This is a genomic window from Ekhidna sp., assembly GCF_964218185.1.
GTDB lineage: Bacteria > Bacteroidota > Bacteroidia > Cytophagales > Cyclobacteriaceae > Ekhidna.
Window position 1 is genome coordinate 230,687 of the sequence record NZ_CAXPLV010000001.1, and the last position, 57,671, is coordinate 288,357.

The 57,671-nt window shown below is 42.8% G+C and carries 54 protein-coding genes and 2 tRNA genes (2 of these 56 running past the window's edge); 45 read left to right on the forward strand and 11 right to left on the reverse strand.

The window, feature by feature from the left end:
- The 3 genes from ACEQZT_RS01105 to ACEQZT_RS01115 all read left to right on the forward strand — a co-directional run.
- Nucleotides 1-214: the 3' portion of a TonB-dependent receptor domain-containing protein gene (locus tag ACEQZT_RS01105; RefSeq protein ID WP_370086382.1), read on the forward strand. Its footprint begins 1,940 nt before the window's first position; only the last 214 of its 2,154 coding nucleotides appear in the window; its start codon lies beyond the left edge, outside the window; the stop codon is at nucleotides 212-214.
- A gap of 100 nt (nucleotides 215-314) precedes the next feature.
- Nucleotides 315-707 (forward strand): heavy-metal-associated domain-containing protein, encoded by a 393-nt coding sequence (locus ACEQZT_RS01110; protein WP_370086384.1) that lies wholly within the window; start codon nucleotides 315-317, stop codon nucleotides 705-707.
- Between the two features lie 100 nt (nucleotides 708-807).
- Entirely contained in the window at nucleotides 808-2,112 is a 1,305-nt protein-coding gene (locus ACEQZT_RS01115; protein ID WP_370086386.1) for a WD40 repeat domain-containing protein, read from the forward strand.
- Nucleotides 2,113-2,500: 388 nt separating this feature from the next.
- Here the strand turns inward: ACEQZT_RS01115 and ACEQZT_RS01120 are convergent, their stop codons facing one another.
- Nucleotides 2,501-3,145 carry a hypothetical protein gene (locus tag ACEQZT_RS01120; RefSeq protein ID WP_370086388.1) on the reverse strand — a complete coding sequence of 215 codons (645 nt, stop codon included), beginning with the start codon at nucleotides 3,143-3,145 and terminating at the stop codon, nucleotides 2,501-2,503.
- Nucleotides 3,146-3,653: 508 nt separating this feature from the next.
- On the opposite strand from ACEQZT_RS01120, the gene ACEQZT_RS01125 reads away from it, so the two are divergent.
- From ACEQZT_RS01125 to ACEQZT_RS01140, 4 genes are all read left to right on the forward strand, one after another.
- Nucleotides 3,654-4,346 carry a DUF6261 family protein gene (locus ACEQZT_RS01125; RefSeq protein ID WP_370086390.1) on the forward strand — a complete coding sequence of 231 codons (693 nt, stop codon included), beginning with the start codon at nucleotides 3,654-3,656 and terminating at the stop codon, nucleotides 4,344-4,346.
- Nucleotides 4,347-4,407: 61 nt separating this feature from the next.
- Nucleotides 4,408-5,148 carry a DUF6503 family protein gene (locus tag ACEQZT_RS01130; RefSeq protein WP_370086392.1) on the forward strand — a complete coding sequence of 247 codons (741 nt, stop codon included), beginning with the start codon at nucleotides 4,408-4,410 and terminating at the stop codon, nucleotides 5,146-5,148.
- Complete coding sequence (locus ACEQZT_RS01135; protein WP_370086394.1) at nucleotides 5,145-5,636, forward strand: TlpA family protein disulfide reductase; 492 nt, start codon at nucleotides 5,145-5,147, stop codon at nucleotides 5,634-5,636. Before ACEQZT_RS01130 ends, ACEQZT_RS01135 begins: the two co-directional genes overlap by 4 nt.
- Entirely contained in the window at nucleotides 5,636-6,835 is a 1,200-nt protein-coding gene (locus ACEQZT_RS01140; RefSeq protein WP_370086396.1) for an exo-alpha-sialidase, read from the forward strand. The genes ACEQZT_RS01135 and ACEQZT_RS01140 overlap by 1 nt, the downstream gene beginning before the upstream one ends.
- 27 nt (nucleotides 6,836-6,862) lie before the next feature.
- Here ACEQZT_RS01140 and ACEQZT_RS01145 read toward each other — a convergent pair whose 3' ends face one another.
- The gene (locus tag ACEQZT_RS01145; protein ID WP_370086398.1) at nucleotides 6,863-10,228 is read right to left on the reverse strand and encodes an ABC transporter permease; all 3,366 of its coding nucleotides are present in this window, start codon (nucleotides 10,226-10,228) and stop codon (nucleotides 6,863-6,865) included.
- Between the two features lie 355 nt (nucleotides 10,229-10,583).
- Between ACEQZT_RS01145 and ACEQZT_RS01150 the strand changes: the two genes are divergently transcribed.
- From ACEQZT_RS01150 to ACEQZT_RS01195, 10 genes are all read left to right on the forward strand, one after another.
- Entirely contained in the window at nucleotides 10,584-11,714 is a 1,131-nt protein-coding gene (locus ACEQZT_RS01150; protein ID WP_370086400.1) for an ATP-binding protein, read from the forward strand.
- Nucleotides 11,707-12,069 carry a response regulator gene (locus tag ACEQZT_RS01155; RefSeq protein WP_370086401.1) on the forward strand — a complete coding sequence of 121 codons (363 nt, stop codon included), beginning with the start codon at nucleotides 11,707-11,709 and terminating at the stop codon, nucleotides 12,067-12,069. Before ACEQZT_RS01150 ends, ACEQZT_RS01155 begins: the two co-directional genes overlap by 8 nt.
- 189 nt (nucleotides 12,070-12,258) lie before the next feature.
- Nucleotides 12,259-13,407 carry a hypothetical protein gene (locus tag ACEQZT_RS01160; protein ID WP_370086403.1) on the forward strand — a complete coding sequence of 383 codons (1,149 nt, stop codon included), beginning with the start codon at nucleotides 12,259-12,261 and terminating at the stop codon, nucleotides 13,405-13,407.
- A gap of 65 nt (nucleotides 13,408-13,472) precedes the next feature.
- Nucleotides 13,473-14,510: a proline iminopeptidase-family hydrolase gene (locus tag ACEQZT_RS01165; protein WP_370086405.1), complete on the forward strand. Its 1,038-nt coding sequence runs from the start codon at nucleotides 13,473-13,475 to the stop codon at nucleotides 14,508-14,510.
- Nucleotides 14,511-14,513: 3 nt separating this feature from the next.
- The gene (locus ACEQZT_RS01170; protein ID WP_370086407.1) at nucleotides 14,514-15,095 is read left to right on the forward strand and encodes a YdeI family protein; all 582 of its coding nucleotides are present in this window, start codon (nucleotides 14,514-14,516) and stop codon (nucleotides 15,093-15,095) included.
- Nucleotides 15,096-15,141: 46 nt separating this feature from the next.
- Complete coding sequence (locus ACEQZT_RS01175) at nucleotides 15,142-15,522, forward strand: hypothetical protein (RefSeq protein ID WP_370086409.1); 381 nt, start codon at nucleotides 15,142-15,144, stop codon at nucleotides 15,520-15,522.
- A 43-nt stretch (nucleotides 15,523-15,565) separates the two neighbouring features.
- Entirely contained in the window at nucleotides 15,566-16,267 is a 702-nt protein-coding gene (locus ACEQZT_RS01180) for an SDR family NAD(P)-dependent oxidoreductase (RefSeq protein WP_370086411.1), read from the forward strand.
- 3 nt (nucleotides 16,268-16,270) lie between these two features.
- Nucleotides 16,271-17,725, forward strand: coding sequence for an SDR family oxidoreductase (locus ACEQZT_RS01185; RefSeq protein ID WP_370086413.1), 1,455 nt, complete (start codon nucleotides 16,271-16,273; stop codon nucleotides 17,723-17,725).
- On the forward strand, nucleotides 17,722-19,020 hold the full coding sequence (locus ACEQZT_RS01190; RefSeq protein ID WP_370086415.1) for a deoxyribodipyrimidine photo-lyase: 1,299 nt from the start codon (nucleotides 17,722-17,724) through the stop codon (nucleotides 19,018-19,020). The genes ACEQZT_RS01185 and ACEQZT_RS01190 overlap by 4 nt, the downstream gene beginning before the upstream one ends.
- 203 nt (nucleotides 19,021-19,223) lie before the next feature.
- Nucleotides 19,224-19,934 carry an SIMPL domain-containing protein gene (locus tag ACEQZT_RS01195; protein WP_370086417.1) on the forward strand — a complete coding sequence of 237 codons (711 nt, stop codon included), beginning with the start codon at nucleotides 19,224-19,226 and terminating at the stop codon, nucleotides 19,932-19,934.
- Here the strand turns inward: ACEQZT_RS01195 and ACEQZT_RS01200 are convergent, their stop codons facing one another.
- A complete protein-coding gene (locus tag ACEQZT_RS01200; protein WP_370086419.1) occupies nucleotides 19,935-20,276 on the reverse strand; it encodes an HIRAN domain-containing protein in 342 nt (113 codons plus the stop codon). It abuts the gene before it with no gap.
- Nucleotides 20,277-20,293: 17 nt separating this feature from the next.
- On the opposite strand from ACEQZT_RS01200, the gene ACEQZT_RS01205 reads away from it, so the two are divergent.
- Together ACEQZT_RS01205 and ACEQZT_RS01210 are read left to right on the forward strand one after the other, a co-directional pair.
- A complete protein-coding gene (locus tag ACEQZT_RS01205; protein WP_370086421.1) occupies nucleotides 20,294-21,805 on the forward strand; it encodes a M20/M25/M40 family metallo-hydrolase in 1,512 nt (503 codons plus the stop codon).
- A 705-nt stretch (nucleotides 21,806-22,510) separates the two neighbouring features.
- Entirely contained in the window at nucleotides 22,511-22,924 is a 414-nt protein-coding gene (locus ACEQZT_RS01210; RefSeq protein WP_370086423.1) for a hypothetical protein, read from the forward strand.
- A 576-nt stretch (nucleotides 22,925-23,500) separates the two neighbouring features.
- Here ACEQZT_RS01210 and hisB read toward each other — a convergent pair.
- The gene (gene hisB, locus ACEQZT_RS01215; RefSeq protein WP_370086425.1) at nucleotides 23,501-24,022 is read right to left on the reverse strand and encodes a histidinol-phosphatase; all 522 of its coding nucleotides are present in this window, start codon (nucleotides 24,020-24,022) and stop codon (nucleotides 23,501-23,503) included.
- Between the two features lie 65 nt (nucleotides 24,023-24,087).
- Nucleotides 24,088-24,564: a hypothetical protein gene (locus ACEQZT_RS01220; protein ID WP_370086427.1), complete on the reverse strand. Its 477-nt coding sequence runs from the start codon at nucleotides 24,562-24,564 to the stop codon at nucleotides 24,088-24,090.
- A 459-nt stretch (nucleotides 24,565-25,023) separates the two neighbouring features.
- Here ACEQZT_RS01220 and ACEQZT_RS01225 point away from each other — a divergent pair, with 459 nt between their 5' ends.
- From ACEQZT_RS01225 to ACEQZT_RS01295, 15 genes are all read left to right on the forward strand, one after another.
- Nucleotides 25,024-26,352, forward strand: coding sequence for a hypothetical protein (locus ACEQZT_RS01225; RefSeq protein ID WP_370086429.1), 1,329 nt, complete (start codon nucleotides 25,024-25,026; stop codon nucleotides 26,350-26,352).
- Between the two features lie 467 nt (nucleotides 26,353-26,819).
- Nucleotides 26,820-27,395, forward strand: coding sequence for a hypothetical protein (locus ACEQZT_RS01230; protein WP_370086430.1), 576 nt, complete (start codon nucleotides 26,820-26,822; stop codon nucleotides 27,393-27,395).
- A 39-nt stretch (nucleotides 27,396-27,434) separates the two neighbouring features.
- A complete protein-coding gene (locus ACEQZT_RS01235; RefSeq protein ID WP_370086432.1) occupies nucleotides 27,435-28,280 on the forward strand; it encodes a helix-turn-helix domain-containing protein in 846 nt (281 codons plus the stop codon).
- A 32-nt stretch (nucleotides 28,281-28,312) separates the two neighbouring features.
- Nucleotides 28,313-28,981 (forward strand): hemerythrin domain-containing protein, encoded by a 669-nt coding sequence (locus ACEQZT_RS01240; protein ID WP_370086434.1) that lies wholly within the window; start codon nucleotides 28,313-28,315, stop codon nucleotides 28,979-28,981.
- Nucleotides 28,982-29,043: 62 nt separating this feature from the next.
- Nucleotides 29,044-30,639 (forward strand): ribosomal protection-like ABC-F family protein, encoded by a 1,596-nt coding sequence (abc-f, locus tag ACEQZT_RS01245; RefSeq protein ID WP_370086435.1) that lies wholly within the window; start codon nucleotides 29,044-29,046, stop codon nucleotides 30,637-30,639.
- Nucleotides 30,640-30,767: 128 nt separating this feature from the next.
- Nucleotides 30,768-31,928, forward strand: a complete 1,161-nt coding sequence (locus ACEQZT_RS01250) for a sensor histidine kinase (protein WP_370086437.1) — start codon at nucleotides 30,768-30,770, stop codon at nucleotides 31,926-31,928.
- The gene (locus ACEQZT_RS01255) at nucleotides 31,925-32,629 is read left to right on the forward strand and encodes a LytR/AlgR family response regulator transcription factor (protein ID WP_370086438.1); all 705 of its coding nucleotides are present in this window, start codon (nucleotides 31,925-31,927) and stop codon (nucleotides 32,627-32,629) included. The genes ACEQZT_RS01250 and ACEQZT_RS01255 overlap by 4 nt, the downstream gene beginning before the upstream one ends.
- Nucleotides 32,630-32,712: 83 nt before the next feature.
- The gene (locus tag ACEQZT_RS01260) at nucleotides 32,713-33,819 is read left to right on the forward strand and encodes a histidinol-phosphate transaminase (RefSeq protein ID WP_370086440.1); all 1,107 of its coding nucleotides are present in this window, start codon (nucleotides 32,713-32,715) and stop codon (nucleotides 33,817-33,819) included.
- Nucleotides 33,816-34,232: a nuclear transport factor 2 family protein gene (locus ACEQZT_RS01265; protein ID WP_370086442.1), complete on the forward strand. Its 417-nt coding sequence runs from the start codon at nucleotides 33,816-33,818 to the stop codon at nucleotides 34,230-34,232. The genes ACEQZT_RS01260 and ACEQZT_RS01265 overlap by 4 nt, the downstream gene beginning before the upstream one ends.
- On the forward strand, nucleotides 34,229-35,194 hold the full coding sequence (locus tag ACEQZT_RS01270) for a cyclase family protein (protein WP_370086444.1): 966 nt from the start codon (nucleotides 34,229-34,231) through the stop codon (nucleotides 35,192-35,194). Before ACEQZT_RS01265 ends, ACEQZT_RS01270 begins: the two co-directional genes overlap by 4 nt.
- 124 nt (nucleotides 35,195-35,318) lie before the next feature.
- Nucleotides 35,319-36,134 (forward strand): ion transporter, encoded by an 816-nt coding sequence (locus ACEQZT_RS01275; protein WP_370086446.1) that lies wholly within the window; start codon nucleotides 35,319-35,321, stop codon nucleotides 36,132-36,134.
- Nucleotides 36,135-36,215: 81 nt separating this feature from the next.
- Nucleotides 36,216-37,058 (forward strand): alpha/beta fold hydrolase, encoded by an 843-nt coding sequence (locus tag ACEQZT_RS01280; protein ID WP_370086448.1) that lies wholly within the window; start codon nucleotides 36,216-36,218, stop codon nucleotides 37,056-37,058.
- Nucleotides 37,048-37,533, forward strand: coding sequence for an RNA polymerase sigma factor (locus ACEQZT_RS01285; RefSeq protein ID WP_370086450.1), 486 nt, complete (start codon nucleotides 37,048-37,050; stop codon nucleotides 37,531-37,533). Before ACEQZT_RS01280 ends, ACEQZT_RS01285 begins: the two co-directional genes overlap by 11 nt.
- Nucleotides 37,526-38,122, forward strand: a complete 597-nt coding sequence (locus ACEQZT_RS01290) for a hypothetical protein (protein ID WP_370086452.1) — start codon at nucleotides 37,526-37,528, stop codon at nucleotides 38,120-38,122. The genes ACEQZT_RS01285 and ACEQZT_RS01290 overlap by 8 nt, the downstream gene beginning before the upstream one ends.
- A gap of 100 nt (nucleotides 38,123-38,222) precedes the next feature.
- Nucleotides 38,223-39,182: a cytochrome c gene (locus ACEQZT_RS01295; RefSeq protein ID WP_370086454.1), complete on the forward strand. Its 960-nt coding sequence runs from the start codon at nucleotides 38,223-38,225 to the stop codon at nucleotides 39,180-39,182.
- A 57-nt stretch (nucleotides 39,183-39,239) separates the two neighbouring features.
- Here ACEQZT_RS01295 and ACEQZT_RS01300 read toward each other — a convergent pair whose 3' ends face one another.
- A complete protein-coding gene (locus ACEQZT_RS01300; RefSeq protein WP_370086456.1) occupies nucleotides 39,240-39,890 on the reverse strand; it encodes a tetratricopeptide repeat protein in 651 nt (216 codons plus the stop codon).
- Between the two features lie 22 nt (nucleotides 39,891-39,912).
- Nucleotides 39,913-42,060, reverse strand: coding sequence for a carboxypeptidase-like regulatory domain-containing protein (locus ACEQZT_RS01305; protein WP_370086458.1), 2,148 nt, complete (start codon nucleotides 42,058-42,060; stop codon nucleotides 39,913-39,915).
- 124 nt (nucleotides 42,061-42,184) lie between these two features.
- On the opposite strand from ACEQZT_RS01305, the gene ACEQZT_RS01310 reads away from it, so the two are divergent.
- Together ACEQZT_RS01310 and ACEQZT_RS01315 are read left to right on the forward strand one after the other, a co-directional pair.
- Complete coding sequence (locus ACEQZT_RS01310) at nucleotides 42,185-43,474, forward strand: amidohydrolase (protein WP_370086460.1); 1,290 nt, start codon at nucleotides 42,185-42,187, stop codon at nucleotides 43,472-43,474.
- 139 nt (nucleotides 43,475-43,613) lie between these two features.
- Nucleotides 43,614-43,769 (forward strand): hypothetical protein, encoded by a 156-nt coding sequence (locus tag ACEQZT_RS01315; RefSeq protein ID WP_370086462.1) that lies wholly within the window; start codon nucleotides 43,614-43,616, stop codon nucleotides 43,767-43,769.
- Between the two features lie 65 nt (nucleotides 43,770-43,834).
- Here ACEQZT_RS01315 and ACEQZT_RS01320 read toward each other — a convergent pair whose 3' ends face one another.
- The gene (locus ACEQZT_RS01320; protein WP_370086463.1) at nucleotides 43,835-44,398 is read right to left on the reverse strand and encodes an EF-hand domain-containing protein; all 564 of its coding nucleotides are present in this window, start codon (nucleotides 44,396-44,398) and stop codon (nucleotides 43,835-43,837) included.
- Between the two features lie 185 nt (nucleotides 44,399-44,583).
- Here ACEQZT_RS01320 and ACEQZT_RS01325 point away from each other — a divergent pair, with 185 nt between their 5' ends.
- The 8 genes from ACEQZT_RS01325 (at nucleotide 44,584) to ACEQZT_RS01360 (ending at nucleotide 51,758) form a co-directional block, all read left to right on the forward strand.
- Nucleotides 44,584-45,348: a DUF6090 family protein gene (locus ACEQZT_RS01325; protein WP_370086465.1), complete on the forward strand. Its 765-nt coding sequence runs from the start codon at nucleotides 44,584-44,586 to the stop codon at nucleotides 45,346-45,348.
- Between the two features lie 88 nt (nucleotides 45,349-45,436).
- Nucleotides 45,437-46,081, forward strand: a complete 645-nt coding sequence (locus ACEQZT_RS01330; protein ID WP_370086467.1) for a cupin domain-containing protein — start codon at nucleotides 45,437-45,439, stop codon at nucleotides 46,079-46,081.
- 67 nt (nucleotides 46,082-46,148) lie between these two features.
- Entirely contained in the window at nucleotides 46,149-46,736 is a 588-nt protein-coding gene (locus ACEQZT_RS01335) for a Crp/Fnr family transcriptional regulator (RefSeq protein WP_370086469.1), read from the forward strand.
- Nucleotides 46,737-46,794: 58 nt separating this feature from the next.
- Nucleotides 46,795-47,766, forward strand: a complete 972-nt coding sequence (locus tag ACEQZT_RS01340; RefSeq protein WP_370086471.1) for a cyclase family protein — start codon at nucleotides 46,795-46,797, stop codon at nucleotides 47,764-47,766.
- 29 nt (nucleotides 47,767-47,795) lie between these two features.
- On the forward strand, nucleotides 47,796-48,092 hold the full coding sequence (locus ACEQZT_RS01345; RefSeq protein ID WP_370086472.1) for a DUF1330 domain-containing protein: 297 nt from the start codon (nucleotides 47,796-47,798) through the stop codon (nucleotides 48,090-48,092).
- 194 nt (nucleotides 48,093-48,286) lie between these two features.
- Nucleotides 48,287-49,420, forward strand: coding sequence for a serine hydrolase domain-containing protein (locus tag ACEQZT_RS01350; protein WP_370086474.1), 1,134 nt, complete (start codon nucleotides 48,287-48,289; stop codon nucleotides 49,418-49,420).
- 108 nt (nucleotides 49,421-49,528) lie between these two features.
- Nucleotides 49,529-50,623, forward strand: coding sequence for a type 1 glutamine amidotransferase domain-containing protein (locus ACEQZT_RS01355; RefSeq protein WP_370086476.1), 1,095 nt, complete (start codon nucleotides 49,529-49,531; stop codon nucleotides 50,621-50,623).
- Between the two features lie 52 nt (nucleotides 50,624-50,675).
- Complete coding sequence (locus ACEQZT_RS01360; RefSeq protein ID WP_370086478.1) at nucleotides 50,676-51,758, forward strand: adenylate/guanylate cyclase domain-containing protein; 1,083 nt, start codon at nucleotides 50,676-50,678, stop codon at nucleotides 51,756-51,758.
- A gap of 149 nt (nucleotides 51,759-51,907) precedes the next feature.
- On the opposite strand, the gene ACEQZT_RS01365 is transcribed toward ACEQZT_RS01360, so the two are convergent.
- Nucleotides 51,908-51,981 (reverse strand) — tRNA-Arg (locus ACEQZT_RS01365).
- A 5-nt stretch (nucleotides 51,982-51,986) separates the two neighbouring features.
- A tRNA-Ser gene (locus ACEQZT_RS01370) sits at nucleotides 51,987-52,073 on the reverse strand.
- 170 nt (nucleotides 52,074-52,243) lie between these two features.
- Between ACEQZT_RS01370 and ACEQZT_RS01375 the strand changes: the two genes are divergently transcribed.
- Complete coding sequence (locus ACEQZT_RS01375; protein WP_370086480.1) at nucleotides 52,244-52,984, forward strand: toxin-antitoxin system YwqK family antitoxin; 741 nt, start codon at nucleotides 52,244-52,246, stop codon at nucleotides 52,982-52,984.
- 1 nt (nucleotide 52,985) lies between these two features.
- Here the strand turns inward: ACEQZT_RS01375 and ACEQZT_RS01380 are convergent, their stop codons facing one another.
- Nucleotides 52,986-57,671 carry the 3' portion of a hypothetical protein gene (locus ACEQZT_RS01380; RefSeq protein WP_370086482.1) on the reverse strand. It continues 1,479 nt past the right edge of the window, so the window shows 4,686 of its 6,165 coding nt (coding positions 1,480-6,165); the start codon falls outside the window, past its right edge — the gene reads right to left on this strand; the stop codon is at nucleotides 52,986-52,988.

The following is a 57,671-nucleotide window of genomic DNA, read 5'->3' on the forward strand; positions in this document are numbered from 1 at the left end:
ACCAGACTTCTTCTTATTGAATGCACAAGTGAGTCGTGCTTTCAGATGGGGTAATATCTATGTAGGATCAGAAAACCTGCTTGGTTTCACTCAAGACGATCCAATCATAGATGCCGAAAACCCTTTCAGTGATAACTTTGATGCCTCGCTTGTTTGGGCTCCAGTAGCCGGGCGGATGGTGTACGCAGGATTTAGGTATAAATTAAAAAGATAAAATTAAATATAAACAATTGTCCCCTTGAGGGGACTGCAGGGGTGTAACATCCCCCTAACCCCCTTCAAAGGGGGATTTGCTTGAAAAACTAATACTACAAATGAAAAACTTATTAACACTTTTCGGACTGCTTATAATGATTTCAGCCGCTGCTCAAAAAGAACCTATAGAGGTTGATGGGGGATATAAAATAGAGATTAAAACCTCTGGAATTTGTGAGATGTGTCAGTATGCCATCGAAAAAGACCTTGCATTTGAAAAAGGAGTGAAAGAAGCTTCTTTCAGTATCGAAGACAAGGTAGTGACGGTGGTATATAACCCTAAAAAGACGGATGCACAAACGATCAGAACCAGAATCACAATGGTAGGCTATCATGCAGATACCCTGGCAAGAGACCCTATAGCATATGAAAAATTGCCGATGTGCTGCAAGGACGGCTCACATGGAACGCCTGTTCCACAGGTACCTTTAAAAGCCAAGGATGATAACTAGATTTAAACAAAGCCCTTTCGAGAAGGGCTTTGTTTTTTCAGGAAATTTCCGCTTATGCCTAACTGTACTAAATACTGATGGAATTTGCATAAATTAGACTATGCGACAATTACTCACCACCGCCCTACTTTCGCTTTCCCTCCTATCATATGCACAGGACAATCGTACCACGACAGAGCTGGTCATGTCCATGTCTCAGCGTTCTTTGGTTATGCCGGGTTATCTCACAGAACTAAAGGCCCTTATTGCCAGACAGGCCTATGACTTTTGGAAAGATGGTAATGTAGATCCGTATGTTTCGCATCTCAATGTTTACCAGGCACTGTACGAAGCAAATAAGTATTTGGGATATGATTCTGCAAGAAACATGACTTTCAATCAAGTAGGAGTACATTCCAATGCGGTAACCTCAGTTGTATATAGTGCCGATCCTTACTCCTATTACTCCTCCTCTACCGATGGGAAGATTTTGAAATGGGATATACTAAATCCCACCAGCATTCCGGAGACCGTATATGAGTCCAAAAAAATTATCCAGTCCATTGAGATGTCCAATGATGGAAAAGTACTTATGGCCATCTTCTACAAAGAAGGATTGGCTTTGATCCCGACATCCAAAAATTCACAGGAGGATATACAGGTTTTAGAAGATCCCACTCCTGTCCAAACAGCCACATTTCTGCCAGGAGAAAGGAAGTACCTGACCGTCACCAAGTCAGGTGACCTCATCCTCAAAGGGTTTGATGCCAAATCTGAACAGGTGGGAAAAACTGCCTTGAAGATCAATGAGCTTAAAGTAGACGAAAAGGATGGCACCATCTACGCCGGATCGGATGAGGGCGTTCTTGAAGCGTGGGAGAAGCCATATGAGGTGAAAGAAAGCCCCATCGATGACATTATGGAAAACTGGAGGCAGCAATCCTACTTTGGCTATAAGCTGGGATCCTTTTCTATAAACTGCCTGGACATCAGCCCGGATGGAAACACACTGGCAATCGGGCGTGACCGGGGTGACATTGTCTTATGGGATATCCCAAATAAAAACCTCATCCGTATTATCTCCGGTCACCAAAGCACCGTCACTGACATACAATTCAGCCCGGACGGAGGATTGCTACTCACCACGAGCCGAGATGGAACCGCAAGAATCTGGGATTTGACTGATTCGAGAAAGCTTCCTATTATTCTGGATGATCACGATGACTGGGTGCTCACCGGAAGCTTCGACCCGACCGGAACCCACGTGATTACCGGTGGAGGTGATGAGTATGTAAGAAGGTGGCCTGTAGATCCCGCCTATCTCGCTTTTCGCATTTGCACACTGATAAACAGAAATCTGACCAAAGAAGAATGGAATGAGTTTGTGGGCATTGACATACCCTATGCTGTTACCTGTCCGAAATAAGAAGAGCACCGGACAATCACATCCGATGCTCTCACAACCTAACCTAACTTATGATACTTTTAGTTTTGAAGAATAAACCTTCTTCGTTTGGCAGTGCGTGAGGCTATGCTATTCAAAAGATCCGTGATGAACCGGATGAAAAAGGGTTTTCTTATTTTCATAAATGACGACTTAAATTCCACATGATGATACAAAGCTGTGAAAACGAGGTATGCTGTGTAAGCGGGAATCACCCAAATAGGAAAATACGAGGATCACGTAATCACTGGTATTTGATCGTCAGTAGCTGAAAGATATGCCGGGACACTGATCTGTCGCTGCATCAAAAAAAACCGCATTCGGTCTCCCGTAATGCGGTTCATTTAATCACTTAATCACTCCTCTAAATTTACACCTTCACCCCCAGCATCTCCAAATATTGAGGCTTGTCTTCCAGTGCTATCCGGCTGATGGCTACCAGGTCACTGATGTAATCATTCAGGCTATCCAGCGCAGCATCACGCTCCAGCGTCGCTTGCTGAGCCTCACCTTTCTCTTTTAGTTGCTCATTCAGCTTTTGCTCGGCATCTGCCACCAGCGCTTGCCCTGCTTGCAATTTCTCCTGTGTAATGCCAAACCGCCCAAAAGCATCGATAATAGACTGGCTGGCCAGCGCATTTGCATAAAATGCTTTCGCTTGATTGAGCCACCCACTGAAAGAATCCTTGCGATCCCCCCTGAGCCGCAGGCTCTCCTCCGCTCCACGATCATTCTTTAGCGCGATCCGGGCAATTTTCAAATGCATCATATATTGGCCATTGGCCACCTCACGAGCTGCATTCATCGCATCGGTAGCGGCAAACTGCTCGCCATACTCCTGCTTTTGCTTATCTACCAGGTTTCTTGCAGCATCCAGCAGGGCCTTGCCTTCGTCCAGCTTTTCTGTGGTATAGCCAAAGGTGGCCAGTGCGGTGGCTATATCCGTATTGCTGCTGGCATTGGTGAGTAGGTTACCGGCAAAGAGTAGCTTGCCATCCATAGTGTCTCTGTTCATATTTATAATATTTAAAAGGTTACTATTTCAAAAAAGCCCGATGGATGGTTGATCTGCGGGTGCATGCAGCAGCCCTGCGGGGGAATGATTTTTGGATGCGGGTCGTTGACCTCCCGGTGCGGGGGAGTCATTTTTTTCAGCGGGGGGATGATCCCCCCATGCGGGGCAGAGGTTTTCATATGCGGGGGTGTGCTAGGGATATGCGGGGGACGCATTTTCCCATGCGGTGGTGGTATCTATTCCTGCGGGTCACCATTTAGGGCATGCGGTGCTCTCACTCACAGCGGCATGTACCAGTTTCTAAAGTAACGGAAAGTGGTAAGTGAGGCAAGTAAATTTTGATGATTCTTGGTATATGATAGAACTAAACCCGTTTTTTGCTCGATTCTATGAAGCTTTTATATATCCATCCCATAAATCTCATTCCTTATCGAAGTTTGGTTTTACATTTAGTCAGAAGGTACTTTCTTGGCACTAAGAACCTAACCAACTTAAATACCAACAAGCCATGCTCAAGCAATTTTCACACTCACTATTGACCTCTGAAGAATTGGTAATTATAGCCGAACGAATGATTCAGGCAGTAAATACCACTTCGCTAAAAGACACCTTAGGAAACCGAATAAAGAAAACGACAGACGCATCCAATGTACTTTCCGAATCGCTGAATGAGGGGCTCTCTAACGTTCACGCCTCACGCGTGCAGCAAGCTGACCTACTCAGAGATGATGCTTTTCAGGCTTTCAAATATGGAGTACTTTCTGCTTCCTACCGCACAGAACCATCCATCAAGAAAGCGGGAGAAAAACTTGTGGAAATCGTGAGAAAGCGTGGTTTCAGCCTTTACAATCTTGGATACATTGCACAAAGTGAGGCAATGAGAAGTCTGATGGACGATCTGGAAAGGTGTGCTGTTGAAATATCCCATGCGGGAGTTGCAGATCTGCTGGAAGAAATGCTCAATGCACATGAAAACTTCAATCAGGTTTATCATGAAAAAACCAATGACAACACCAAAAATGAGACTCCTCAGGTCGTGGTTTGGAAGACCGAGCTTTCCAAACAATTGACTCTGTTCCTCAATCACGTTGAGCTACTGGAAGAGGACAAGGAAGAGGGAGTAAATGTATTGGTGGATAAACTCAATAGCATCATCACCGACATGATGCATCAGGCCAAAGAAAGACAGCAACCTGCTTGATTCTATCAAAAGACGCTATCAAGACAAACCTTTTATTGGTCTGCTTACGTTCAGGTGTGAGATGAAAAAAATTACATTTATCCTTTTGGTGATGACAGGTTGCGTCACCCCTCCTCCCACCGCCCAGGAAGTGGTAGATCTGTCGATTCAGTACTCCGGCACTGAAGTACTCAAAAATGCAGTAGCGAGCTTCAAGTTCAGAGAAATTGACTATGCATACGAGAGGCAAAACGGACAATATCTGTACACTCGCACCCAAAGAGACACCTCTGGCAATGTGGTGAAGGACTATTTGAATAATGATGGACTGGTCCGCACCATCAACGGTGACACTGATGATATAACAGACGAAAAACGGGCAGCCTATACCAGCTCTGTCAATTCCGTGATCTACTTTGCCTTCCTCCCGCTCTGGCTAAACGACGCAGCAGTAAACAAGTCCCACGAGGGCATCATAGAAATCAATGGAAAAAACTATCACAAGATCCGAGTTACATTTGATCAGGAAGGTGGCGGAGAAGACTTTGAAGACATCTTTTACTACTGGTTTGATACCGAAGACTACAGCATGGACTATCTGGCTTATAGCTACAACGAAGAAGATGAAGGTACTGGCATTCGATTTAGAGTGGCTTACAATAGCAGAAAAGTAAATGGAGTCACGATTCAGGATTATAGAAATCTAAAGCCAAAAGTGAAAGACAGTGTACCCCTTGACCAAATTGACCAGGCTTTTATGGATGGTCAGCTCACTGAATTATCTTTGATTAAATTGGAAAATGTAGCTATAACTGTTCAATGAGATATTTCAAATCAGCGGTGCTGGTCTTGCTTTTTTTTGCCTGCACTCCGCTAAAGAAAGAAGGGTCCGAAGAAGGGACGATAGAAAGCTTAGAAACCCAGAGCAAGATCAAGCTAGCCAAACTTGAAGGAGAATCGATCAACCTATCAGCGCTAAATGAAGAGATATTGATCCTGAATATATGGGCTACCTGGTGCAAACCTTGTGTGGCAGAAATGCCTTCACTGGTCGAGATGAAAAACGCTTTGCCGGGCAATATGAAATTGTTGCTAGCTTCTGATGAACCCACAGATCGTCAACTGAATTTCATTGCAAAAAAAGAGTATGACCTGGAGTTCGTTCAGCTAAAAAGCAGCCTTTCCTCCCTCGGTGTTTATGTATTGCCCACTACTATAATCGTCAAAAATGGAGAAATTGTAGACCGGTTGGTAGGCGCTAGAGAATGGAACACACCCAAACAAATTGAAGAATTAAAAGCCTATCTATAATGCGAAATTTCCTCACCCTGATAGCTCTAATCCTCACATGGAGCTGTACAAATACCACTGAGTATATTGATTTTAAAAGCCCTGCCGGAGCAAATGCTTCCCTTCCGCACCTGATAAAGGGAGATGATGGCAATCTCTATGTTTCATGGGTAGAAAAGGGAGATTCCAATCAGGTGGATTTTAAATATTCAGCATTTACAGATGAAAAATGGACTGATCCGGAGTTGATCGCTAGTGGAAATGACTGGTTTGTGAACTGGGCCGATTACCCCATGCTGGCGGTAGATCAGTCTGGAAACAAGATTGCTCACTATCTGGCTAAAAGCTCTTCAGGCACCTATTCGTATGATGTGAATGTAGTTTTGAAATCAACAGGTTCGCAAAAGTGGTCTGCCCCGATTATTCCACACAAAGACGGCACCCCAACTGAGCATGGGTTTGTGACGATGCTGCCTAAAAATGATGGCACTTTCCTCCTGGCGTGGCTCGATGGACGCAACACAGGTGGCGGTGGTCACGGGGATCATGGAAGTGGTGGAGCCATGACGATCAGGTCTGCTGTCATTGATATGCAAGGAAACCTATCTGAAGAGATTGAGCTAGACGAACGAGTATGTGACTGCTGCCAGACCGGCGGGGTTATGACACCTGAGGGCGCAATCATCGTCTATCGAGATCGATCGGTGAATGAGGTGAGGGATATGGCATTCGTAACTAAAACTGATACCGGATGGAGCCAACCTAAACTTGTGGCCCAAGACAACTGGAATATTGCAGGGTGCCCGGTAAATGGCCCACGTGTAGCCGCCTCTGGAAATACTATGGCCAGTGCATGGTTCACAGCTGCCGATGGCGAAGCGAAAGTAAAAGTCGCTTTCGCAATTAATGGAGATGATTTTGAAAAGGCATTCATCGTTGATGACACTTCCCCTATCGGGCGTGTGGATGTTGTAATGATGGATGAAACCACAGCCGTAGTTAGTTGGCTAGATGGCGGTGAGTCATCCACGATCAATTACCGAATGGTGAAAAAAGATGGTACCATGACCGAACCCGTTAAAGTTGCTGAAACCAGTGACTCAAGGGGAAGCGGTTTTCCACAAATGGAAATCCACAACAACCAGCTGTACTTTGCCTGGACAGCTCTTCATGGAGACAATCTTTCTATTAAAATGGCAAGGTTTGACCTTCAGGACTGATTAATGGGTATTAATCTGAACATTATGCTATTCATACCTCAGCGCTTCTACCGGATTGGACATTGAAATCTTCGTAACAGCGGATATTACGCTGAAGAAGGTCACACAAACCAATACAAGGATCGCTCCCACAAAAGGCATAATTCCCAATGGGGCCCGGTAAGAAAACTCAGCCATCCAGCCTTGCATCAAGAGGTAAGAAAGTGGAAGACCTATCACAAGGGCTATCCCCACTAATCTTACAAACTGTCCAAGGATCATGCCCATGATTTGCCTGGATGAGGCCCCCAATATCTTCCGCATTCCCACTTCTTTTATTCGTTGATTAAGAATAGCAATCGCCATTCCCAACAAACCTAAACTGGCCAAGATCAAAGCAATGATGGAGAAAATGGAAAAAATGGAGAGTGTTTGCTCTTCCTGAGCGTATAGAGATGCCAGCTCTTCATCCAGAAAATGATACTCAAAAGGCAGTTCGCTTTCTATATTGGCATTGTACACTGTTTCAATTTGCTCGATCGTCTGTCCGAACTGGTGCCCTTCTAGTTTTACCAAAATATTACCTGCGCCTAGTGGCTGTACAGCAAGCAGCAAAGGTTGAATTTCCTGATGAAGTGACTGAAAATGGAAGTCTCTTATAACTCCGATGATTTGAGACTCAAACTCTCTCCCACTGGCATCCTGCACTAGTGTTTTTCCAACCGGATTCTCGACATTTAATTGGTTGGCAAAGGCCTCATTGATTACCACCCCTCCTACAGAGTCTCCTTTAAAAGTCTTATCAAAGATTCGCCCTTTAACCACTTCCAATCCCAGCACCTTCTCTATACCATAATCTACCATCAGCTCTGAAGCGTCGACTCTGTTTTCAGGGTGATCACGAAGAAAATAACCATGCTGATTGAACTGACCTCCTGGCACACTGGAAGCAAGTGTGGTAAATTTCACTCCACTAATTCCTTCCAACTGAGTTTGTGTGGTTCTTAGCGCTTCAAGATCTACCCCACCTTTCTCTACACTTATTGGTACATTGAGTGAAATCAAAGCATCCTGATCAAAGCCAAGATCCTTGTCTTTCATGAATTGGATTTGATTGTAAACAATCAAACTACCACAGATCAAAATTGCAGAGATGGTAAACTGCAAAACCACCAAAGCACTTCTCAATCGGACACCCCTGGAACTTGTCGTGAGCTTCCCTTTCAATACCTCCGTGGGTTTGAATGAAGAAAGAGCCACTGCCGGATAGAACCCTGCCAACAAGCCCACCGACATGCCGATCAAAACTGCCTTCACTAAAAAAGAGGAATTGAAAATATCAGAAACCTGAAACTGTTTTCCACTAATACTATTGAAGCCCTCAAGCAACAGGATGGCCAGCAAAAGAGATAGACCCAAAGCGATTAAAGCAAACACAATGGACTCCATGTAAAACTGCCCGGATAGCTTCTTAGATGTAGCACCAAGGGTCTTCCTCACTCCTATTTCTTTGGCTCGTTCCACAGACTTAGCAGTGGTCAGGTTGGTGTAATTGATCGCGGCAATCAAAATCAAAAAAGCAAGGATGATCATCAGAATGTAGATATAGAGGATGTTGCCATTGTTTTCAAGTTCCCATCGTAAGTGTGAGTTCAAATGAATGGAACTGATAGGCTGAAGTTCGAATCTTTCTTCCATGGAAAGAATTATTTCTCTCATAGCATCGTCTACATGGATATATTCCAAACCCCATTCAGGCATTTTCGCCTCCAACTCTTCAGGGTCAGCTCCTGCTTTTAGTTTGATGTAATTAAAATGCCCGAAATCCGCCCAGGTCATCCAGTTACTTTCCGGGTTGATTTGTTTTAGGGTAACATATGGGATGATGGCATTGAAATGAAAATGAGAATGCTCCGGCATAGGCTCCACCACAGCACTTACTTCGGTAAGCATTCCATTCATGGAAAGCTCTTGTCCTATGGCACTGGAATCACCGAAATACTTTTTAGCCATCGGTTCTGATATCACCAGTGACCAGGGTTTGCTCAATGCATCTTCATCGCCTTCCAACACTTTTAACTGGAAAATGTCCAGAAAGGTCGAATCACCGAAATAGAAATCAGGCTCTTCAAAAACAACATTGGTCTTTACATTCTTCACACGAATCTTATCCCTACTCAAACCCGGCCCATACCATGGTGAAAGGGTGACAGCTGCTTCCACCTCCGGAAAATCAGCAACCATAGCCTGAGCCATTGGGTGTGGCGTCCTGGTTTGCGGGTTGTCAGACATCCATGCGATCCGATATATACGATCCGAATCAGGAAGGGATCGATCATAAGACAATTCATCCTGAACATATAAATAGATCAAGATACTGCAGGTAAAACCAACAGTCAGGCCAAGTACATTAAGGAAGGAAAACAGTCCGTTTCGTTTTACATTCCTGCTAAAGATTTTAAAAAAGTGCTGAATCATGCCGCTTGTTATTTTGAGTTTAAAAACATGATTCAAACTAAAAGACCGACCACCGTTCGATGGTTCTTTTCCTTCGGACAGATGTTCTTCCCCATAAATCAGAACGCCTTTGGACTCTCGGTATTCAGAGGGAGTTAGTCCGGTACGGCGTTTGAAGGCAGTATTGAAGGCAGATTTGGAGTTATACCCCACTTGGGTAGCAATGTTCTCAATTTTTACCTGATCGTTTGATTCATCTCGCAAAAGCATGCATGCTTCACGCACACGAAAGCGAGCAATCAAGTCCTGAAAACTGATCTTCAACGAGTCATTTAGCACCTGAGAAAGGTGGTGATTCGTTACACCCAATAGTTCAGCGAGTGCGGTGAGTGAAGCATCATCTCTCCGATAAAAGCGCTCCTCTCTCATGACCTTATCAAGCTTACCAATAATGGAGGATTTGATTTCTGGAGTAAGCGTAGACTTTTGGTACTTGTTTCCTATCGGAATGGGAGTCAAAAAATCCGATTCTTTAAAGGCTTGATAAACGATAAATAGGAGAACAAGAAGCACCAGACCGGTTATAAAATACAAATCTGTAAACCCTGAAATTATTAGCAAAAGACCAATCAGATTCAGGGTGATGAAATTGCGAAACCATGACAATCGACTGCCCGGATTAACAAACCATTGAATGCCCCGCTGTTTGGTTTCTGTTTCGACTTGTCGAAGCAATAAGATTCCATAAGTGACAACAATGACTGATCCTACTATACGATCAATCAATAGTGGTGTCAGGAATAAGCCCACAGATATTACTACCGGAATTAAATGAAAGAAACTCAAACGGCTCTTTTGAGAAAAAAAGGCTCGGGTGTAGAGATATAAGAAAAGAGCTATAAGTGCAACTACCTGCCACTGACTTACTATCAGGGAAGGTTCTAATAGTGTGATCAACAAAAAGGAATATGCTAAGACTAATTTCCCCAATTGTCGTGCAGCAGGAAATTTCATTAGTACCAACACAAACCCAAATAAACATCCAAGAAAAATCTCAAATGATGTTAAGATGAGCTGCCAGGGTATTTCCAGTAATTCCTCCACCAATCAAAAATGGGGAAATATTTTTTAATCCTAGTAGCCCAAGTGACTTGTAAAATGCCTGACTATAGGGGGTTGTCGTTTGTTTTCATTAGTCTATCTAAAAAAATATCTCACCTCATTTTTTTAGATTTATTTACACAAATTGTAATGATCAACTCATTTGGTGAATGAAAAACCTTTCTCACCGAAACGACCAATAACCTAATCTATGTCCACTCAAAAAGAAGAAACGATATTTCCCATCCCTCCGGACAAGATGCTTCAACTTGTTCTCAAAAGCATCCCAACGGCCATTTTCTGGAAGAATAGAGAAAGCGTTTACCTGGGGTGCAATGAGGAATTTGCGAAGGATGCGGGAGTTGAAACAACCAAGGATATCATTGGGAAAACTGATTACGACCTTGCATGGAAAAAAGAAGAGGCTGATTTTTTTGTGAAGATTGATCAAAAAGTAATGAGCAGTGGTAAACCTGAAATCGGCATCATTGAACCACAAAAACAGGCTGATGGAAAAGAATCATGGCTTGAAACCAACAAGGTTCCACTTGTTGATGCTAAAGGAGAAGTAATCGGAATTCTAGGAACATACAATGATATTACTGCCAGAGTTGAAGCCATGAATTCGTTGAAAAGGCATTCGACCGAGCTTGAATTTAAAAATAACGAACTGGAGCAGTTTGCCTTCATTGCAGCTCATGATTTGCAAGAGCCCCTGAAATCCATGGCCAGCTTGATTGAATATTATCAAGAAGCTTTTTTTGACGACAGCAATGCTGAGAAGGTTGAAATATTTAATCACATCAAATCAGCATCATCTCGCATGCAAGAAATGGTTACAGGCTTGCTGGAATACGCAAGAATAGGCAGGGATATGAAAAAAGAATCCCTAGATGCAAATGTGGTGCTTGAGGAAGTACTCACTGACCTGAAAAATGAAATTGACGAACGCAATGCCATCATCGAGGTTGATAAACTCATGCATGTCCAGGCTGGTAAGTTTGAATTAAAAGCAATCTTTCAAAACCTAATTGGAAACGCCTTAAAATTTTCTCGAAAAGGAGTAAATCCTGTCATCAGGATAGGTTGCAAAGAAGCAGATCAATATTGTGAGTTTTCTGTTGAGGATAATGGGATTGGAATTGACCAGGCTTTTTCAGACAAAATTTTCGTTATCTATCAGCGGCTAAATAAGCGTTCTGAATATGACGGATCAGGAATTGGTCTTGCTCATTGTAAAAAATTGGTAGAACTGCTTGACGGTTCAATTTGGCTGGAACCTGCCGAGAAAAACGGAACAATATTTAGGTTTACAATACCTTTAGGGAAAAGAGATGACTAAATCTGTACTGCTCGTAGATGATGAACCTGCTAACAATCTGGTTCATAAATTGATGATCTCAAGACTAGAGCTTGCGGATGAAATCATCGCTATGGAAAGTGCACTGGAAGCCTTGGATTATCTGGAAAAAGAACACCCCGACGTAATTCTACTCGATATCAATATGCCAGCTCTTTCCGGATGGGACTTCATGGATCGGTTTTCATCCATGAGCATAGCGGGTAAGACCAAGGTCTACATGGTAAGCAGTTCGGTGAACCCGGAGGATCGCGAAAGGGCAGTTAAAAATCACCTTATCTCGGATTTTATAGAGAAGCCCTTAAAGATTGAGAATCTCATGAAAATGCTTGCTTAAGCAGCCTGGTCTTCCGTTATTCATTGTGTGACAACAATGATCTCTAAGCAATTGCATTCAAACAAACTGCTTCATACTTAATCTTATCCTACGATTAAAAATAGAAATAATCATCAAACAAGTATTCTTCAATCAAAGAGTAGATAAAACCTATTAATTTCCTATTCGTAGTATTGCTAAAATAATATCATGAAGTACTTACTACTTATCCTATCCATAGTCATTGTATCATGCAACTCCAAAGGCGAGATTGACAAAGCTCATTCACTCAAAGGCACAACTCTTGATCTGATAAAAAACCGCTCTTACACCGAAGCAATAGATACAGCCAAAATTGCGCTTGAAATTTTTCACGATGCAAAGGAAGCAAGTGAAGAAACCGAAATGCACTATCATATTGCACGTGCTTCTGCTATGGATGGCAACTTTCAACAAGCCAGGGAATACGGCGAAAAGGGATCTACCCTGGCTAAAGAAACCAACAATCTTGAACTTGAATACAAAATCAACAATATTCTAAGCTGGTCATATTTCAGCCTGGGAATGGGATTTGAAGAAACAATGACCCACCAACAGAGGCAACTTGAGCTAGTAAAACTGCTTGACAATGATGATGCTAAAGCGATGGTTTACAATAACTATGGGTATGACGCCACGGTATCCGGATTAGTAAATCTGGACAGTGCCATCCACTACACTAAATGGGCCAATGACTTCTATGGTAAAAAAGAAAACACTCATGGTCGCTGGTATACGTTAATGAACTTATGCTGGCAGCATAGACTAAAAAATGAACTTGAACTATCGGAAGTTTACGGCATCCATTCTCTATCCCAAGCAAAAGCGGATAGTGACAGACATGCGATCATAGAAGCAGCTACTAACCTATCGGAAACCCTCATAGCGCAGCAAAAAATGGATCAAGCCGGTGAAAAACTGAAAGAAGCATATGAATTCGCAAACGAGCAGCAAGATCGGGACAAGTATGTGTTTGATATTTACAATGCTCACTACCTTGGTGAAATCGGCAAACTAGATGAGGCAGTAGAACTTCTAAAACCTGCGGTAGATTTCCTTTCTGAAGGAGAAGTATTTTATGAAATGCTTGGTCGTGCCCTTTTGGCTACTTATGCTTTCCAAATAGGTCAACATGAATTAGCCCGTGAAAACATAAATGCCTTTGATAACCCTCGAGCTAACTATTTCTCATTTGAAGCTAAAGTGATTGCAGAAATTACCCGATCTAAAATTGAAAACGATCCACACACTCTTAGCAGGATGATTGAGAAGTCAAAAGCCATCAATGCTACATATCTAACCAATCTAATGATGAATTAAACAAGCCTGAATTGCCATTTCTGTTTAATTGCCGTACCTTAATTGGCCATAATCTCTTATCACCAATGAAATCACTAATCTACCTTCTGGTTGGTCTTCTGATATTCAGTTGCCAACCTCTAAACCAAACTGAAACAAATAACACCAACAATTACCTTGACTACTCGGGCCGGGATGATGAATTCTCTGGTGGAGTGAAAATGATTCCCATTCAAACTGAAGCAGGAACTTTTCAGGTGTACACGAAGCGAGTAGGAAATAATCCTGACATGAAGTTGCTACTGCTGCATGGAGGTCCGGGAGCTACCCACGAATACTTTGAGTGTTTCGATTCCTTTCTACCCAAAGCAGGCATTGAGTATTACTACTATGATCAGCTGGAATCTGCTTACAGTGACCAACCCAATGATTCTTCCCTTTGGACAGTAGACAGATATGTAGACGAAGTAGAGCAGGTAAGAAAGGCACTCGGACTGAATAAAGATAATTTTTATGTATTAGGTAGTTCGTGGGGAGGAATATTAGCCATGGAATATGCGCTCAAATATCAAGATAACCTCAAAGGATTGATCATTTCCAATATGATGGCATCTGTGCCTGAATACAATAAGTATGCGGCAGAGGTTTTGGGACCGCAGATGGATTCGGCTGTTTTGGCTGAAGTCATTGCGCTGGAGGAAGCAGGTGATTATGGTAATCCAAGATATGCTGAACTACTCTATAGCAATTATTATACTGAACATGTCTTGCGAATGCCTCTGGCCGAGTGGCCTAACCCTGTCAATCGTGCATTTGCCGGTCTCAATCATGACCTTTATGTGACCATGCAAGGCCCCAGTGAATTTGGGATCAAAGGTGGAGCTAAACTCGAAAACTGGGACATCACTAATCAGCTACCAAACATCACTGTCCCTACGCTATCCATCGGGGGAGCATACGATACCATGGATCCGGAGCACATGAAAATGATTGCCAAGAGTGTACAAAATGGTCAATACCTTCATTGCCCCAATGGCAGTCACCTGGCCATGTATGACGATCAACAAACCTACTTTGAGGGATTGATTAAGTTCATTAAAGATGTAAATGGTAAATCTCAATAATAAATGAACCCAAAAGTCAACTGGTTTTTTGAGAAGGATACGCAATGGAAAAAGGAATATGAACTGTTAAGGCAGATTATATTGGATTGTGAACTGACAGAAGAGTTGAAGTGGGGACATCCATGCTATACTTATAAGAGCAATAACATTGTCCTAATCCATGGTTTTAAAGATTATTGCGCCCTGCTTTTTCACAAAGGTGCGTTACTCAAAGACTCTGAAAATATTCTTGTTCAGCAAACAGAAAATGTACAATCTGCCAGACAGATACGCTTTACAAATGCTAAGGATATTGGCAGTCTGCGTGCACATATAAAAGCCTACATCTATGAGGCAATAGAAGTAGAAAGAGCCGGACTAAAGGTAGCAATGAAAAAGACGGATGAGTTTCCCATGCCTGAAGAACTGGAAACCAAGTTTGAAGAAGAACCGGAATTTAAAGCGGCTTTCGAAGCATTAACTCCAGGTCGTCAAAGAAGCTACCTCCTACACTTCTCACAAGCCAAGCAGTCAGCTACACGATCCTCAAGAATTGAAAAAGCAAAAGCTAAAATCTTTGAAGGCAAAGGGTGGAATGAACGGTGAGAGCGAAACAATTGGGTTTGCTAAATTCACCGCTAAATAGCTATCGATGAACATTGAAAACCTCACCATTCGCAGACTCTTTTTAATTGATGCCATAGGTGCAGCTTTGTCTGCAATCTTGTTAGGATTTGTGCTCGTATCCTATCAGGAGCTTATCGGCATGCCTGTTTACATTCTTCGCATTCTTGCGGGTATAGCCGTGCTCTTTTTCATTTATTCCATTTCCTGTTACCTCATCAACGCTGTAGATCTAAAAGTTCGCCTTCGAACCATCGCCATTGCCAACTTCCTGTATTGCATCGCTACCCTTATTTTGATGGTTGTGTATTTTGATGAGCTGACTCTTTTGGGCGTGTCTTATTTTTTATTGGAAATCGTGATCATCACAGGTTTAGGCAGACTCGAATTCAAGTCTACGCTGAATTAACCTTTGTATTCAAACCTTCTATTGCAATACTGGTTATAAACACATGACCAAAAATTACATAGTTGTCGGAGGTAGCTCTGGCATAGGATTCGGACTAACGAAGCAACTGGCCGAACAAGGGCATCATGTCACCGTACTTTCCAGAAGCAAAGGTGAGTTGGAATCTCTATCAAGTGTAACCCACATCGAATACGATGTGAGAAGTGAATCAAGTCCGGAAATCAATTTGGACTCCATCGATGGCTATGCGTATTGCCCCGGCACGATCAATCTAAAGCCATTTCATGGATTGAAGCTCAAGGATTTCTTGGAAGATTTTGAACTCAATGTGATGGGCGCAATCAGAACGTTGCAGCCCCTAATCAAGCAACTCAAGCAAAACAAAAATTCATCCGTCCTATTTTTTAGTACGGTGGCAGTACAGCAGGGCATGCCCTTCCACTCATCTGTGGCGACAAGCAAAGGTGCTCTTGAAGGGCTCACTCGCTCACTGGCGGCTGAACTGGCACCTCATGTCCGGGTAAACTGCATCGCTCCATCTATCACAGACACTCCGCTGGCGGGCAGAATACTATCCACTGATGAGAAAAAACAATCTTCCGGCAAGCGGCATCCATTAAACAGGGTAGGAACCGCAAAAGAGGTAGCAAGATTGGCTACCTTTCTCCTATCGGACGAATCCAGCTGGATGACAGGACAAATCATCGGTCTGGATGGTGGGATGTCTGCAGTTAGACCGCTTTAAACCATGAAAATATTACTTACAGGATCTACCGGATACATTGGCCGCCGATTGCTTCCTGACCTGGTCAACGCCGGACATCATGTCGTTTGCCCGGTCCGAGATAGTCGTCGATTCGATTATGAAGATTTCAGTGAGGATTTTTTAAAATCTGTTGAAGTGATCGAGTGTGACTTCCTGAACCCGGAGAGCCTAGCCAAACTACCCAAGTACATAGATGCTGCCTACTACCTCATCCATTCGCTTACTTCAGACAGCAAGGAATTCAGCAGTCTGGAAGCTCAGACCGCAGAACATTTCAACACGTACATCATTGCCAGCACGGCTAAACAAGTAATCTATCTGGGCGGCATTGCCAACGATGAGCAACTCTCTGATCACCTGTCCTCCCGACAAAATGTGGAGACCATCCTGAAAAAATCAGAAGTATCCCTTACGGTACTTCGCTCAGCAATCATCATAGGCTCGGGAGGAGCCTCTTTCGAAATCATTCGCGATCTGGTAGAAAAACTACCGATCATGATTGCTCCCAAATGGCTCAATAGCAGGTGTCAACCGATAGGAATCGCCAATGTAATGGAATATCTCATCGGTGTATTGGGAAATGAAAAAGCACTCAATCGAACGTTTGACATTGGAGGCAAGGATATCCTCACTTACAAACAGATGCTCCTGCAGTTTGCAGAAGTCAGAGGTCTGAGGCGTTTTATCCTTACGGTACCCGTTTTAACCATCAAACTATCATCCTTATGGCTTTACCTGGTGACCTCCACATCGTATCGGCTTGCAAGAAACCTGGTAGACAGCATGAAAAATGAGGTGATCGCCCGAGATGCATCCATTAATGCAGTAGTTAAAATCAAGAAACTCAGCTATAAGGAATCGTTGGAGCGAACGTTTTTAAAAATCGATCAAAAGCAAATCGTGTCCAGCTGGAAGGACGCCTTCTCCGACCCAAATTTCAACCAGACTTTTTTACAACAACTGGAGGCTCCCAAGCATGGGTGCTTCAAAGACATCAAAACCTGTGCTTTCGAAAGAAACCCCAAGGAAGTAATTGACAATGTATGGGCGATTGGCGGAGATCGAGGCTGGTACTATGGTAACTGGCTGTGGGAAGTACGAGGCTTCATCGACAAGTTGGTTGGAGGTGTGGGCTTAAGAAGAGGCCGGAGAAGCCCTAATGATCTCAAAGGAGGTGATGCGCTGGATTTCTGGCGTGTGCTCTATGCCAATAAAGAAGAAGGCCGTTTGCTACTCTTCGCAGAAATGAAATTACCCGGTGATGCGTGGCTGGAATTTAAAATAAAAAAGCAGGGAAATACAAACACATTCATACAAACAGCCACATTCAGACCTTTAGGATTGTGGGGTAGACTTTACTGGTATTTAGTACTCCCTTTTCATGGATTTATTTTTAAAAACATGGCCAAAAACCTGATTAGCTACACATCAAAATGAATAAAGAAACAGTAACCATATTCTGGTTTAGAAGAGACCTCAGACTGGAAGACAATGCGGGCCTATTCCATGCGCATCAGGAAACATCTCCGGTGCAGCCTGTTTTCATTTTCGACACCACCATTCTGGAAGATCTTCCGGAAAAAGATGCACGCGTTGAGTTCATCCATCAGGAGATTCAACGATTACAAGATGAGATCACAATGCAGGGAGGATCATTGGATGTGCGCATTGGCAAACCCATCCAGGTATGGAAAGAGCTGCTCAGTGATTATGACATTAAAGCAGTTTGGACAAACGATGATTATGAACCTTACGCCAGGGAAAGGGATCACAAAGTTTACGAATTGCTTCATGAAAATGGCATTGGATTCAAGCGGCAAAAAGATCATGTTATTTTCGAAAAGGATGAAGTAGTTAAAGACAATGGCGATCCGTATGTCGTGTACACTCCATATAGCAGACTCTGGAAAACAAGACTGACAGATGATGATATTTCAGCATTCCAATCAGCTGAAACAAACCACTGGAATCAGTCAAAACCGAAACAAATTCCAAGTCTTGAAAAGTTAGGTTTCACGCAAACGAAAATCGAATTTCCTGACCGGAATTTGAATGAAAGTGTCGTGGCAAAATACGATGAAACCAGAGACATTCCAGCCATCCGTGGAACAAGCCGAATGAGCCTCCACTTGCGCTTCGGAACAGTGAGTATTCGTTCGCTTGTCAGGCAGTCAAAAGCACTCAATGAGAAGTATCTCAATGAGCTGATTTGGCGAGACTTTTACCAGGCAATTTTATGGCATTTTCCGGAGGTTGTAGATCAGAATTTCAATAGAAAATACGACGATGTAAAGTGGCGAAATGATGAAGAAGAATTTGAAAAATGGAAGAAGGGAAAGACCGGATATCCAATTGTAGATGCAGGCATGAGAGAGCTGAATACTACTGGCTTCATGCACAATAGAGTTCGAATGATTGTAGCAAGTTTTCTTACCAAACACTTGCTCATCGACTGGCGTTGGGGCGAAGCATATTTTGCTGAAAAACTGCTAGACTATGAGCTAGCCAGTAACAACGGTGGATGGCAATGGGCAGCCGGAACCGGCGTGGACGCCCAACCGTATTTTCGGATTTTCAATCCCTATTCGCAGACGGATAAGTACGACAAAGACAGAAAATATATCAATAAGTGGATACCCGAAATAGATACTAAATATTACCCCGATCCCATAGTTGATCATAAGTATGCAAGGGAGAGATGCTTGCAGGCTTACAAGAGTGCATTGGAGTAAAATAGTGTTAAAAACTAAATATATTAGTAATATTTTAAATAATTCTTTAACAAAAAGATATTCAGATACTTAGACTAACTTATTACGGGTAAAGCTTTTATCTCTATACGTCTTAAAACACATTTAAGTAATGATTTTATGGATAGAGTCTCATGACAGGTTTCTAGCACAAATTTTGTAGCTTACATTTGAAATTTACTCACATGACAAAGCAGAACTTACTCCCTACTATCCTACTCTCACTTTCTATTATTGCAGCCGGATTCTTTATTGGTCAGACGTATGTCGCTGGCAAAAAACTGGATCGGACAGTTGTCGTAAAAGGACTCGCCGAGCGCGAGGTTCAGGCTGACATTGCAACATGGCCAATGGAGCTTACCGTCTCTGGTAACGAACTGGGACAGCTTCAAAAAACATTGGAACAGCAGACAAAAATCCTTCAGGACTTCTTCATAAATCTTGGCTTTACTCAGGACGAATTGACGGTGGGTGCTCCAACAATTCAGGACAACAGGGCGTTGCTATACGGAGGACAAAATGCTTACAACCAGGATCGTTATATTGCCAAGGTAGACTTTAACTTACGAACAACGAAATTGGATAAAATGAGTGATGCCATGTATAAGGTACCAAGCATCATTGGACAAGGGCTGGTGATCGGATCGAAAAACACGTGGCAGCCGGTGCAATACCTCTACACAAAACTCAATGATATCAAACCTGAAATGATCGAAGAAGCAACCAAAAATGCACGTGAGGCAGCAGAGAAATTTGCTCGTGATTCAGGCTCCAAAGTGGGTAAGTTAAAGTCAGCAAATCAGGGGCTATTCTCAATCATGGATTTGGATCCAAACTCAGGTGTGATGAAGAAAGTAAGGATCGTTTCAACGCTTGAATTTTACATTGAGGACTGATCAGCTCACCAGCTCGATCCGCAACCCAACACCCAGCATTTTTTCTCCATTTACCCACTTGGCTGTGACATGGATTTCTGTTTCATGGTCAAGGGCTGGCTTGATGGTTTCTGCCATTTCTTTGTTGAGATAACCTATTTGATTTCCGTGCTTGGACAGCACTTTGATGGCATTGGGATCGTAGGGATTGTCCGGCTCGGTAGCCAGCGTCAACTTATCATCTTCTGCTACCTCCTGTCTAATGATTTCCTGACGAGAAATTCCATCTGCATTATCTTTAGACACACCAACCACTTTGGTTTCGTAAACAAAGACCGAAGGAATTTTAATGATTTTAGCCACATAACAAATTTACTGATATGCGCATTATTTCTATGCTTGCTCTCCTGCTTACTTTCTCATTACAAGCGCAGGATATCAACCGACTTACAGACCAGCACATCGAAGAGAATGGTGTACAGATTATTCAGGATTTCAAGGCACTGCTCTCCATTCCCAATGTGGCGTTCGACCTACCTAACATCAACAAAAATGCTGAGTACATGGTAGCCGAACTGGAGAAGCGCGGCGTGCAATCCAAACTCCTGAGAATGGTTGGCACCCCTCCCATCGTATATGGATACTATCCGGTAAAGGGAGCTAAGCGTACCATCGCTTTTTATGTACACTATGATGGGCAGCCGGTGGATAAAACCAACTGGACCAATGACCCTTGGGAGCCAACCTACTACAATAAGGCCATTTTTGAAGGCGGTGAACCGATGGATTTTCCTACTTCTTTTGATCAAATCAGTGAAGACCATCGGATCTATGCACGCTCGGCCGGAGATGACAAGGCCCCTATCGTTACAATTCTATCTGCTCTGGATATGATCCAGGCAAACAAACTTAAGGTGACATCCAACCTTGTTTTCTTTTTCGAAGGACAAGAAGAAGCCGGATCCCGACAACTCCAGCAATACCTGAATGATAATCGTGAATTGGTAGACGAAATAGATTTATGGCTATTCTGTGATGGCCCGATTCATCAGTCCAGGCGTCCACAGTTAGTGTTTGGAGTACGAGGAGTGACGGGCATGGAAATAACTACATACGGCCCGAATCGACCTCTACACAGTGGGCATTACGGAAACTGGGCGCCTGTACCCGGACAGCTACTTTCAAACCTCATTGCGAGCATGAAAGATGAGGACGGGAATGTGATCATAGATGGATTTTATGATGATGTAGAGCCCCTGAGTGATCTGGAACAACAAGCTCTGGCCAACATCCCATTGATTGATGAAAGCCTGAAAGCGGAGTTAGGCATCAATGATCCAGAGGGAACCGAATCATACAATGAGCGACTGTTACTTCCATCTTTAACAATCAAAGGGCTGAGTAGTGGGAATACCGGAAAGCTGGCAAGAAACGTAGTTCCTGCCACTGCCACCGCAGCTATTGGCATGCGTCTGGTGAAAGGATGCGATCCGGAAAAGCAAAAAGATTTGGTGGAAGCTCATATCCGCAAGCAAGGCTTTCATATCGTTCGTGAAGACCCTGATCAGGAAACGCGCATGAAGTATCCGAAGATCGCCAAGGTGACCCGTTCGGACGGGTATCCTGCAGCCAGGACTTCCATGGATTTGCCGATCATTCAGGAGGTGATAGCCAGCACAAAAGTGGTTGCCGGAGAAGATTTGATTTTACTACCCACACTGGGTGGCTCACTCCCGCTCTACCTGTTTACTGATGAGCTGCAAAAGCCTGCCATCATTGTTCCGATTGCCAACCATGACAACAATCAGCATGCAGAAGATGAAAACATGCGCATTGGAAACCTTTGGTATGGCATCAAGCTCATGGGAGCACTGATGACGATGGAAAAGTGATTGTCGTATTCGATAAACTCAGACTGACAGTGGAAGGTACTACTATGACTAGCGCGTGTCATCCTGAGCCCGTCGAAGGGTGTGGGATGTGCGGAGACAATTCTAATCATGCAATGTCGTCTTCGATAAACTCAGACTGACAGAGGAAAGTACTACTATGACTAGCGCGTGTCACCCTGAGCCCGTCGAAGGATGTGGGTGTGCGTAGACAATTCTAATACTACAATGTCGTCTTCGATAAACTCAGACTGACAATAGAGATTCTAACTGAATTGAGCATGTCATCCTGAGCCCGTCGAAGGGTGTGGGGTGTGCGTTGGCAACTATAATCATGCAATGTCGTCTTCGATAAACTCAGACTGACAATGGAAAGTACTACTATGACTAGCGCGTGTCATCCTGAGCCTGTCGAAGGGTGTGGAATGTGCGTAGGCAATTAAATGCTGCAATGTCGTCTTCGATAAACTCAGACTGACAATAGAGATTCTAACTGAATTGAGCGTGTCATCCTGAGCCTGTCGAAGGGTGTGGGGTGTGCGAAGGGAATTAAAAAAAAATTAGGTAATGTCGTCTTCGATAAACTCAGACTGACATGGAAAGAACTGAAAAACTGTGCGTCTTCGATAAACTCAGACTGACAATTAAGATCCAACTGACAGGCTCAGACTGACCGACACCATTTATATTTGAAAAAAATTCAACCCAATGTACACATTCCTACTTCACCTACACTCCGGCCTTCGGTGGCTCATCCTTGTTGCCGTGGTAATTGCAATTCTTAAATCCCTCATCGGACTCTTCGGCGGGGGTGAGTACAAAAAGTTTGACAAGATCGTGGCGGTGGCATTCGTAGGTATGATGCACCTTCAGCTGCTCACGGGGCTTATTCTCTATTTTATCTACAGCCCATACATCACGTACAACATGGGTGATGCGGTCTCACGCTTCTGGTCGGTAGAACATATCGCTTTGATGGTGTTTGCCGTGGCGGCTGCTCAGGTGGGGCGCTCCATCAGCAAGAAAACTCAGGATGCACAGGTGAAGTTCCGCTTTCAGGCTATCTTCTTCACCATCTCACTTGTGCTGATGGTATTGGGTATTCCGTGGAATAGAGTTTAGGAGTAGTTGCAAGTTTAGCACTCAATTGAGCGTGTCACCCTGAGCCTGTCGAAGGATGTGGGTAAAGGGCGGAGTAAGACTTGAATAGAACAATGTCGTCTTCGATAAACTCAGACTGACATGGAAAAAAACTACTGCACTGTGCGTGTCATCCTGAGCCTGTCGAAGGGTGTAGGGTGTGCCTAGGCAATTCTATTTCTACAATGTCGTCTTCGAGAGCCTCAGACTGACAGTAAAGAAATTTATTTAAATAAGCGTGTCACCCTGAGCCTGTGTCGAAGGGTGTGGACTTTGCGTAGGCAATTAAAAAAAATTAGGTAATGTCGTCTTCGATAAACTCAGACTGACAGTAAAGAAATTTATTTAAATAAGCGTGTCATCCTGAGCTTGTCGAAGGATGTGGGTATGTGTAGACAATTCTAATACTACAATGTCGTCTTCGATAAACTCAGACTGACAAAGAGATTCTAACTGAATTGAGCGTGTCACCCTGAGCTTGTCGAAGTGTGTGGAATGTGCGTAGGCAATTAAAAAAAATTAGGTAATGTCGTCTTCGATAAACTCAGACTGACAATGCTATCCAACCAAAAACTCATAAATCTCCTCCCACCCTTTCGGTTTCAGCTCTGCCTCTGTTTCATTGTCTGAATAAGCTGAAGTCAAATAAATCGCCTTGCAGCCCAGATTACGCGCCAACTGCACATCCGTGGCGCGATCACCAATTACGTAGGAGTTTTCCAGATCGTAATTTCCTTTCATGTACTCAGTTAGCATACCTGTACCCGGCTTCCGATTGGGGTGATTGTCTTTTTCGTAGTGCTCATCGATGTGTACGGCATCAAAGTGGATGCCTTCTGTTTCCAGCAAGCGCATAATGAAATTATGTACTGGCCAAAACTCATGATCAGGAAAGGCCTCCGTACCCAGCCCGTCCTGGTTGGTGACCATCACAAATTTGTAGTTCGTTTCTTTTTTGATCTTCTTCAGGTAGTACAGGGCCTCCGGCAGGAAGTCCAGCTTCTCGATGGTCTCAATCTTCTCATCATCCGTCTCCTGGATGATGGTGCCGTCACGGTCAATAAATAGGATCGGTTGCATGCTGCGAAGATAAGCTCACAATTGGTCAAAATGATACCCGACCCTTGAAGCCTGACGACAAAAGTTTATTCTTGGTTGATATTCTTAGCTTGAATTTTAATCAGGGAGAGGATTAAAAAGATGAGAGAAGCACATTCGAGTAAAATTCTTCCCCAGTGCCAGTAACTCCAGGTGACCAATTCCTTTTTTAACGCTATTTCAGAGAGAGAAGCCTGATAGAACAATTCATTTGCATCCTTGAAATAGATATAAAAACAAGCAATAAATAGAATTGCAAAAAAGGAAGAACTTAGAGCAAGTTTCAGCGCATTCGAGTCTACCTGCTTACAATAAATCGAAATTGAAATAGGAATTAGAGCAGCAATTATGGTCAGTATTGTATAAAATCGACCAATAGAAGGGCCAAAATGTTTGTAGTACGAATAAAAATCACTTGCAGGTAAAGATTTCCAATACGGAACAAGAAGAACTCCTTCAGTGATCTGACTCCCTATGAAAATGGAAAATATAGCAACTGAGGTATACGATACAAATCGTTTCATACTGATTTTGGCTTCTTCTTAATAAAAGTCAAATCTAAAGAAACCGAATTGACTTGAGTAAAGTGAAAAGGCAAGCAAGGCAAAGTTTCTGCCTTTCAGAACCACACGTCTTTGCTCCCGAAACCACACGTGGTTTTGACCAAAAGGACACGTAGTTTTTGCCGCAACCACACGTGGTTTCTGAAACAAGGAAGAAAACCCCTCACATATGCTTGAATAAGGGTTTTAAACTCTTGACTAGAAGTAACCGCTTACTTTAGTCAAAGTGACCTGTTACTTTAGGCAAAGCGACCTGTTACTTTAAGCAAAGTGTCAAGTCAATTTGTGTGAACCATACGGTTGGGTTTTCAAGTCGATCAGGTCATGCCTATTTCAGGAATAAATCAGAGAGGTATGCAAAACCGTTTTTTGTATATTTGGAGTGCGTGTTACATTAATGTTGGCGATAACTAAAGGAACATGAAAAAAATATTTCCCCTCGTTTTAACAGTACTAATCTTTGCTTGTGAGAACAAAAACTCGAAGGGTACCAGTGAATCTCAAAAAACGATTTCCAGATACGCTTACTACGAGCAGGTGTTTAATCAAATAGACAGCTTACTCAAACTTGATAATTCTCAATTTTGGGGTCATGAACTATACGGACCAATACTCTTTGTTAATCCTGATACAAGAGAAGTAATTGCCAATCAAAATAATTCGACTGGAAGCTTTACGAAGATTGGAAATGTTTTTAAGGGTACATTACCGAGCGAAGTAAATATTGCAAACACTGCAACGAATTGGGAAGGAGAAAGATGGACAATGGTTATGACTCCACTACCAGAAGATGTCAATATTCGAAATAATCTAATTATTCATGAATTGTTTCACAGAATTCAATCTTCCATTGGATTTGATAGCCTTTTTGAAAAAAACAATAACCACTTGGATACTTATACAGGACGTATACTGTTAAAATTGGAGTTAGAAGCTTTGAAAAATGCGCTCGACGAAGAGAATTCCAATTCATCCAATATTCATATAGAAAACGCCCTTGCCTTTCGTCGTGCAAGGCAATCTGAAAGTGATTTACAAATCGCAGAAAACAGTTTAGAAATTAATGAAGGTTTGGCTGAATATACTGGAGTAATGTTAAGCGGAAGAAGTGAAGTGGAGATGAAAGCGCATTTCAAGGAAAGTATAAACCTCTTTTACGAGAACAAAACATTTGTTCGCTCCTTTGCCTATGAAACAATTCCAATATATGGATTTATGTTATCTCAAGTTAAGCCAAATTGGCAAAAAGAGATTGATAAAAAAACCATTCTCACAAGATACATTTCGGATGGCCTGTCCATTCAATCTCAGGAGATAAAAGATTACGTTGCGATTGCGACTGCCAATGATTATAGTTATTCAAGAATATTAGAGGAAGAGAAAGAAAGAGAAAAGCAGAGGCTAGCGCAACTATCAGCTTATAGAAAAACATTCATTGAAAATCCCACGCTATCGCTCCAATTCAGGAACATGAATATCTCCTTCGACCCAAGGGACATCACTCCACTTGAAGATTACGGAACGGTTTATTTAATCATGCGAGTAACGGATGATTGGGGGATTCTATCTGTACAGAAGGGCGCTTTACTGAGTCCAACTTGGAGCGGAGTAACGGTCAGTGAACCTACCAATTTTGAAACACAAAGGGTCGAAGGTGAAGGGTGGACACTTGAACTAAATGAGGGATGGATAGTTGAAAAATCAGCGAATTCCTACCTACTAAAAAAAGCAATCGCCAACAAACACTAAAATGAATATGCGAACTGAGCTCTCTGACATGACAATGCTAACCGGAGACTGTGGCGCTTCTAGCAACTGGGTCGCATACTCATTTTAGTTGAGCGTTAACCTCACCCCTCCCCTCGTCCTCGTTTGCAACGAGGATGACTAAACAACAACCTCTCACATCATAGCAAGAAGTGCTTACATCACAGCAATAAACACTTACATCACAGCAATAAGTGCTTACACCATCGCAAAGCGCATTTACATTATCGCAAGAGGCACTTACGTTGAAGCAAAGACCACTTACATCAAAGCAAAAGACTCTTACATGAGAACAATAAGCCCATGCAGCATCGCAAGAACCACTCACAATAAAACAATGAGTGTTTGCATCAAAGCAATGGCTCACTCCCTTATCCTCGCAAGGGGGAACAAGATCCATTTTGCAATCATCCTCTAACTTCGCACCTCATCCATAACCTTCACCCCCCTTGCAAAGAATCACCTCCTCTCAGGCACCCAAAGTCATCCACATCCTTACGCAATCCTTCCGGACCAACCCCAGTGCCTTGTGGGTGATCAGGCAGGACAATAAGGTGCAGGACCGGCTAAGAGCGCTCATTGAGTACGCAGTAAAAACAGGATTGGAAAACGATGGAGTGTTCCTCTCGGATGATGAAAGTGCTGCTGCCATTTGCTTTCAGGAGCCTGCAAGAACCTCACTATCCTCCTACTGGAATCAGCTTCAGCTTATAAGGAAGGCCATCGGTTTTGCACGTGTCCCCCAAGTACTGAAGCGGGAAGCCTACCTGAAGAAACATCGCCCTGCTCCTCCCTACCTCAACTTTTGGTTTCTGGGAGTAGATCCCGACAGGAAAGGGTCAGGCGGAGTTCATGACCTCAAGCAAGGCATATTCAGACTGTCTGAGGAAAAGAACCTGCCCATCCTCTTGGAAACGTCCGTGGAGCGAAACATGCGGGTATATGAGCGTTTCGGCTTTCACGTTTATCACACCTGGAAACCGTCCACAGACTATACGCTTTGGTTCATGACTCGTAACCAATAGCAAGATCGGACAACTTTCAGCCATTTACGTATACTAGTTTTGGCCGAAATATCAATTGAAGCGTTGGTAAAGGAATTGCTATCGTACATCAACCATCACCTGGATGGTGACATTTCGCTGGAGCGACTTTCAAAGCTCTCCGGCTACTCACCTTTTTACCTTCACCGAAAGTTTAAAAGTGAGATTGGTCACTCATTACGCGACTTCATCATCCATCAGCGAATCGAAACTGCCGCTTACCTGCTTACCCTCACCACAGTTCCCATCAGCCAGATCAAGCATTTGGTTGGATATGAAACTGCCAGCTCATTCAACAAGGCATTCAAAAAAGTGATGGGTGTCTCACCTAAAGCCTTCCGCACCAGCAACAATTATCTGGAGGCGGTACATCATGTACCAAAAAGTGAATACCTGTCACTTAATTATGAACTGATCCAGCTTCCATCACGTAATGCCATCGTATTCCCGAGCGTGGGAAACTACTTCCATCGGAAAATCTATCAGGTGTGGGGAGATGTGAAACAATACCTGGATGTGAACGATCTGCGGGAGGATCAATTTGACTACCTCGCCATCCTCCACTCCTGCCAAAACATTACGCCTGACCTGCCAGGCAGGTATGATGCGGTGATCGTCCCCAAACCCGGGACAAAGCTGGAAGCCAATCGCTTCTTTCAAACACAGGTGCCTGGTGGCAAATTCATCAAGTATCGCTTTTGTGCAAGCGCTGAAGACTTTCAGAGACTGTCGCTGGTCATTGGAAAACATATGGAAAGTCAGGGGATCGTCCATGGTCAGGGGATTTCTTACCTGGCATTCCATACCCTGCCTGATCCGGACCATCCGGATAACCTACTGACAGACTGGTACATGCCAGTTGAGTAGCTAATCAGAAACACTTTAATACTTTAAAACATATGAAACAACAAGTGGATTTATTTACGCCCATTCATAAGGCCATCCGGGCGATGCTTTATCAGCTGGGCAGTGAGCTGCAGTGTGCGAACATGACCAACAAGGAGGAATGCAGGCTCATGGTAGATAAGCTGGAGCACAGCCTGGAGCTGCTGGAAGAGCATGCTCGCCATGAAGACGAAATCATCTTCCCGGCTATTGAAAAGGCGCTTCCCGGGATCACCGAAGAATCGACTGAAGAGCATGAAACCTATGCAAAAAAGGTGGAGCAACTACGAAGTTTGCTGGCTGGCCTGAAGATTGCCATTCGAAAGGATGAAATTCCTGTAGGAACAGTGGCAAACCTGCGATTCAAATTTGCGAATTTCATCGCTTACTACCTGCTACACATGAATCACGAGGAAGAAACACTACTTCAGGCATCCATTCAGCACCTTTCAGCAGAGGAACTACTAAATGTACGTCTGAGAGTGCAACTGGACACGGACCCTGAAAGATATACCGAGTGGCTACAGTGGATGCTTCCTGCCATGGATCTTAGCGAGCTCGTGCCCCTGTATCGTCAGGTCAGGCTAAACGCTACACCGGAGGTCGTTCAAAAATTTGATACAATCGGCAATGAGTACATCCCAGAGCACAGATGGAACTCACTGCATGAAATGATGAATTAATCATGGTTCGCGTGGAGTCCGGCTGTAATGGTCGGGCTCTTTGTTTTTAACTTTATCCCGATTTGATACACCTGCAAAACATATCGTATTCTCATCCAAACAAAGACCCTCTGTTCGACTGCATAAGTCTGAATATTAACAAGGGTGATAAGGTTGGTTTGATTGGCCGAAATGGTGTAGGCAAATCCACATTTTTGAAGCTCATAACAAAAGAACTTCAACCTATCTCAGGTTCAATAGAGATTAGCAGCACGCCCTATTACATCCCGCAGTTGGTTGGTCAGTACGACCATCTCACAGTTGCACAATCTCTAAACGTCTCGGAAAAAATCGCTGCTTTGCATCGAATACTTGCCGGAAGTGGAACCACAGATGATATGATGACGCTGGATGACGACTGGTCGGTGGAGGAGCGCTGCATGGATGCTTTGCATAAATGGGGGCTTAAAAACCTGAAGCTCACACAAAAACTCGAAGGACTTAGTGGCGGTCAAAAAACACGGGTTTTCCTCTCAGGCATCTCCATACACCAACCTCAACTGGTCATAATGGATGAGCCGGGTAATCATCTGGATCTGACCGGGAAAAGACAACTCCATACCTGGATTGATCAAACATCACGTACCCTGCTTGTGGTGAGTCACGATCGTTCGCTACTCAACCGCATGAGTACCATATGTGAATTGCACAAACATGCTCTGGTGATGTATGGGGGTAATTATCAGCATTATCTCAAGCAAAAAGAGCTGGAGCAGGAAGCACTATCTCATGATATTCACGCCAAAGAAAAGGAGCTTCGAAATGTTATTGTCAAACAAAGGCAAACCATGGAACGACAGCAAAGGCAAGAGTCCAGAGGAAAGAAACAGCAGGTAAAAGCCGGTGTGCCGAAAGTGATGAGAAATAAGATGAAGAATGATTCCGAAAACACATCATCACGGTTAAAAGCAACACACGTACTGAAAACGGGAAGCGTCCGTAGCGAGCTGAGCGAGCTGCGGCTAAAGCGCCCTGACCCATCCAAAATAAAAGTTGGATTTAGCCGATCTGCTTTGCATGAAGGAAAGCAACTGGTCAGCGTCCAGGAAATCAACTATAGCTATAATTCCACTCCCATATGGAAGAATCCTCTGAGTTTTGAAATCAGAAATGGAGACAGACTGGCTATCCTGGGTGACAATGGTTCCGGAAAGTCTACGTTGATCAAACTGATTTTAGGATATCTAAAACCAGATCGTGGTGAAGTGCGCCGAGCAAATTTTACTGCGATGTACCTGGATCAGGATTATTCGCTAATCCAAAATGGGGTATCCATTTATGACCAGGCAGAATCATACAATAACAACTCGCTCCCTGAGCATGAAGTAAAAACCATCTTGAATCGCTTCTTATTCAAATCAGATGACTGGAAAAAAATGGGTGGAAGTCTTAGCGGAGGTGAGCGAATGAGGCTTTCACTAGCGTGTCTATCGCTATCCAGCAAAACTCCGGACATCATCGCTCTGGATGAACCCACCAATAACCTTGACATTGAAAACGTATCCATCCTGACCAATGCGATCAATGAATACCAAGGTACAGTGCTGGTGATATCCCACGACCAAACCTTTCTGGATCAGGTTGGAATCAAAAGTTCGATGGAACTTCCTAGTAAATAGTGGAATGAGCTTTTACGCAATCACAGTTAAAACTCCGGAAGAGATCATTTTGAACAAATGATAAGCCGAATCGTAAGAAACACATTCATCAGATTTCTATCTATCTTCATTGGTTTGAATCAAACACCATGGCTTTTGAAATACATGAGTTATCGCTAGTCTTAAGCACCCTGTTTTTCTCTGCAGCTGTATTCAATCTTGCATTGTATTTTGGCTACCATAAAAAGCAGGACTACCTATTCTTTTCATTCTTTTGTGCTTTCCACATTTTTAAAGTCTGGCTCAAAACTTTCCCTCAGGATCAGTTATTGATTCCTTCACTCGGGCTGCAAGCCATAGACCTCATTTACTTCTCCGTTAGTTTGGGTCTCCTGTCACTCAACATCTTTCTCCTCCATCATTTTGACCTGAGCAGGAAAAAACTCCTTATAACTGCCCTGAGCGTGTTTTCTCTCATTGCACCTTTCATCATTCCGGAGGATGTCTTCATTTTCCTTTATGTATCGATAGCCATCATTCAGAGCATTTTGGGATTAAAGAAACAGCGATACAATTGGATGATATTGCTGGGGCTGCTGTTTCTGTTTGTATCCACCATACTGGGAACAACCGGAACGGTCCCATTTGGTTACTTCATTGGAGTAATTGTTATGATCATACTCATGACCATATCCTCTGGCATTCAATTATCTCAGCAAACCAACATGCTCAACCGAGCCAAACTTCAATCTGCGAAGCTCGAAAATCAGTTACTCAAGAAAAGCATCCAACCACATTTCATTCTCAATTCACTCACCTCGCTGCAAGAGCTGATTGAGCAAGACCCCAAAAAAGCTTCTCATTTTGTACAAAATTTATCTCGTGTCTTCACGGTATTTTCCAAAGTAAACGAACGAAAACTAATACCTATCAGCGATGAACTTGAGCTGGCCGGTTCTTTTCTGGATATCATGGCCGTACGAATGAATAAGAAATTTGAATTGATGGCGGACACGATCGATGGTAGTGAGGAAATACCACCTGGCGTTTTGCTTACACTTATCGAAAATGGAGTGACTCATGGCTTCAGTCGGCTTAATACAGGTCAGTTTCAGATATCAAAAAGTACAACAGACTCCACGATCACATTTTCCATTGAAAACGATGGGGATGCTCCATCCTCAATAGAAGAAGGGGTAGGCATTCAGTACATCCGATCGAGGCTGAGTGAAGCATTTGGTGACAACTATTCGCTACAGTTTCAGCCATTGGAGCAGGGGTTCAAATCTCAAATTATTCTAAACAGATGATCAGGATACTGGTAGTAGAAGATGAAGCGCTTGTTGCTCAGCGATTGATCCGATTTATTCGCGAAGGAGATGATCATCCCAAGGAAATATATCATATCCAGTCTTTGGATGCTGCCGAATCTTACCTTTCCAATCATACAGTCGATTTATTGTTTCTTGACCTAAATCTTCATGGCAAGCAAGGCTTTAATTTGCTTAAAAGCTTCGTTGATAAGAACTTTCATACCATCATTGTCTCCGCATATACTGATAAAGCAATCGAGGCTTTTGAATATGGCGTATTGGATTACATCTGCAAACCCTTTACGAAGGAGCGCATCCGCAAGGCATTAGCAAGATTCTCGAGCAATGGCACTACTGGCTCAGGTAGTACCACTCACCTCGCCGTACGAATAAAGAACGAGTTGAAGTTTATTCCGCTTAGTGAAGTGAGCTATTTGCAGGCAGCAAGCATCTATTCAGAGTTGGTACTAATGAATGGGACGAAATACGTGTATGACAAACCTCTCAACAGCCTCATGCAAATACTACCAGAACATTACAAAAGGGTTCATCGATCCTATGCAGTAGATGTTGCGCGAATTGAATCCATTGTGAAAGTCAAACACAACACCTATGAGGTGCAATTGACCAACGGACATGCCCTCCCAATAAGTAGGTCGATCAGGCATGAATTGCAGGACTTGCTGCAGATGAGATAACAATTCAGAAACTCATAGAACCATTCAGAAGGAGAGCTTAACTCCTCCTCTTTTTTCTTCGATTATGGGATAAAATAGTCATCATGGATTCTACAATTTCCAGAAGAAAATGGATGGGTCAAATGACCTTGTTGATCGCTTCACCCGCAATAGCGTCTAATCTTCTTCACAGCACTACATCTTCTGTCAAGCCAGATTTGATCAAACTGAGTGGGAATGAAAATCCATACGGACCATCACCCAAAGCTTTGGTAGCCATTCGAGAAATGGCTACCATGGGAAACCGATATCCCTTTGGTGAGGCGGAGTTGTTGCACAATCAGCTTGCAAGTCAAATGAGTGTAAGCTCAGACCAATTACTACTTGGTTCTGGTAGTTCACAGCTCCTCCAGCTTTTGGCTCATTGGATTGTACTGATGAAATATCCTGTTACCTACGCCTCCCCTACGTTTGACATCTTACCTAGCCAGGTAAGGCAGCTCGGAGGCCAGGTCAATGAAATCAAAATGAATGATGACTTTCAATATGATCTGAACCAGATCGGTGAGAAAGCCAAGGGAAATCCAGGCATTATCTACCTGGTCAACCCCAATAACCCGACAGGAATAAAGACTTCAGCTCAGGAACTTAAAAATTTCTGCAAGCAAGAATCTAAACATTCGTATATCATCGTCGATGAAGCATACATTGAATATATCGGATTGGAGGAGTCTCTAGTTGACATGATTCATAACAATGAGAAAATCATCATTGTGCGTACTTTTTCCAAAATATACGGATTGGCAGGGTTGCGCATTGGCTATCTGATGGCTCACGCAAATACAATTAACAAGCTGAAGCCCCTTCGCATCTGGAACAACGATAGCTTAAGTATAGCCGGCATTGCTGCAGCGAAAGCGTCACTTGAAGATGACGTATTTGTCAGAGAATCCCTTAATAAGAATCAAACAATCCGTGCTACAACCATCGAGTCTTTGAGATATCTTGGCATTCATCCTTATAAATCCCATACAAACTTTATTTTCTTCAAGATCCCCGGAAACAAAGATTTGGGGTCTCTGCTTAAAAAACACAATATGCTTGTTGGGCAGAAGAAAGTTAATGACCGCAACTATGCCCGAGTGACCATTGGCACAAAGGAAGAAATGAACATATTTATTAAACACATAACCAACATCTACAAATCATGAAAAAACTCTTTACAGGAATTATGATACTACTCACTCTTACTGCAATAGCTCAGTCGGCAAAGGAAGATTATGAAGCAATAGCAGAGACAGTCAATTACTACCTAATTGGTGGCACCAACAATGACTTTGAGACCTTATCAAAAGCATTTCATTCGGAGGCTAACATGACATACCTTAACGCGGATGGATACCAGCAGGTCAATGCACTTGAATTCTTTAAGAAAGGAATGAAGCCCGGGCCAGCGCAGAACCGCAAAACACGTATTGTGTCTATCGATGCAACTGGCCATGCGGCACAAGCCAAACTGGAAATTGAATACGATACCTTCTATTTCCATGACTACATGCAGCTACTTAAAATTGATGGAGAGTGGAAGATTATAAGTAAGACCTTTTACAAGCAAAACAAATGACTAAGCTGAAACACCTTTCACTCCTACTATGCGTCTTCCTACTTGGCTGCTCGCAAGAGGCAAAAGAATCAGGAAGTATTAACTATGCTGCAATTAGCAGTGATGAAGCAATTGAAAGTATTCTTCCTGAGATCACCAATTGGAATCGATGGGGGACGGATGATGAAATCGGGACGCTTAACTTTATTACTCCTGAAAAAGTGACTGAAGCATCGCTTCTCATCAAAAAGGGCATAACCGTTTCCTTGGCACGCCAAACCTCGATTAACCTGACGAATGGTGTAAGAGAGGGAAGGTACGAAATGCAAAAGGGGGCTTATGGGAGTCGTGATTTTGTTGGGGCAGTATGGCATGGATTTGCTGTTACTCATCTGGACGGTCTAAGCCACGTATTTGCTGATACCAGCAGGATGTACAACGGATATCCGGTAAGCAACATAACAAAAGAGGGTGCGCGAAAACTTGGCATAGATAAACTAGCTTCCAGTGGTATAATCGGGCGTGGCATCCTCATTGACGCAGCTGAGTATCTCGATGGTGGAGTCACTTTGGGTCAGGCCCTTACACCCGAAGATCTGAATCTTATTCTGGATCGCCAACAGGTGAAAATCAAAAGCGGTGATATCTTATTTGTAAGAACTGGTTTAGGAATGAAAAACACCCGTGATAAACGAGCAGGCCTGCATCCGAGCTGTGTCGTTTGGATGTATGAAAACGAAGTGTCTTTGCTGGGAAGCGATGGAGATAATGATGCCCATCCTATCCCATTCAAGAGGTGGTCATCACCTTTCCACACAATTGGGATACCTTACCTTGGGCTACCACTTATTGACAATGCTGATCTCGAGAGGCTAAGCGAAATATGCAAACAAGAGCAGAGATACGAGTTTTTTGTAAGCATCAACCCATGGAGAATAGAAGGAACAACAAGCTCTCCAATAAACCCAATAGCTGTTTTCTAAAGCTATCTTACCTAGAATAGAATAATCTCCACTCATATAAATACCGAATCAGCTACTCACTTTGTAGGGATAATTCACTCTTTCAAAGCTATCTTACCTCTACATTCACCCTGCCGCCACACACATGATACGTTTTGTAGAGCATGTATTGAAAAATTTTCTGGAGTCACCCCGCTTCCAGAACTTCATTACCTTCATCATTATTGTCAATTCCGCCCTTATTGGGCTGGAAACCTACCCGGAGATTGTACAGGACTATGAGCCCATCATCGACACCTTTGACATGGTGATACTGGTGTGCTTCACTATTGAAATAGCATTGAAAATCTTTATTTATCGGAGGAAGTTTTTCACCAATGGATGGGACGTCTTTGACTTTTTTGTGATTGGCATTTCCATACTTCCGGCAGCAGGTTCTTTCTCCATTTTCAGAGCTCTGAGAATTATTCGGACGCTTCGCTTACTCAAAAGCTTACCTAAACTTCGACTTATTATTGAGTCATTATTACACTCTCTCCCCAGCATCGGGTGGATTGTGGTATTGCTCACAATCGTCTACTACATCTATGCAGTAGTGGGATACAACCTTTTCGCAAATCTCTATCCGGAGTATTTTGGCTCGCTTCATAAAGCATTTTTCACACTCTTCCAGATCATGACCCTGGAAAGCTGGTCGTCAGCCATTGCGCGCCCCATCATGGATGGAGTACCCTATTCAGCGGTATACTTCGTTACATTCATCCTCATTGCTACTTACACCACCCTTAATGTCTTCATAGCTATTGTGGTAAACACCATGAACCAGCTGGCACTGAAAGGGATGCAAGAAGAGGAAGAACATATGAAACAGTTTATGGCTGCTCAGCACAAAGTACTCCATCAAAAACTGGATAAAATGCAGCAGGAAATAGCAACGCTGAAGAAAGAGAAGAGCAAATAGCCACAACAAAAAAATAATTTTTCATCGGTCTGTAACAATCCCTAATTCTTTGGATCAAAGGGGAAACTAAAACGAACAGACATGAAAAAAATACTAATCTTATTCAGCGCTATTTTCTTTTCTCAAATTGCAATCAGTCAAGCACCTATTCAGGTTGAAAAAAGTGGTGAAGGAAATCCGATCATCTTACTGCCAGGATTTACTACTCCCGGATCGGTTTGGGACGAGACCATCGAAAACCTAAGCAGTACCTACGAAACACATGTAGTTTCCTATGCCGGCTTCAACGGACTTGAACCCATCGGCACACCTTGGTACACACCAATCAAAGAAAGCTTAATCGACTACATTAAAACCGAGAACCTCACCAACCTCACCATCATCGGTCATAGCATGGGTGGTAATCTGGCTGTAGACCTGGCTGAAGCCTTTGACACCAACCTTAGCGGGTTGATATTGGTAGACGCACTGCCATGCATGCGCGAGCTCATGATGCCCGGCGTACCTGCCTCTTCACTGCAATACGACAGTCCTTACAACAATCAGATGATTGAAATGCAGGATGATGCATTTAAAAACACAGCATTGATGATGGCCAGAAACATGACCAACCAGGAGGATAAAGTAGAAATGATTGCCGGATGGTCGATTGCGGCAGATCGCAAGACGTATGTTTATGGATACACTGACCTACTTAAGCTGGACCTTAGACCTTCACTAGAAAACATTCAAACGCAAACTTTGATATTGGGAGCAACCTTCCCTACCCGTGAGATGTCTCAGCAGACATTTGAAAAGCAATATGCCAACCTGAAAAATAAGACGATCGAACTTGCAGATAATAGCAAACACTTTATCATGTTTGATCAGCCGGAATGGCTATACTCACAGATCAATAATTACTTAGCTAAAAATGCCCAATAACAGCGATCTTTTTGAAACCCTACATACTGATTACTACGGAATGGTCAATCAGATGTGCCTGGGTTTTATGAAGGGAAACAAAGATTTAGCACAAGACCTGACTCAGGAAGCATTCATTAATACCTGGAGAGCACTCGATAAATTCAAGGGTGCCTCCAGCTATAAGACCTGGATCTACCGAATCACTGTCAACACTTGTTTGAAATACATTCGAGACAGCAAAACGAAAGATCAATCCTCTATTGAGGAACACATGCACCTACCTGATGATTCTGATAACACAGATCAAGAACATCAGGAACTTTATCGGGCCATTGGTCAACTGGGTGAAGTGGACAGACTGATTATTATGATGGTGCTGGATGAGCTGGACTACAATGAAATTGCTGAGGTGGTCGGAATCAGCGAAGGGAACCTTCGGGTAAAAATCCACCGCATCAAAAAGAACCTTAAAAAAATATTAGAAAATGAGTGATTTAATTGACGACCTGAAAAATAAGTGGGACAGTGCCAAGACTAACAAGTCTGATCGCACATCCACAACCGAATTAATTGATTTATCAAAAAAGAAAATGCGTGATGCTGTAAAAATGCACATTGGCAACATTGCTATTCTTACGATTACCCTGATCGGAATATCAGCATTCTTCATGTATGTGGCACCCCTTCAGGAGACGCTCAGCCATATCGGTATTGCGCTTATGCTGGGAGGATTATTCATACGAATTATGATTGAGTGTTTCAGTATTTATCGATCTTCCAAAGTGGATTTCAGCGAAACAGCCGTAGCAACTAGTAAAAAAACAATGAGTTTCTATTCGTATCGCAAACGAATTCATGGGCCTGTAACCATTGGAATACTGATCGCCTACACGGTTGGGTTTTATGTGCTTACGCCAGAGTTCACAAACTATCTCACCACCACTCAGGTAGTGCTTATGGATGCTAGTTACCTCTTAGCTGCTGCCATTTTTGGTTTTTCCATCCGCAAAGCAATCAAGGATGAAATGAGAATACTAAATGAGTTGAAGGACTTGCAAGAAGATATTGGTAAAGACGAGTGATCAATTTGAAATGAAAATTTGCTAAATTTCATTGGTCACATCTAGCCGCCTATAAATGTTTCATCCCGGTAATGGTGCGACATAAAAAACCTAACACCCAATGAAAAAACTATTGAAAATTCTCGGATTGGGGTTACTTACCATCGTAGTAATCCTGATCATCACACTTGTAGTTATCAATGCCAAAGGCATACCATCTTACGAAGTAGAAGTCATCTCTTTTGAGCATCAGAGCAGTCCTGAAATTATTGCGCGTGGAAAAAAACTAAGTACCATGCTATGCGCCAACTGCCACATGGATATGTCTACGCGTAAACTTACAGGTAAGCGCATGAAGGATGCACCTGCTGAGTTTGGAGAAATCTTTTCTGCCAATATCACCCAGGACAAAACCTATGGGATTGGTGAATGGACAGATGGTGAGATCGTTTACCTGCTTAGAACCGGTATTAAAAGGGACGGCCAATATGCTCCGCCTTATATGGCCAAATTGCCACACATGGCTGATGAAGATATCAACGCTATCATCGCATTTTTGAGGTCGGATGATCGTATGGTTCAGGCTGAGAAGAAGGCTGATATCTCACCAAAGCCCTCATTACTAACCAAGTTACTTTGTCGTGTAGCGTTTAAGCCCTTTCCTATGCCATCGGAGGCTATTCCTCTACCCGACACTGCTAACACATTGGAGCTGGGTAAATATCTAGCCCACAATCTTGATTGCTTTTCCTGTCACTCAGCAGATTTCAAATCCAACAATTATATGGAACCGGAGAAAAGCGTTGGGTATTTTGCAGGAGGAAATGTGCCCTTGGATCTGGAAGGAAGAGTGAAGCCAACACCTAACCTAACACCGGATGAAGAAACAGGAATTGGAAGCTGGACCAAAGATGAGTTTATCAGAGCAGTGAGGTTTGGGCAGAAGGAAGGTGAATCGGCTCTCTCCTATCCGATGATTCCTTATACACAGCTGACCGAATATGAAGTTGGCGCCATCTATGATTACTTAATGACCATACCTCCTATATCAAATAAGGTGGAGCGGATGGTTTATGATTAACTAACAATTAGGGTGTCTCAAAGGCCTTGAAAAGTTATCCCTTTGAGACACCTTTTATTACTCTCCCTCTTTATTACAAATCATTGCAATGGTCTTCTCGTTGGTTTCCTTTCCCCACTGTGGAGCGATCGGACTCTCGGGCTGCTCATTTTCAAAAAGCTCCTTTGCTCGATTTAGTGATTCACACGCACCACCATCTCCATTACCCATGAATTGTGCCGTGCCGTATTGCATCCTTCCAAGTAGATAGTGTGCACGTGGATTCTCAGAATTCTGCTGTACAGCTGTCTGAAATGAGTTGAAAGCCATGCCCGAATACTTCATGCCTCGTGTAGCAGGATCTACAACCAGTCGCATCATATGGACATAACCTCGTAAGGCGGTAAGCTCGGAATCATTGGGATTAATCTGATCCCCTTTGTCCACTGCTTCAAGCGCCAGATCCAGATATTTATCTTTATCTGTACCGGACTCATACATGTCGCTCATTCGGATATAGCCAAATGCTACATAATAATAAGGCTCCCACCGATCGGCCTCCGCCTCACCGATTCTATTAAGTTGATTGATTGCGGACTGCAAAGCATCAGGAGTTTCCGCCTTAAATATTTCCGGTATGGTCTTGCCCATCGCCTTTTCAAACTGGCCGTTGGCAAGTGATATGGTTGCCACCAGAAGACCTAATAAGATGAATAGATTCTTTCTCATAATTGATAATTGTTTATTTGAATTAAAGATTTGGTAATTGATTAATGCCTTTGTTTTTGGAAAGCGTGATGAACACTCCCAGGAAAATGAATCGCCTTGCCGCAGGAGTGATGGCTCTACTAGCATAGACACCATTAACATCCGGTGCATCTGCAAATTCATACCCGTAGATATTGTTGATACCCAGTACATTATTGACCATGGCGTGCACGATCACCTGGCTGCTGTACAGGTAGCTTATGTTGAAGCTCAAGTCGTGATAAGAAGGAGTTCTTCCAGACAGGTACTGCTCTGTGTTAGGGTCATGATAAGTCCGTGGACTGGCAAAGGAATAGGTCAGTCCTACCTGACTTTTGATCTCATCGATGAACTTCTTCACGACTACCGAGAAATTGTGACTGGAAGCAAAAGAAGGTGTAAACGATCCGGGAAAATCTCTAAAAGTTCTTTCTGTGTCCAGATACGAATAGCTTACCCAATAATCCGTATTCTTAAAGGTCTTGGTGTCTCTCCAAAATAAATCCACTCCCCTGGCATGTCCATCACCATTAAAACGGTATGTGAATGGATCAAAGATCTGATTGTATCTAACCAGTTGATCATATTGCTTATTATATGCTTCAATTCTGAAACTTTGTCCCTCTCCTAACCACTGATAGTTGGCAATAAAGTGCTTCGCCTTCTCAGGAGCAGCCGCCGGCTGGCTCAAAATGATTTGATCTTGAGGTGCCTGATAAAACTCCCCATAAGCGATAGACACCTGACTCAGAGCTCCGGTTTTGTAAGCCGCAGAAAGTCGTGGCGCGAAGGTTTGTGTTTCAGTTAGGTTATTATGTTCTGCCCGAATTCCTCCCTTAAATCCGAATGAAGAAGAAGCAAACCATTCTGCTTCCAGAAATGAAGCACTAATACGCTCATTGAAATCCTGATTGAATGATCCACTTTCATCCGACAGCACCTGATCTACCTCACGTTCGATGAGTTCTGCACCACCAAGAAAAGCGATGCGATCTGAATGTTGATAATCAGCCACCACTTTTCCATGGAAACCAATCAGATTTTGATCTCGGCTATCTGAATCGAGCGAAGCATAATCATTGCTTCTGGTGTATGAAGCACCTGTTTTAAGTCCCCATTTTTTACTTAAGAGCTCACGATAGGATAAATTGAAATGAGCATAGTCATTAGCGACAGAAACCGGTTTATCAACCTCAGGGTTTGCAATGTCGGACTCAAACAAATCCATGGAAGACTTACTCAGATTTGAGTAGACCTTCAACATGCCTGTTTTGCTGGTCTTCATCCGATAGGCAAAGTTTCCATTCACCTCTTCCGGCGCTTTGTCCCAATTCAAATTTTGAGGAGCCAGCTCAAAGTATGGAGTCAGGTTGGTGTATTGCAGCTTTCCAGCGAAGGAACTGTTTTCGAAGGCACGGGTGGTAGAAACATCCGCTCCCACTGACATAATAGAGATATCCGTTCTGTTATTCTCTGCCAGATCTTTGGATTGGAGGATAAGAGCTGAGGATAACGCCTGTCCGTATTCAGCGGAGTAGCCGCCGGTAGAGAAGCTCATGCCTTTAAACATGAATGGAGAAAATCGACTTCTGCTTGGTGTATTAGGTGCCGAAGGGCTGTATTCATTGTGCACCAACATCCCATCGATAAAGGTTTTAGTCTCTCTGCCATCCCCTCCTCGCACAAACAATCTTCCTGTTTCACCTACAGTCTGAGTTCCCGGTAAAGTATTTAGTGCTCCCGGCACATCGGCGGTAGCTCCAGCAGTGGTCACAATATCCAAAGGTTTGAGTACCTCGCGTTTTCCTTCTTCCGAAGCATGAAATGCCCCTGCGGTGATCACTACTGCATTTAGCTCGCTGATCTTTTCTCGAAGGGTGACCTCAGTTGAGGATTGATCTGAGGAGAGAGGAATTGCAGCTTCGTGAAATCCTATGAATGAAGCGATAAGGATAAGGCTGTCCTTTTCATAAGTTGTAAATGAGAAGTTGCCCTCAATATCTGTCGTTGCTCCGTCATAAGTTCCTTTTAGGTAGACATTAACTCCCATCAATGGATCACCTGATTTCTCAACTACCTTTCCAGTGATGATCCTTTGCCCTACTAGTGATAAGCTTAACAGTAAAAACGAGTAGTAAATGATAGTCCGCATGTGTTTTTGACTTTTAGATTCAAATCAAAAGTCCCACAGATCACACTTCTACGCCAATCATCATTACCCAACTGTAGAAATACCCGGATGAGTTGTAACTTATGCTTTCAAAATCAGGAATATCATGAAGAAAACCCTTTTAACCTTATTCACAGCAATATTTTCAATAGGCCTATATGCCCAAAAGTTTGACAAACAAATAGAGAAACTGGTCTCACAAACTGAAGCCGATGTAATCGAGTGGCGGCACTGGTTTCATCAAAATGCCGAACTAAGCAACCGAGAGTTTAAGACAGCTGAGCGTATTACCGAAATACTTAAAGAGATCGGGTATGAGCCACAGACCGGAGTGGCTAAAACCGGCGTAGTGGCGATTCTAAAGGGAGGTAAACCAGGTCCGGTTGTTGGCTTAAGAGCAGATATTGACGGGCTTCCTGTAAAAGAGCGCGTGGAGCTACCATGGGCATCCAAACAGATGGGAGAATACAATGGAGAGCAAGTACCGGTTATGCATGCGTGTGGTCACGATACGCACATCAGTATCTTGTTAGGAGTGGCTAAAATGCTATGGGAAATCAGAGATCAGGTACCTGGAACAGTGAAGTTCATCTTCCAACCGGCTGAAGAAGGAGCTCCCAAAGGTGAAGAAGGGGGTGCAAAGCTCATGGTGAAAGAAGGTGTGCTTAAAAACCCTGATGTGGATGCCATCTTCGGACTACATATCAATGCACAAACACCCGTAGGAAAATTGAAAGTAAGACCGGAGGGTATCATGGCGGCTGTAAACTCGATGAGAATTGACATCAGAGGCAAGCAGGCACATGGCTCTGCTCCATGGGATGGAATAGACCCAGTTGTAACTGCTGCACAAATGATCAATAACTTCCAATCCATCATTAGCAGAAACATGCAGCTCACAGAGGCACCTGCTGTTTTAACGATTGGCGCAATTCATGGTGGCGTACGCTACAACATCATCCCCGAAGATCTTTACATGCTTGGCACTATCCGAACATTAGATGCCGACATGCGTACTCAAATTCTTCAACGTATTCGCGAAGTAGCTCAAAAGACCGGGGAATCAAACAATGCCGAAGTAGAGGTGTGGATTGATGAAGGCTATCCGGTGACTTACAATGAACCATCTCTCTACGAAAAAATGCTTCCTACACTGAAAAGAGCAGCTGGAGCAGAAAACGTGGAAATAATAAAGCCAATAACTGGAGCTGAGGATTTCTCATTTTTCCAGGAACAAATCCCAGGTCTTTACTTCTTCGTGGGCGGTTGTCCTCCGGAAAACAACCCTGATGAAGTGGCTGGACATCACACCCCTGATTTCTATGTGGATGATGCCGGTATGAAGCTTGGTATGAAGGCAATGATGGGGCTAACACTGGATTACATGACTAAGTAATCCTCAAATATTCATATTTAATAATTAAATAGTTAAATATCATAGTGATAATGACTATGAGTATTTATGGTACAATACCAATATTTAATATAATTATTCATACTGATCTTTGAATTATAAAATTTAAAGAGATACAGCTATGATTAACCTATTTAAAGTTTTTGCCAAGAAGGATAAAGTTGTTTTGCTGAAAGATAAGTCCGGTGAGTGGATGGTGAAGAAAAACTTAAGAATCTTATATATCGGATCAAAAGAAAAGTGTCAGACCTATATGAACCAGCTAAGGATGGCTTGAGCAAGCTATGGATTTACTATAGGACAGGTGTATGAAACCTCGCTTCGTGCGAGGTTTTTGTGTTTCTAGTCTTTATCGCCCCAGAAACCAAACAGCCAGTTTCCTGGAGATTTTTCATCATTTGACATGAAAAACTCATCCACAGCGCTCATCAACTCCTCTTTAGTAATGAAGTCATCTCCATCTCTATCTAGCTTTACAAAAGCTTTCGCAGAGTGTTTAATTGGGATGTGATAGCACATAAACATATCCGAGTATTCATTTACAGAAATCACTCCATCCTTATTAAGATCAAACGAATCAAAAATGGAGCTGATCATATGTTTCACCCAGCTACGATACATATTTTCATTTCCCGGCTTCAGCAAAGCTTTGAAAAACTTCAAAAATTGAGCTTCGTTAGCTTCCCCTCCTTGTCGTTCAAAGTACTTCTGAAACATCTTCCAACTTTGCACACTTCGATCAATGATGCGGTCATACTCCTTTGTACCGGGCTTAAACATCCATAGAATACACAGCGACTCTCCTATCTCTCTGAAATCATTCTCCTCCAGAACTCCATTTCTATCCTGGTCCAAAACAACCCTGAAGTAATGCGATATTTTTTCTTTCTGTAGCTCGGATAACATAAGCAGCGGTTTTCAATTATCAAAAGATAACGTTTTAATCTTAATACACAAGCTTACAAAAAAGTGACCACACATTAAAAGTGAGCCAACCAATAATGTTATTTGAACAAGAGAGAGGAGTTCTATATTCCTGATAGATGAATAAGTTGAGAAAGTGTTAATTTGGGACTACCAGTTTATTCACAATGAAAGTATTCAAGAATCTCCGCAAAAAACTAATTGAAGACAAAAAAATCCGTAGCTACATTCCATATGCTATCGGGGAAATCATCCTGGTTGTTATTGGGATACTTATAGCATTAGCAATTAATAACGCCAACTTGAGAAGTATAAAATCTCAAAAAGAAAGGGTATATCTGGAAGGGCTTCACAAGGAATTTTCCACGAGTAAATCAAAGCTATCTGAACTTATCCAAGTAAACAAAAACAACTATGAAGGTGCGAAAAAAATCGTAAAGTATATGGATCAAAGCTCTTTAACGGTTTCAGAAAAGGAACTTTCTCATCACCTTTTTACCTCTCTCGCTTTTGATATCTCATTCAATCCGAACAACTCCCTTCTACTAGAAATGATGAGCTCTGCCAGTTTGAAAGACCTTTCAAATAGTGAGCTTAGAGTGCGACTTACAAACTGGCTTTCTACTCTGGAAGATATAACCAATCAGGAAGCAGATTTGAGAGTTCAGCGAGAAAAAATACTAGACATATTTCGGAATCAATATAGCATTAGAACAGTTTTTGATCAGGCTGGAGTCTCCGAAAACGAAATCGGAATTGGGTTGAAAAAAAACTTCAAGAGCAACCTGGCTCTACTCAATTCATTGGAATTTGAAAACAACCTACTCCTCTTTATCTTAACGAGTATTGCAACAGAAAAGTCTCACTATCAACCGTTGATGATTGAGCTTGAAATTATTTTGAGTCTGCTTGAGCGAGAAATCGGAAGCTAACTATGGTTTGATTGTAACTAATTGATAACTAGAATAATATCCCAAATTCTAATTATCTTACTACTGCTATCATCAAACCAATCTTGCCATGAAACAAATCAATTTTATTGCGATCCTATGCGCATGCATAGTCGCATCCTGTACTCAAAGCAATGAAGGCGTCCACTCCCACGGAGGTGAATCTCATTCGCATGATCAAACTAAAGAGACTTTTTCCATTGAAAAACTGGTAGCAGAAGTCAAGACCGTACCCGATTCCATTATGGAATATTTACATGCTCAGCATCATTCACATAAAGTACTGGAGCGCAGAACTGTACCTCCCGGTTATGAGTCCAAAGAACTCAAAAACTGGGCTGAGTATGTTGCCAAAGTTGAAGATCTTCCCGCCATCAATCCCGGACCAGGTGAATATGTACATGTGATGGAGGGCTACAAGCATGGATACAAAAACCTTGTTATCGGGATCACCGAAACATTCCCCGGAGGTGCCCCACCCATGCATACCCACAAAGGCGAAGAGGCTCATGTCTTACTGGAAGGTACTATCCTATATGCACTCGGTGATACGCTGTTTACTATTGAGGCTCCATACATTGTAAACATTCCACCGATGGTTCCTCATGCGTTTAAAAACATTGGGGAAAAGACTGCCAACCTGGTGGTTATCTTCCCTACTAATGTTTGGGAGTACGACGTGCTTGATTACTTCCCCTTTAAGGATGAGGAATAATTAACTTAGGCGATAATTATGGATGGTGATCGAACTGATCATCACCCATAATTTACTAAGCTGTAACATGTACGAAATTCTCATTAAAAACATTAGAGAACTTGTTCCACTCGCCGACTCTGAAGTTGAGTTGATTTGTGATGCATTTAAATCCAGGCTTTTAAAGAAGAAAGAGCATTTACTTCAAAAAGGCGATCCTTCCAATCACATGCGTTTCGTTTCTGATGGGTGCATGAAGGTCTATTCTATTGATGATGATGGGCAGGAACACATTCTTCAGTTTGGTATTTCAGGATGGTGGATCAATGATCTTTATGCCTTTCTCACAAAAAAACCTGCTACCCTTTTCATTCAGTCCATTGCAGAAAGTACCATGCTCCAAATACATAGGGATCGGCTAAACCAACTATACGACGAGGTACCCATGATGGATCGTTTCTTTCGGATTAAAACTCAAAACGGCTATGTCGCCTTGCAGGAACGAACCATCCACTCTATGAGTCAATCCGCAGAACAACGATATACGCAATTTATTAATCGCTATCGACACATGGAGCAACAAATTCCCCAATATATGATAGCGTCATACCTGGGTGTAACGCCGGAACACCTAAGTGCCATCCGTAAAAAGATGAGCGCCCAAAGTCTTTCTTAAGATACCTTAATGCTTTCGCATTTGCTGGCTTGAAACTTTGTATCAAAAAGTAAAAGCTATGAAAGCAAACATTTTTACACTGATGCTTCTACTAGCTCTTGCTGTCCAGGCACAGCAGAAAGAAGAAGTAGGAACAAGCCCCTGGGGGCCTGATGATGAAATCGGTACGCTGAACATGATGACAGAAATGTCTCAGTTAGAGGTGCTATCCAAGATCTCAGCGGGAAAGCCTTACGATTTGAGTGTTGACTATTTTGTAGGCATGCCCAGCTTCCATGCGCTGGGCGACCCAGGTTATCAATATTGGTTGACTCACACGCCACATGGGACAATAGTTGACAATCCAAATGGACTTGGAGAAGTGATGAACCGCAAAGTGAGCTATACAGGAGATGCCATTTCTATGTACACCCATATGGGTACTCATATCGATGCACTCAATCACTTTGGATTAAATGGAAAAATTTGGAATGGATTTACTCCGGAAAAACATCTTGGTGATAAAGGCTGGAAAAAAACCGGGGCAGAAACCATCCCTCCTATTATTGCACGTGGAGTAATGATAGACGTGAAAGCCTCCAAAGGAACACTTCAAAAGAACTATCGGATTACCGCCAAAGATCTTCAGGATGCACTTAAAAAACAGCGAGTTGGGCTGGAACCAGGTGATGTTGTTGTTATCCGCACAGGTCAGGCCGAGTTTTATGAGGATGCCAATCACTACCTCGACAACTATCCGGGTATCAGCCTTGATGCAGTGAAGTGGCTCATCGAAGACCAGAAAATCATGCTCCTAGGTGCAGACAACCTCAGCTTTGAAGCCTTTCCACCGGAACGAACCGATAACTGGGTTCCGGTACATACCTACCTGCTCGCAGAAAAAGGAGTCATGTTCATTGAGCAAATGTATCTGGAGGAGTTAGCCAGAGATGAGATATATGAGTTTGCTTTCATCGCAGCTTCACTGAAGCTGAAGGGAGCAAGTGGCTCTCCTATGCGACCCATTGCCTTACCAATTACATCAAAATAATAATTGAAAACATTAAAACATTAAACAATATGTCAGCATACATTTTATTTGACAATCTCACCGTTTCCAATCCTCAGGATCTGGAGACTTACAAAGGGAAAGTAGGAATGGTAGTGGAGAAGTACGAGGGAGAGTACTTGGTATTGGGAGGCAAGACTAGAGTGGTGGAAGGGTCGGTAAGTCCCACCTACCTGGTCATGATCCAGTTTCCAAATTTTGAAATGGCCGAAAAGTGGTATGATTCAGAAGAGTATAAAGACCTGAAGACCCTTAGACTGTCGGCCACCACATCTACGGGAGTGATAATGGAAGGATTGCCTGCCTGATGATCGCATGAAAGAAGAAATAGCAAATGCTAGATAAGCATTTGCTATTCACATTTGAAGAGTTCAATCCTAAAATGGCACAAATAATAAACTCAAGTCCTCATCCACTTTTCTAACCATCCATCCACTTCTTACTTGTAGGAATTCGAGAAGTAGGTGATCTTTTGACTAGAAATCACTTACTCAAAACTAAAATGAAAAAGCACTATTTACTCTCGCTCTTCGCATCAACTTGCATTCTATTCCTAATATTCGGGCAATCTGACAAAGAAATTCAAGCTGCTCTAGATAGTATTCAAAAATCAGCTGGTTTTCCCGGGGTTGTATTTACATACATAGACACGGATGGAAATGTTAGAGCATTTGCCAGTGGCATGGCTGACGAGGAAAATAACATTGCCATGAGCACCGATCATAAACTACACGGTGGCAGCACCGGAAAAACGGTTGTCTCGGCGGTCATCATGCAACTCGTGAGTGAAGGAAGTATTGCTCTTGACGATAAGGTTTCTAGATATCTTGGTGACAATATTTGGTATTCCAGACTTGCTAACGCAGCAGAAATCACGGTTAGAAATCTCCTTCAACACACATCGGGTATCATTCGCTATGAATTCAAAGAAGCCTTTCTTAACGATCTGGCTGTTGACCCTTCAAAGATCTGGAAACCGGAGGAGCTACTGTCTTATGTACTGGATGATGAACCTCCTTTCGCAGTAGGAGAAGGATTTACCTATTCCGATACTAACTATATTCTCCTTGGAATGATCATTGAAAAGGTCACAGGTAATACCTTTTATCAAGAAGCAGAAAATCGGGTATTGAAGCCACTCAACATCACCACCTTCTCTCCAACAAATAATTCTACAATCCCCAATATGGCACAAGGGTACTATACAGAAGGCTCTGATTATGCACTTGGATTCAGAGCTCCTTTTTTGGTAGATGGTAAGGCTCAAAACAACATGCAGTTTGAGTGGACCGGTGGTGGATACGCATACAGAAATTCAGACTATGCACGTCTGCTCAAGAGCCTATATGAGGGAGAGGTCTTCGACATGGATGAGCTTGGAGATGAATTCTTTAGCTATGCAAATGCCCCGGAAATCAATGGCCAGTATGGGCTTGGGGTTATAAAGTATGTATTCCCAGGATTAGGAACATTCATCGGACACTCAGGCTTCTTTCCGGGATACAATACTGCGGGATTCTATCATCCGGATTCAGGTCAGGTTTTTACTATGCAAATCAACTCCACCAATGAAGCTCAACTTCAACGTTTTTTTGGCAGCTATCTTGGTTTGGTTCGGATGATTATGACAGACTAAATAACAATCTTGAATACGCCTATCTATAGTCAAAAATGAATTTCCTGACTTGTAACTTTTAGTAAGCTCTGTTTCTCATCAGACATAATCAATTACTAAAACGTATCAATGTCAAAAACAATAAAGATCATCAAATGGTCTGCTATTACCATTCTTACCCTTCTTTTATCATTAGTAGCCTTTGGCTATTGGTTCATGGGGCTAATAGCAGCCGACCAACCAATAAATGCAGATGTTACCCAAACCATCCCCTCCAATCTGCCCTATTTGAATAAGGACTCAGTTGAATACCGAGGAAAAATCCTTGCAATAGTGACTAGCACTGCAGAAATGGGTACCAGTGGTAAATCCACAGGTTATGAACTCACCGAACTCTCGAGAGCCTATTATGTTTTTATGGCCAATGGTTTTGAGGTGGATATTGCGAGTCCAATCGGGGGCCAACCGCCAGTGGTCATAGATGATGACGATGTAGCCGAATATGATTATGCTTTCATGAACGATCTCGATGCTCAGCACAAAGTCAAACACACATTGGCTTTAGCTGATATAAACCCATCGGATTATGAAGGTATCTATTTTGTGGGTGGAAAAGGAGCCATGTATGATTTCCCCAACAACACCTCAATCCAAAAGCTTGTTCGTGAACTCTATGAAAGTGATAAAGTTGTGGGTGCTGTTTGTCATGGGCCGGCGGCCCTGGTCAATGTTACGCTTAGCGATGGTCGTGCTCTCTTGACTGAAAAGACCGTCAGTAGCTTTACTAATAAAGAAGAGCTTTTCCTCATTCCCGATGCGCCGGAAATATTTCCATTCCTATTACAGGATAAACTAATTGAATCGGGTGCTACCTTTAAAGAAGGTGCGATGTATCTTGAAAATGTGGTGGTAGATGGGCGTATTGTGACTGGTCAAAATCCTTGGTCTACTTGGGCCCTGGCTGAATCCATGATCGAGGTAATGGGCTATAAGCCTAAACAAAGACCAATCACTGCCGAGGAAAATGCTGTGGCAGTTCTAAACGCATATTCCAGATCAGGCTATGACCAGGCGAAACAACTTCTAGGCCAAAAATTGAATGAAAAAACCCCTATTCACAGAGAGCTTCTTGCTGTGCACAGCATAATCTCTACCATGCAATGGGAGCTGGGAACAACTGTAGATATTCTTCGCTTGCTGGCTTATGCGAAATCGATGGAGTAGGAAACCCTCTTAAATATTTTAAATTTGGCCGTACATCACATCGAATACCCTTTTGCTCAGCCCAAAACAAAAACGTAACATCAGCCGGATCATACCATTTGGGATTATCTGGTTAGTGACGGGGTGGGTTTTTCTTATTGCTGAAACAGTAGCGACAGGCAATCAAAACCTAAACCCTGAAACGGCTATTACCCTGACTCTTCCGGTTTTCATTTTTGCAAGCCTTGCAGTTACAATTGTAGGGCTGCTGGTAGGGACCGTTGAGCTAGTGATACTTGAAAGAAGGTTTCGAAACTTCAGCTTTGCTCGCAAGGTTGGATATAAATTTTTGATCTACCTGACACTGATGATCGCTCTCCAAGCGATTTTCTTTCCAATAGCTTCGGCTATTGAACATAGTACATCGCTTTTGAATCCACAGGTTTGGAACAAGACTGGACAATATTTTCAGAGCATCGTGTTTATCAACACCATGATCCAGCTATCATTTCACCTGATCTTGAGCTTGCTATATGCCGCCATAAGTGAGAATCTGGGGCATCAGGTGATGATCAATTTTTTCACAGGGAGGTATCACAAGCCCAGAGTAGAAAAGCGCATTTTCATGTTTTTAGATATGAAAAATTCTACCACCATTGCGGAAAAACTAGGTCACATCAAATACTTCGATTTCCTGCAACAATATTATGATTCCATGACAGATCCTATCATCAATCATCTGGGGGAAGTGTATCAGTACATAGGAGATGAAGTGGTTGTTTCGTGGAAAGAGGATTTGGGTCTTAATAAAAACAACTGCATCAATTGTTTAAAAGGTGTCAAGGAAAGCATGAAGACCCTCCTTAGTGAGTTTGAAAAGCAACATGGCATTGAGACGGGATTTAAGGCTGGCATGCATTTGGGAGAGGTGACAACCGGCGAGATTGGAGCTTTGAAAAAGGAAATTGTGTTTAGTGGAGATGTGTTGAACACTACTGCCCGTATTCAGGCACTTTGCAATACTCACGATGAAATACTTATCATTTCGGAGGAATTAAAAAATCAACTTCCGGAAAAGCTTGAAACTCGAAATCTTGGTGAGATGACCTTGAAAGGTAAACAAGTGCCTATGGAGGTTTTCGGTGTTAAAATTTAGGTATCCCAATTCTTTGTTATAAAACAAAAAACCCTGACATTTCTATCAGGGTTTTTAAGTGATTCGCCCAGGACTTCCCGCATCAAGTGCGGGACAGGCTTCTCGCCCACTTTATTGCATAAAAAAACCCCGCAATTGCGGGGTTTATGTGATTCGCCCAGGACTCGAACCTGGAACCTACTGCTTAGAAGGCAGTTGCTCTATCCAGTTGAGCTAGCGAACCATCAGCGGAGAGAGGGGGATTCGAACCCCCGGTACGATTTCTCGCACGCATGTTTAGCAAACATGTGGTTTCAGCCACTCACCCACCTCTCCGTGGTATTAGCTAATGCTCATTTTTGACACTCATCTGCATCAAAACTTTTCTAGAATGCAGCCCGTAAACGAGGTACATCCTTCAAAAGGAGTGCAAATATAAAAGTTACCGTCAAAAATCCATTTCGTTCATTCAATTCTTTAGTAATTTCTCAGAATAAATATTTCACATGAACAAAACCCAAATTTTAATAGCGCTTGTAATCCTCAGCCTCTTCGGTATGAGCTCTGTCTATATCGATCTTTCTGAATTGGTTGGAAGTAACAATGAAGAAGCGGTGGTCCCTGAAAAGAAAGTAAAACATGGAGAAGTTAGGCAATACACCAAGGATCAGCGATTGAAAACTGTTGTCAATTACAATCAGGGAATCAAGCACGGCACTTCCTACTTGTATCATGATGATGGTGAGACAGTTCTCCTTGCCATGCCCTATGTCAATGGAAAGCGTGAGGGAGTTTCTGAAAAGTTTTATGAAAATGGAAACCTGTATGCATCTACTTCATACATGAATGACAAACTCCATGGCCCCCGCAAACTATTCTATTCCAACAGTCAGTCGAAGGCTGTCATCAACTATGGGTATGGGCATGTAGGTATCGGTACAGTCGAATACCTAATTAATGGCGAAGAGAAAGAAGCCATAACGATTACCACCCAAAAGGAAGGGAGTAAAATTTGGCTTGACACCTCCAGTCCATGCAAAGACACGCAATTTTACATAGGCTCTCTAATTGAAGATACGTTTCTCAATCCAGTAGACAAGAACATCAAATCATTAATGAGAGAGGGTGATCGATACTATGTAGATACAGAAGTTCATACTCCTAGCTACCTAAAATATCAGGATATTATTTGCTCTTGTGAGAGCTCTCAGGGTAATCCCATCATTTTAAAATCTCGTCTTTTCTAAACTACTTCTTAACCACAATAGAAAACGACTCTGCATAACCGAGAACTTCCATCTTAATCGTGTATCTACCTACCGGCAGTTGAGAAACAGGTACTTTGATTTGATTTCCAAATACAAATGAATCTACTGGATAATACCTTCCTGCCATATCGTATAGCCACAATCTAAATCCATTCTCCAGCGCCTTTGAGTCTTCGATTTGAATGTTTACGTAATCACTGGAAGGGTTTGGATAAAGAATCCACCTCGATGCTAATCCATCTGCGTCCACAGCAATGATGGAAGAAGTAGATGATTTTCCATCAAAATCCATCTGAAGTAATCTGTAATAATTTATTCCCTTAGATGGTGACTGATCTTTGAAAGTATAGTCTAATGGAGTGGACGAATCTCCAGCTCCCTGAACCTCTCCTATCATATCAAAGGAGACTCCATCGTTACTTCGCTGAATGATAAATTTCTCATTGTTCTGCTCACTCATGGTTTGCCAGCTGAGAGAAACAAAATTATTTTCCATTCTTCCATTGAAGAAACTCAGCTCAACAGGCAAGGCTACATTATCATTACCCGGACTATAGTGCGGTACGAATGATGAAAATGAAGATATCCCGAAAGTAAATGACTTACCCAGACTACCAGCATCGGCAACCATTGGCTGATGTGAAGTACGTGTCCCACCAGATACAAATGGGTTCAGATCGTCAATACCGGATATTTTGGTAAAGTGAATACTATCCGCCTGAAAATCATCAAGGGTATTTGGATCATACCCATCCGCCACTACTGCATCTCTAAGATCGATTGGCTCAGCATCTAATGAATAGAATCGTAAGTAAACATCTGAACTTGGTTGAGTAGTTGGAGCGATCCACCAGTTTCGGTTCATAACAAACTCATCCTGAACACCGGCAACTGTCTGCTTTCTCACATTTGATTCTCCACTTAAAATTCTCACTGCCCAACAGGTGCTTCCAAGATTGTTCCCCACTGGATTAATGGAAAACACCAGGCCACCATTATTATCCACTACATGAATCCATTGATACCCATTCAAATCCAGACAATTTGATCCACTTACCTGATAGTCAGCCTGAAGAGATCGTAGACTAACCACAGTAGAAGGCAATCCTGGACTTTCCGGATCAAAAGGATCCGTATCAGTGAGAGCTTCTATGTAATCTGGTATACCATCAGCATCAATATCTGAAACCAGATTAATGGGTGCATCAGCACCCCCTGCTAGTAAGACAGCTTCAAGACCATCAGTAATCCCATCCACATCAGAGTCAGAACCACCAAGTGCTACCGGATCATCCGCATCTGCAGGATTTGTGTCATTAAGTGCCTCATAGTAATCCGGTATACCATCACTATCCGTATCTGTGGAAAGATCAGGATTTGCGGCTCCTCCAATATTACCTATATAAGTTTCGAGTGCATCCGGAATACCATCATTATCAGAGTCTGCATCACCGGAAGATATCGGTTGGTTTCCATTAAATGGATTGGTACCCGAGGCAACCTCTATCCAATCGGGAATACCATCACCATCTGTATCCGTAATTCTCGAAATAGGTCCAGTAGCTCCATTATCGATTAGTATCTGCTCAAGAGCATCAGAAATGCCATCACCATTGATACCGGTATCATTGATCCCTTTGTTTGGTGTTGCTCCATCAACATTATCATCATTTCCTCCATCCACCACAGGATCATCTCCATTGGTTTCGTCCGTACCATAAGCAATTTCAAAGTAATCAGGAATACCATCAGAATCTGTATCAGTAGTAAGATCCCGGCCGGTACCAATGCTAATATTGACTGCTCCTGAAAGATCAATATTATCAAAAACCAAAGTGGTTCCATCAAAACTCGCAGCAGTGGCTATTCTTATTGTTCCATTCGTAAAATCTGCATCATCATCAATGATCAAAGAAAAATCCGTAAGCGCATAGGCTCCATAGCCTCCCCCTGTCAGATCGAAGGATAAGGTGACAGTGCCAACATCCCCCGTTTCGGTTATTCCCCAGATACGTGTAGATCGCTCTGTGACTGTGGCTGGTAGATTTGAAGTGGTGGACGTAATTACTCCTCCATCATGTCCCCAAAACAAGTAGTCTTCGTGATTGAGACTGGAAGGTGAGCTTACTGTCAAAATAGCCGAAGCATCAAAGCTCCTATTGCTACTAACGCTTAGACCATGATCGGAATTGGCTCCTATGGCAGCAATCGCATTTGCATAGCTCGTTAGATTATAAAGGTTTGTACCATCATTGTATGTGTACCCTGTAGTACTGATGTCTAGTTCAATCCCGTACTTGATAGCCAAATAAGAGGTAATATCTCTTCGCTCATTATCTGTCAACCTTGCTGAGAAACTAATGATTTCACCGATAGCTCCGTTGTAATAATCACCAGAGCCTGCTAGGTCATCCCCTAACCTGTAGGTCTGATTAGATAAATTAGCAAAGGTACCGGGATTGGTTGCATTGTCTATTCGCTCTCCATTAGAATAAATTTCTTGTCCATCATTAGTGCCGTTCACACTGGAATTAAAGATGGTACCATCCGAATATGTTACTGATGTACTGGTCTGCCCAACCCGATAATCAGCACTTCCACGATATAAATGTGACACTACCTCATCAGTTAATGTGGAAGTGACATTGCCTCCCAATGCGAAACTTGTAAACTGACCTGACTCAAAGCCTACTACTGTTCCTGGCCCGGAATTATAGCTATAGGTTACATCTGGATTAACAACCATGAAGTAATCATGCGAATAAAATCCACCAGATCCATCCATGATATCATCAGCCCCATCAAAATCAAGGGCCGGCATATTACCAATAGCATTGGCTACATACAGAGGTCGAGTGCCTCCTGATCCGGTTGCATTGTTACTCCCCGCCTGATCAGTCCAGGTGGTCACTGCGGCACCCGGAGTTGTGGTACTAGTACCTGCATCTGCTCGCAACCATAAAGACATATTTGCATGCAGGCTTGCTTCAACAGGCACACTTACCGTAAAGAAATCATTGTCTGAAAATGACACATTTACAAAAACAATGGTATCTCCAGAGAAGTAGGAGCCTTCATATGAGGTTGTTATTGTAGAAAAATCATTGGACGTATTGACCAGTAGGTGATACATCCCTTCTGACTTAACTCTACGGTTGAAGTTTGTGATTCCACCCACATAAACCTTAACAGTCACTGGCCCTGGAGAACCGGTAACGTCTACCTGCCATTCTGTTTGCATTCTTTCTTCAAAAGCAGCAGGCAACTCTGTTGACTGCACGAGGGTTTTATCCGTCGCATCACTCCCCCACAAAACATAATCACCACTTCCCAAACTGGAACCACCAACAACATTTACAATCGCATCGCTACTCCCACTTATCGAGGAAGTTTGTGTCAGTCCATGATCAAGATTAATTCCTATACCCGCAATATCATTTGCGTAGGACGTGTTATCGTAAATTGACACACCTTCAGAAGTATAGGGATCAGAGGAAATATCCAATGTAACTCCATATTTCAAGGCCAGATAGGAAACAACGTCCCGTCGATCAGAGTCACTCAGACGAGTGTCATAGCTGATCACTTCCGCTATTTTTCCATCATAACTATCTGTGTTATTGAAGTTATTACCTAGACGAAAATAGGAATTGGATCTATTGGCAAACGTTCCACCATCGCCAGTGCTTCGCAATACATCATCAATCAAAATATCCTGACCTGTCGCACCTGCATTATTTCTGGAGTTCAATATAAAAACAGGCCCTTCTATGCTAGCAACGGCATCTAAATAAGCTGATCGATAGGTATTTACGGCATGCCCCACAAGTGTATCTCCCCCATTTATTCCAAGATACAACCCATCAAAAGATCCGTTTCTAAGACCAAGAACAAATCCATTTCCACTACCTGCCTGAACAGTAGCGTCTGGCTTCAGCACCATGAAGTAATCATGTGTATTAAACCCTGCAACTCCATCAAGAAAGTCGTCAGAAAAATCAATGGCATCATTAAAGTTTACTTCATTCTCCAGCAAAGTTGGTTTTTCTGCATTATCACCTTGATCAGCATCGTTACCATTGCCACTCACATCTGCCCAACTGGTTACCTGATTGGAAGCGTTCACACTAACACCATCTTCTGGTCTTAACCATAAGGTGAGCCCGGCCGAAACTCCTCCAGGAGCGATGGTTTGAACATCACCGCCCAGCGTGAAAAAATCTCCATCACTTAAATGGACATTTTCAAAAGAAAGCAGGTCCTTGCCCCCTTCCCGTGTGACATTCCCTCCAAGTACCAGGGTGGAAATCGCTTCATCACCAAGATCAGTAGGCATGGTGGCTGTCTCTGGCGCCACAATGAGATTAAGTGTGGTATTGTCCTTATCTACGGCCAGATTCGTGATGTCAAAAGTTAGTGTAATGGTCCCTACATCTCCTGTCTCTTTCACTTTCCAAATTCTTTGTAGGCGATGAGTGATTCCGGTGATGACATCATCCGTTGTGAACGTATTCTCGCCATCATCATTTCCCCATACCAGGTATTCGCCATCATCCAGGTCAGAGGCATTTCCCATACTTACAATGGTAGCATCGTTGATGCTTTGGCTCGTCTGCTGGTTTAGGCCTTGTGTTGCAACATTTCTACCTATTCCTGCAACATCGTG

Excerpts from the sequence above, each read along its gene's own strand:
- hisB (WP_370086425.1), bottom strand. The coding sequence starts at position 24,022 with ATGCAACCGATCCTATTTATTGACCGTGACGGCACCATCATCCAGGAG.
- ACEQZT_RS01240 (WP_370086434.1), top strand. The coding sequence starts at position 28,313 with ATGAAACAACAAGTGGATTTATTTACGCCCATTCATAAGGCCATCCGG.
- ACEQZT_RS01175 (WP_370086409.1), top strand. The coding sequence starts at position 15,142 with ATGAACATTGAAAACCTCACCATTCGCAGACTCTTTTTAATTGATGCC.
- ACEQZT_RS01185 (WP_370086413.1), top strand. The coding sequence starts at position 16,271 with ATGAAAATATTACTTACAGGATCTACCGGATACATTGGCCGCCGATTG.
- ACEQZT_RS01315 (WP_370086462.1), top strand. The coding sequence starts at position 43,614 with ATGATTAACCTATTTAAAGTTTTTGCCAAGAAGGATAAAGTTGTTTTG.
- ACEQZT_RS01160 (WP_370086403.1), top strand. The coding sequence starts at position 12,259 with ATGAAGTACTTACTACTTATCCTATCCATAGTCATTGTATCATGCAAC.
- ACEQZT_RS01330 (WP_370086467.1), top strand. The coding sequence starts at position 45,437 with ATGAAACAAATCAATTTTATTGCGATCCTATGCGCATGCATAGTCGCA.
- ACEQZT_RS01335 (WP_370086469.1), top strand. The coding sequence starts at position 46,149 with ATGTACGAAATTCTCATTAAAAACATTAGAGAACTTGTTCCACTCGCC.
- ACEQZT_RS01180 (WP_370086411.1), top strand. The coding sequence starts at position 15,566 with ATGACCAAAAATTACATAGTTGTCGGAGGTAGCTCTGGCATAGGATTC.
- ACEQZT_RS01190 (WP_370086415.1), top strand. The coding sequence starts at position 17,722 with ATGAATAAAGAAACAGTAACCATATTCTGGTTTAGAAGAGACCTCAGA.
- ACEQZT_RS01195 (WP_370086417.1), top strand. The coding sequence starts at position 19,224 with ATGACAAAGCAGAACTTACTCCCTACTATCCTACTCTCACTTTCTATT.
- ACEQZT_RS01170 (WP_370086407.1), top strand. The coding sequence starts at position 14,514 with ATGAACCCAAAAGTCAACTGGTTTTTTGAGAAGGATACGCAATGGAAA.
- ACEQZT_RS01270 (WP_370086444.1), top strand. The coding sequence starts at position 34,229 with ATGACTAAGCTGAAACACCTTTCACTCCTACTATGCGTCTTCCTACTT.
- ACEQZT_RS01115 (WP_370086386.1), top strand. The coding sequence starts at position 808 with ATGCGACAATTACTCACCACCGCCCTACTTTCGCTTTCCCTCCTATCA.
- ACEQZT_RS01155 (WP_370086401.1), top strand. The coding sequence starts at position 11,707 with ATGACTAAATCTGTACTGCTCGTAGATGATGAACCTGCTAACAATCTG.
- ACEQZT_RS01285 (WP_370086450.1), top strand. The coding sequence starts at position 37,048 with ATGCCCAATAACAGCGATCTTTTTGAAACCCTACATACTGATTACTAC.
- ACEQZT_RS01140 (WP_370086396.1), top strand. The coding sequence starts at position 5,636 with ATGCGAAATTTCCTCACCCTGATAGCTCTAATCCTCACATGGAGCTGT.
- ACEQZT_RS01310 (WP_370086460.1), top strand. The coding sequence starts at position 42,185 with ATGAAGAAAACCCTTTTAACCTTATTCACAGCAATATTTTCAATAGGC.
- ACEQZT_RS01255 (WP_370086438.1), top strand. The coding sequence starts at position 31,925 with ATGATCAGGATACTGGTAGTAGAAGATGAAGCGCTTGTTGCTCAGCGA.
- ACEQZT_RS01150 (WP_370086400.1), top strand. The coding sequence starts at position 10,584 with ATGTCCACTCAAAAAGAAGAAACGATATTTCCCATCCCTCCGGACAAG.
- ACEQZT_RS01340 (WP_370086471.1), top strand. The coding sequence starts at position 46,795 with ATGAAAGCAAACATTTTTACACTGATGCTTCTACTAGCTCTTGCTGTC.
- ACEQZT_RS01120 (WP_370086388.1), bottom strand. The coding sequence starts at position 3,145 with ATGAACAGAGACACTATGGATGGCAAGCTACTCTTTGCCGGTAACCTA.
- ACEQZT_RS01295 (WP_370086454.1), top strand. The coding sequence starts at position 38,223 with ATGAAAAAACTATTGAAAATTCTCGGATTGGGGTTACTTACCATCGTA.
- ACEQZT_RS01355 (WP_370086476.1), top strand. The coding sequence starts at position 49,529 with ATGTCAAAAACAATAAAGATCATCAAATGGTCTGCTATTACCATTCTT.
- ACEQZT_RS01125 (WP_370086390.1), top strand. The coding sequence starts at position 3,654 with ATGCTCAAGCAATTTTCACACTCACTATTGACCTCTGAAGAATTGGTA.
- ACEQZT_RS01265 (WP_370086442.1), top strand. The coding sequence starts at position 33,816 with ATGAAAAAACTCTTTACAGGAATTATGATACTACTCACTCTTACTGCA.
- ACEQZT_RS01375 (WP_370086480.1), top strand. The coding sequence starts at position 52,244 with ATGAACAAAACCCAAATTTTAATAGCGCTTGTAATCCTCAGCCTCTTC.
- ACEQZT_RS01345 (WP_370086472.1), top strand. The coding sequence starts at position 47,796 with ATGTCAGCATACATTTTATTTGACAATCTCACCGTTTCCAATCCTCAG.
- ACEQZT_RS01135 (WP_370086394.1), top strand. The coding sequence starts at position 5,145 with ATGAGATATTTCAAATCAGCGGTGCTGGTCTTGCTTTTTTTTGCCTGC.
- ACEQZT_RS01210 (WP_370086423.1), top strand. The coding sequence starts at position 22,511 with ATGTACACATTCCTACTTCACCTACACTCCGGCCTTCGGTGGCTCATC.
- ACEQZT_RS01280 (WP_370086448.1), top strand. The coding sequence starts at position 36,216 with ATGAAAAAAATACTAATCTTATTCAGCGCTATTTTCTTTTCTCAAATT.
- ACEQZT_RS01165 (WP_370086405.1), top strand. The coding sequence starts at position 13,473 with ATGAAATCACTAATCTACCTTCTGGTTGGTCTTCTGATATTCAGTTGC.
- ACEQZT_RS01325 (WP_370086465.1), top strand. The coding sequence starts at position 44,584 with ATGAAAGTATTCAAGAATCTCCGCAAAAAACTAATTGAAGACAAAAAA.
- ACEQZT_RS01250 (WP_370086437.1), top strand. The coding sequence starts at position 30,768 with ATGGCTTTTGAAATACATGAGTTATCGCTAGTCTTAAGCACCCTGTTT.
- ACEQZT_RS01220 (WP_370086427.1), bottom strand. The coding sequence starts at position 24,564 with ATGAAACGATTTGTATCGTATACCTCAGTTGCTATATTTTCCATTTTC.
- ACEQZT_RS01260 (WP_370086440.1), top strand. The coding sequence starts at position 32,713 with ATGGATTCTACAATTTCCAGAAGAAAATGGATGGGTCAAATGACCTTG.
- ACEQZT_RS01225 (WP_370086429.1), top strand. The coding sequence starts at position 25,024 with ATGAAAAAAATATTTCCCCTCGTTTTAACAGTACTAATCTTTGCTTGT.
- ACEQZT_RS01110 (WP_370086384.1), top strand. The coding sequence starts at position 315 with ATGAAAAACTTATTAACACTTTTCGGACTGCTTATAATGATTTCAGCC.
- ACEQZT_RS01130 (WP_370086392.1), top strand. The coding sequence starts at position 4,408 with ATGAAAAAAATTACATTTATCCTTTTGGTGATGACAGGTTGCGTCACC.
- ACEQZT_RS01275 (WP_370086446.1), top strand. The coding sequence starts at position 35,319 with ATGATACGTTTTGTAGAGCATGTATTGAAAAATTTTCTGGAGTCACCC.
- ACEQZT_RS01320 (WP_370086463.1), bottom strand. The coding sequence starts at position 44,398 with ATGTTATCCGAGCTACAGAAAGAAAAAATATCGCATTACTTCAGGGTT.
- ACEQZT_RS01205 (WP_370086421.1), top strand. The coding sequence starts at position 20,294 with ATGCGCATTATTTCTATGCTTGCTCTCCTGCTTACTTTCTCATTACAA.
- ACEQZT_RS01300 (WP_370086456.1), bottom strand. The coding sequence starts at position 39,890 with ATGAGAAAGAATCTATTCATCTTATTAGGTCTTCTGGTGGCAACCATA.
- ACEQZT_RS01305 (WP_370086458.1), bottom strand. The coding sequence starts at position 42,060 with ATGCGGACTATCATTTACTACTCGTTTTTACTGTTAAGCTTATCACTA.
- ACEQZT_RS01290 (WP_370086452.1), top strand. The coding sequence starts at position 37,526 with ATGAGTGATTTAATTGACGACCTGAAAAATAAGTGGGACAGTGCCAAG.
- ACEQZT_RS01350 (WP_370086474.1), top strand. The coding sequence starts at position 48,287 with ATGAAAAAGCACTATTTACTCTCGCTCTTCGCATCAACTTGCATTCTA.